General features: G+C 50.2%; 30 protein-coding genes, 1 other RNA gene and 1 pseudogene. 20 read left to right on the forward strand and 12 right to left on the reverse strand.

The window, feature by feature from the left end:
* Positions 1-1,664, forward strand: a 1,664-nt coding sequence (locus tag MRY86_RS07820; protein WP_293571206.1) for a gliding motility-associated C-terminal domain-containing protein, incomplete at its 5' end; no start/stop codon positions are given.
* A gap of 82 nt (positions 1,665-1,746) precedes the next feature.
* On the opposite strand, the gene MRY86_RS07825 is transcribed toward MRY86_RS07820, so the two are convergent.
* Complete coding sequence (locus MRY86_RS07825; RefSeq protein WP_293563172.1) at positions 1,747-2,961, reverse strand: bifunctional alpha/beta hydrolase/OsmC family protein; 1,215 nt, start codon at positions 2,959-2,961, stop codon at positions 1,747-1,749.
* A 302-nt stretch (positions 2,962-3,263) separates the two neighbouring features.
* Between MRY86_RS07825 and MRY86_RS07830 the strand changes: the two genes are divergently transcribed.
* Entirely contained in the window at positions 3,264-4,556 is a 1,293-nt protein-coding gene (locus MRY86_RS07830; RefSeq protein ID WP_293563171.1) for an amino acid permease, read from the forward strand.
* On the opposite strand, the gene MRY86_RS07835 is transcribed toward MRY86_RS07830, so the two are convergent.
* From MRY86_RS07835 to MRY86_RS07845, 3 genes are all read right to left on the reverse strand, one after another.
* Entirely contained in the window at positions 4,541-6,268 is a 1,728-nt protein-coding gene (locus tag MRY86_RS07835; RefSeq protein ID WP_293563170.1) for a hypothetical protein, read from the reverse strand. The genes MRY86_RS07830 and MRY86_RS07835 overlap by 16 nt on opposite strands.
* A 55-nt stretch (positions 6,269-6,323) precedes the next feature.
* Complete coding sequence (locus MRY86_RS07840) at positions 6,324-7,718, reverse strand: DUF6089 family protein (protein WP_293563169.1); 1,395 nt, start codon at positions 7,716-7,718, stop codon at positions 6,324-6,326.
* Positions 7,719-8,109: 391 nt separating this feature from the next.
* Positions 8,110-9,330 carry a T9SS type A sorting domain-containing protein gene (locus MRY86_RS07845; protein WP_293567653.1) on the reverse strand — a complete coding sequence of 407 codons (1,221 nt, stop codon included), beginning with the start codon at positions 9,328-9,330 and terminating at the stop codon, positions 8,110-8,112.
* 187 nt (positions 9,331-9,517) lie between these two features.
* Here MRY86_RS07845 and MRY86_RS07850 point away from each other — a divergent pair, with 187 nt between their 5' ends.
* Positions 9,518-10,942 carry a hypothetical protein gene (locus MRY86_RS07850; protein WP_293567652.1) on the forward strand — a complete coding sequence of 475 codons (1,425 nt, stop codon included), beginning with the start codon at positions 9,518-9,520 and terminating at the stop codon, positions 10,940-10,942.
* Here the strand turns inward: MRY86_RS07850 and MRY86_RS07855 are convergent.
* The 3 genes from MRY86_RS07855 to MRY86_RS07865 form a co-directional block, all read right to left on the reverse strand.
* Complete coding sequence (locus MRY86_RS07855; RefSeq protein WP_293571208.1) at positions 10,932-12,497, reverse strand: AAA family ATPase; 1,566 nt, start codon at positions 12,495-12,497, stop codon at positions 10,932-10,934. The genes MRY86_RS07850 and MRY86_RS07855 overlap by 11 nt on opposite strands.
* Before the next feature lie 23 nt (positions 12,498-12,520).
* Positions 12,521-13,018: an FKBP-type peptidyl-prolyl cis-trans isomerase gene (locus MRY86_RS07860; protein ID WP_293563360.1), complete on the reverse strand. Its 498-nt coding sequence runs from the start codon at positions 13,016-13,018 to the stop codon at positions 12,521-12,523.
* A 113-nt stretch (positions 13,019-13,131) separates the two neighbouring features.
* Entirely contained in the window at positions 13,132-13,782 is a 651-nt protein-coding gene (locus tag MRY86_RS07865; protein WP_293563359.1) for a hypothetical protein, read from the reverse strand.
* Between the two features lie 248 nt (positions 13,783-14,030).
* Between MRY86_RS07865 and MRY86_RS07870 the strand changes: the two genes are divergently transcribed.
* The 3 genes from MRY86_RS07870 (at position 14,031) to rnpB (ending at position 16,778) form a co-directional block, all read left to right on the forward strand.
* Complete coding sequence (locus MRY86_RS07870; RefSeq protein ID WP_293563358.1) at positions 14,031-14,714, forward strand: outer membrane lipoprotein carrier protein LolA; 684 nt, start codon at positions 14,031-14,033, stop codon at positions 14,712-14,714.
* A gap of 90 nt (positions 14,715-14,804) precedes the next feature.
* Complete coding sequence (locus MRY86_RS07875) at positions 14,805-16,304, forward strand: GH3 auxin-responsive promoter family protein (RefSeq protein WP_044216729.1); 1,500 nt, start codon at positions 14,805-14,807, stop codon at positions 16,302-16,304.
* A 30-nt stretch (positions 16,305-16,334) separates the two neighbouring features.
* An RNA gene (gene rnpB, locus MRY86_RS07880) (RNase P RNA component class A) lies at positions 16,335-16,778 on the forward strand.
* A gap of 61 nt (positions 16,779-16,839) precedes the next feature.
* Here rnpB and porV read toward each other — a convergent pair.
* Positions 16,840-18,057: a type IX secretion system outer membrane channel protein PorV gene (gene porV, locus MRY86_RS07885; protein WP_293563357.1), complete on the reverse strand. Its 1,218-nt coding sequence runs from the start codon at positions 18,055-18,057 to the stop codon at positions 16,840-16,842.
* Between the two features lie 174 nt (positions 18,058-18,231).
* A complete protein-coding gene (gene porU, locus MRY86_RS07890) occupies positions 18,232-22,113 on the reverse strand; it encodes a type IX secretion system sortase PorU (protein ID WP_293563356.1) in 3,882 nt (1,293 codons plus the stop codon).
* Between the two features lie 244 nt (positions 22,114-22,357).
* Here porU and MRY86_RS07895 point away from each other — a divergent pair, with 244 nt between their 5' ends.
* From MRY86_RS07895 to murF, 3 genes are all read left to right on the forward strand, one after another.
* Positions 22,358-23,383, forward strand: coding sequence for a type IX secretion system membrane protein PorP/SprF (locus MRY86_RS07895; RefSeq protein ID WP_293563355.1), 1,026 nt, complete (start codon positions 22,358-22,360; stop codon positions 23,381-23,383).
* Between the two features lie 308 nt (positions 23,384-23,691).
* On the forward strand, positions 23,692-25,191 hold the full coding sequence (locus MRY86_RS07900) for an SUMF1/EgtB/PvdO family nonheme iron enzyme (RefSeq protein WP_293563354.1): 1,500 nt from the start codon (positions 23,692-23,694) through the stop codon (positions 25,189-25,191).
* Positions 25,192-25,295: 104 nt separating this feature from the next.
* Positions 25,296-26,600: a UDP-N-acetylmuramoyl-tripeptide--D-alanyl-D-alanine ligase gene (murF, locus tag MRY86_RS07905; RefSeq protein WP_293563353.1), complete on the forward strand. Its 1,305-nt coding sequence runs from the start codon at positions 25,296-25,298 to the stop codon at positions 26,598-26,600.
* Here murF and MRY86_RS07910 read toward each other — a convergent pair.
* Positions 26,593-27,687: a hypothetical protein gene (locus MRY86_RS07910; RefSeq protein ID WP_293563352.1), complete on the reverse strand. Its 1,095-nt coding sequence runs from the start codon at positions 27,685-27,687 to the stop codon at positions 26,593-26,595. The genes murF and MRY86_RS07910 overlap by 8 nt on opposite strands.
* Positions 27,688-27,749: 62 nt before the next feature.
* On the opposite strand from MRY86_RS07910, the gene MRY86_RS07915 reads away from it, so the two are divergent.
* From MRY86_RS07915 to MRY86_RS07930, 4 genes are all read left to right on the forward strand, one after another.
* Positions 27,750-28,919: an MFS transporter gene (locus MRY86_RS07915; RefSeq protein WP_293563351.1), complete on the forward strand. Its 1,170-nt coding sequence runs from the start codon at positions 27,750-27,752 to the stop codon at positions 28,917-28,919.
* A 60-nt stretch (positions 28,920-28,979) separates the two neighbouring features.
* Complete coding sequence (locus MRY86_RS07920) at positions 28,980-30,230, forward strand: Glu/Leu/Phe/Val dehydrogenase dimerization domain-containing protein (RefSeq protein ID WP_293563350.1); 1,251 nt, start codon at positions 28,980-28,982, stop codon at positions 30,228-30,230.
* A gap of 380 nt (positions 30,231-30,610) precedes the next feature.
* Positions 30,611-32,095 carry an OmpA family protein gene (locus MRY86_RS07925; protein ID WP_293563349.1) on the forward strand — a complete coding sequence of 495 codons (1,485 nt, stop codon included), beginning with the start codon at positions 30,611-30,613 and terminating at the stop codon, positions 32,093-32,095.
* Between the two features lie 396 nt (positions 32,096-32,491).
* On the forward strand, positions 32,492-33,052 hold the full coding sequence (locus MRY86_RS07930; protein WP_293563348.1) for a Crp/Fnr family transcriptional regulator: 561 nt from the start codon (positions 32,492-32,494) through the stop codon (positions 33,050-33,052).
* A gap of 10 nt (positions 33,053-33,062) precedes the next feature.
* Here MRY86_RS07930 and MRY86_RS27150 read toward each other — a convergent pair.
* Positions 33,063-33,200, reverse strand: a pseudogene (locus MRY86_RS27150) (QacE family quaternary ammonium compound efflux SMR transporter); the annotation flags it as partial.
* A gap of 144 nt (positions 33,201-33,344) precedes the next feature.
* Here MRY86_RS27150 and MRY86_RS07935 point away from each other — a divergent pair.
* From MRY86_RS07935 to MRY86_RS07965, 7 genes are all read left to right on the forward strand, one after another.
* Entirely contained in the window at positions 33,345-34,709 is a 1,365-nt protein-coding gene (locus MRY86_RS07935) for an NAD(P)/FAD-dependent oxidoreductase (protein WP_293563347.1), read from the forward strand.
* A 131-nt stretch (positions 34,710-34,840) separates the two neighbouring features.
* A complete protein-coding gene (locus MRY86_RS07940) occupies positions 34,841-36,226 on the forward strand; it encodes an FAD-dependent oxidoreductase (protein WP_293563346.1) in 1,386 nt (461 codons plus the stop codon).
* A gap of 67 nt (positions 36,227-36,293) precedes the next feature.
* On the forward strand, positions 36,294-36,785 hold the full coding sequence (locus MRY86_RS07945) for a DUF2147 domain-containing protein (RefSeq protein ID WP_293563362.1): 492 nt from the start codon (positions 36,294-36,296) through the stop codon (positions 36,783-36,785).
* A gap of 6 nt (positions 36,786-36,791) precedes the next feature.
* Positions 36,792-37,397 (forward strand): hypothetical protein, encoded by a 606-nt coding sequence (locus tag MRY86_RS07950; protein ID WP_293563345.1) that lies wholly within the window; start codon positions 36,792-36,794, stop codon positions 37,395-37,397.
* Between the two features lie 178 nt (positions 37,398-37,575).
* Positions 37,576-37,998 (forward strand): hypothetical protein, encoded by a 423-nt coding sequence (locus MRY86_RS07955; RefSeq protein ID WP_293563344.1) that lies wholly within the window; start codon positions 37,576-37,578, stop codon positions 37,996-37,998.
* Entirely contained in the window at positions 37,995-38,432 is a 438-nt protein-coding gene (locus MRY86_RS07960; protein ID WP_293563343.1) for a MarR family transcriptional regulator, read from the forward strand. The genes MRY86_RS07955 and MRY86_RS07960 overlap by 4 nt, the downstream gene beginning before the upstream one ends.
* A 222-nt stretch (positions 38,433-38,654) precedes the next feature.
* Positions 38,655-39,806, forward strand: coding sequence for a hypothetical protein (locus MRY86_RS07965; protein WP_293571210.1), 1,152 nt, complete (start codon positions 38,655-38,657; stop codon positions 39,804-39,806).
* A gap of 63 nt (positions 39,807-39,869) precedes the next feature.
* Here the strand turns inward: MRY86_RS07965 and MRY86_RS07970 are convergent.
* Positions 39,870-41,251: gliding motility-associated C-terminal domain-containing protein (locus MRY86_RS07970; RefSeq protein WP_293563341.1), on the reverse strand; the 1,382-nt coding region annotated here is incomplete at its 5' end.

Here is a 41,251-nt window from a genome sequence, read left to right on the forward strand (position 1 = left end):
AGATCCCGGTAGCCAATGACGAGATTATCATTCTGGGCGATCAGGCCGGCGAGTTCTGCTACGAGTTCGGGGCAGTGAACGCCTGCGGCATGACATCAGCCCAGGTAATTGTATACGTCGTGCCGGAGCAGACGGTCGATGCGCAGCCAGATGTAGATGTCTTGCTATGTGCTCCGGTAGAGATGGATACCTGCCTAACGGCTACGGTGACTGGTTTGCCAGAGGAATGCATAGAGTGGACTGATCTTGAAGGCACGCTGTTGGGTACAGGTGGTGAGCTTTGTGTAACGCCACCGGTAGGTATCAGCCAATACATTGCAAATGTTCCCGGACTGGATTGCATCATCTCAGATACGGTAACTGTAATGGTGGATACGATTCCACCGGTACTGCCACCGAATCTGCCTGATACCGTACTCCTATGTCTGAACGATACACTCAGTGTAGCAGTTGGAGACTACGACTATCCCTTCGTTTGGCAGGATGAAAATGGAGATACGGTAGCTATCAACGAAGACCTGGTGCTCGTTGGGGCAGAAGCAGGCACCGCATCATTCATTTTCGAGGCAACTAATGGTTGTGGCGTAGTTGCTGACACACTGGTTCAGGTGACGATTGATAGTGCTGCTATTGAAATTATTCCTTCCGTGGACACTCTGGTGGTTTGCGATTCCGCTGCCATTCAATTGGATGCCCTGGCACCGCTTGGGCAAGCTGTGGTGTGGACCGATGGGGAGGGGAATGTCATTGATACAGCCATTTCTATAGAAGTTTTGCCTCAGCCCGGCTCCAGCATTTACATCGCCAACCCAATTGAATTGGGCTGTGTAACCAGCGATACCATTGTCGTGGAATATGTGCCTGAAGATTTGATGCTGGAAATCAACACGCCTTCCCTGCTGATTTGTCTGGGCGATGAAGCCAGCCTCGAAGCAGTCCTTGACCCTGAGGATGTGGCCGCTACCATTTCCTGGTATGACGAAGCCTTTGAATTCATAGGAGAAGGAGCCGTGATTGCGGTAACGCCCGATCGTGCAGGGCTGGTATCTTATATCGCTGTAGCGGAAAATGCCTGTGCGATGGATACAGCCAGCATTGAGATTGAAGTGGAAACCCTCGACCTCGCGATTGTTGGTGGCGATACCTCAATTTGTACCGGGGATTTTGCCACGCTGGAGGTTGTCGGTTGTGATAACTGCACTTACGAATGGACACCGGATGACCGGTTGACCAACCCCGATGCAGCGATAACCGATGCAGAACCACTACGCCCATCCACTTATCAGGTGATCGTAACCGGAGAGGTTTGCCGGGATACCTTAACCACCACAGTGGATGTAGGTACCTGTGAGCGCTGTGAGGTGGAAAAAGTGTTTATCGCCGATGCTTTCACACCAAACGGGGATCAGAACAACGATCTGGTATGCGTGCGCAGTGAGGTCATGGATCAGTTCTCTGAGATAGAGCTCATGATTTACAACCGTTGGGGACAAGAAGTATTCCGCAGTAACGATATGCAGAACCTATGCTGGGATGGTTCCTTTGGCGGAGAAGATCTGCCACCTGATGTTTACGGATATTACATGAGAATTATCTGCCCGGGTGAAGAAGGCGAGCCAGACCAGGTTTTCACGCGTCAGGGCAACATCACCCTGCTTCGGTAATTCCAGTCTTTAAAAGCCAGTAATTTAGATGTCAGAGCCCCGGTAGCCATTTGGTGCCGGGGCTCTGCACTTTTGCCGATCGCTATTTTTTTAGCCGTGCGGCTATTTTGACGGGGTCATGTAGCGTACGGTGAACAGGGCATTTTTTAGCAATTTCAAGCATCCGAGCTCTTTGGTCTTCGGAGAGCGGGCCGTTGAGTTCCAGGGAGAGCTCGAAATGGTCAATCTTACTGTCCGGCTGGTCAGGGTTCTGGCAATCTTCTGCATGATTCTTACTGTGCTCCAAGTGGACAATCACCTCTTCCAGGGGCCATTTTTTCCGCTTGGCATACATGCGCAGCGTCATCGCGGTGCAGGCACCCAAACCTGCCGACAAAAGTTCGTACGGTGAGGGCCCAAAATCATTCCCTCCGACCTCCGGGGGCTCATCGGCTGTCAGGCCGTGCTTGCGCACGGTGATCTCTGTGGTGAATGCATCCGCCTGACCCAGCCGGGCTGCAACATCTTTATCTGAACGGAGTGCGCCGCGTTCTTCGAAATCCAGGTACCGTTCTGCCCAGGAAGCGATGACATTCCCAACATACCGGCTATCCTTTTTTTGCGTCAGTAGGTGGTCAGCGCCATCAAGTGAGATATAGCTTTTAGGGTGCATAGCCGCTTCGTATATCTTTCTGGCATTTTCGATGCCCACTATTGTATCCTGAGGAGAATGGAGTACGAGCAGCGCCCGGTCTAACCGCTTGATGTAGGGCTCCAGATTGTGCGTCCGGATGTCCTCCAGAAACTGCTTTTTTACCGTAAACGGGCGATCGGCAATCTTAACTTCAGCCAGGCCCTCGGATTCTATGGCGTCCGTTTGATCGCTGAATAAGTGCTGCACGTGGTCGGGGGCATCCGGCGCACCAATGGTTACTACCGCTTTTACGGAGGGGATTTCATGGGCCGCGCGCAGCACAGCAGCCCCCCCAAGAGAATGCCCGATCAGCAGGGCAGGTGCCTCATATTCATCCGCTAAAAAAGCGGCGGCCTGCACCAAATCCTCGATATTTGAAGAGAAATTGGTGTCTGCAAAGTCTCCCTCGCTTTCTCCCAGCCCTGTGAAGTCAAAGGAAAGCACTCCGACACCTTCAAGGGTTAGTGCCCGGGCGATATTTCGTACGGCGGTAAATTGCTTGCTGCAGGTAAAACAATGGGCAAACAGGGCATAGGTATGCGGATGCTGATGAGCCGGCAGCTCCAGCCGTGCCGAAAGAGAAACACCTTCTGAATTTTTGAAAGTCAGGTTTTGTGGGGACATCGTGAACTGTTTTTAAGATCGTTGGTCAGTAAGTAGTCCGGGATAGGGAAACCGGTCTATCCTTGCATTTACCCAAATGACGTACGGCCAATCCTGGGCAGCCAGCTAAAGATAAGGTGTTCTGCTTTCGGATAGTGTAGCAGGGGCGATGTTTTAGATGGAAAACCATAGTATCGGCTGGTAATATGTTATCGTTTCGTTACAGACGAAATACAAGTAAGCCTGCTGACGCTAATATTGATACCTTTATCTGTTCACAGCAATCGAACTATGATCATTGTTCAGCATCGAACGCAATAAAAATGCACGCCTCTAACGGTCGGAAAATAGGATGGATAAGTGCTGCGGCTATCGTCGTGGCCAATATGATCGGGACTGGGGTGTTCACCAGCCTTGGGCTGCAAATCGAAAAGATCGATAGTGTATGGTCTGTTCTTTTATTGTGGGTGCTGGGAGGGCTGATCGCACTGATGGGCGCTTTTAGCTATGCAGAATTGGGGACCCGCCTGCCTAAGTCAGGTGGGGAGTATAATTTCCTTTATCATATTTATCACCCGTTCTTAGGCTACCTTGCCGGATGGGTATCGCTTACGGTTGGTTTTGCTGCTTCGGTGGCACTGGCAGCCATGGCTATGGGGCAGTATGCTCAGGATTTTCTGCCGGTCAGACCTGAATTCCTGGCGGTAGGCGTGATTGTGCTGATTTCCCTGGCGCACTCCTTCAGCATCCGGCAGAGCAGTAATTTTCAGAATGGAGCTACGGCAGTGAAGCTGCTCTTGATGTTGGTTTTTATTATAGCCTGCTTTGTACTGCCCGCGCCGGAAGGTACGGCCCTTTCCGAGGCTTCTTTTGAGCTGGAAATTGGTACCTCTGCCTTTATGGTCGGGCTGGTTTATGTGACCTATTCGTTCTCTGGATGGAATGCAGCCGCTTATATCGTAGAAGAAATCCGAACGCCTGCTGTCAATCTTCCAAAAGCGCTTATTCTTGGTACACTTGTCGTGAGCTTGCTCTATGTGCTGCTGCAGGCCGGCTTCCTGTACCAAGCCTCGGTTCAGCAGCTTGATGGGCAAATTGAGGTGGGGAAAATCGTTGCCCATATCCTATTTGGCGCTACAGGCGGGCAATTGATATCCTTGTTCATCTCCCTTTTTTTGATTTCGAGCATCAGTGCCAATATCTGGGTGGGCCCCAGAGTCGTCCGCGCCATGGCGGATGATTTTTCCATCTGGCATTTTTTTGCAAAGGATAATGCGAGTGGGGTACCGGTACGCGCGGTTTGGATGCAGGCCGGCATCAGTCTGTTTATGGTATTGACGAGCCCTTTTGACCGGGTTTTTCTGTACAGCGGTTTCGTGTTGCAGCTATTTACAACGCTGGCTGTAGCCGGGTTGCTATGGATGCGCTGGCGTGATGGCAAGGCAGGGTATAGCAGCCCTGGCTACCCTTGGGTGCAAATTATCTTTTTGGCTATCAGCGTATGGGTAATTGGAGTACTGATTTATGACCAACCTGGGGAAAGCCTGATGGGCGCTGCCAACCTTTTGGTCGGGGCTATCTCTTATTGGTGGAGCCGGCGTTACCGAGCAGACTGATTTGTAAGCTCAGGTTTTACAACTGCCGGGCTCAGAATCCGGTTTAAAAATTGAATGGTAATAAGATAGGTGGGTTTGACCCCATCCGCACCGAGACTGCCTGAAGCCAGTGTTTGACCGGAAATCAGAGGGTTATCCGAAGCGTAGTAGGCATACCGCAGAGAGACTTCCTCATTGATGCTTTTTCGGATTTTAGAGGCAGCCTGTATCGCTTTTTGGTAATGGGCGCCCTCCATTTCCAGCCCGGCGGCTTTCCAGGAGGATTTTAGGAAGTACCGCAGTATGTCCCGGTTTTGAAGCGATGTGCCCATCACGGTGATCATAGGCCCGGAGAATACCCGTAGCCCCCTGTCCTGAAAGTCTTCTAAGCTTAGCTCATTTTCGATCGGGTAGTTGTCGGCTGTCCCTTCAAAAACGTGGGCATCCGGGATCATAATATCCCCCTTGCCGCCTTCCAGAATACCGGCCTTTCCCATAATGGCAATGGATTGGACATTAACAGGGATTTCCTCGCCGTTATCCTGCTCGAAGGGTTTCAGGAGCTCGTCCATCGTTTCGTATGCCTGTTCGCCAAACGCATAATCCATCACCAGGATGACCGGCTTCTCGTTGGTGATGTGTGCTTCGTCTTTTTTCAATTCGGCGGGTAGGCTGGATAGGTTGAGCTGGGCTGTATCAATAATTTGTACAGATATGTTGGTGCCGCTGGTGTCATCAATTTGTATCATGCCGTTGCGGACGGCGTATTTATGCACGCGTTGGCGCATCTCTTTGTTAACGGGTTCGCTCAGTTCGCGGGCAAGGTCCTCAATCTCATTCTTTGTTCGGAGTGCCGCCTTGGCATAGAGGGTGTTCATCACGCTATGCAGGTTGGCGCTAATGATGTGTAGGGGGCGGTTCAGAAGGTTATGTTCCAACAAAGCCGACTTGATATTTCGGGCCCAGAGGTCTCCGTAGTAGTGGTGGCCGATCTTTTCGCGAAGTGCGGAGGAGAAGCTGATTTCCCGGTCGCTTTCCGCTTTGGCTTCTTCAGAGGCAAGCTTGCCCAGCCAGTAGGTGATGTGAAAAACGCTATTGACATCGGAAGCTCTGGAGAATCGTTGACAGGCTTGCACCGTTTCCTCGTAGGTACGGCCCAGCAGGGTACTGAGGTAAGTGTAGGCTATTTCTTTGTTGTATTCTTCTCCTTTTTCCTCCTTGGCTACAATTTTCTCCAGCATCTCCCATTCTCGCCGTTTGCGCTGCTTATGGTCTTCGCTGTTGCGCCTGATTTTTTCGGCTTCAATATACATAAAGGTCAGATGCGTGAGGATATCGTAGATATCGCTTCGCCCTCTGGTCATCTCAATGTACATCTGTGCTTCGTCAATCCGGTAGCTGTTGCGGCGGCGCTTGCTGGGGACAATGGGTTCAAAGTTGCTGTCCTCAAAGCCTTCCCGGGAAATGAGTTTGATATACCGGCATTCCTCAATACCCCTGGGCAATCGTTGAAAAACATATAGCAGCCCATCAAGTTCCACCCGCTCAGGGTCATTAATAGAGCCGTATATCTCAGGCCGCAATTGTGTGAGCGCCTCAATAATGGCTTCACCGGAAACGCCCAGGGGCTTGTAATTCCCCCGTATGAAGAGATGGCGCATAGCAATGTAGAGCCGTTGAATAGCTGCCCGTGATTCCTGGGCTCTGGAACGCTGACTAGGTTTTAGTGACATACACGCTGTTTTGATGGAAAGAAACAGTATGAGTTTTTGATTAGTTCAGTGCCCTCTATTCTTTGATGAATTGAAGGCTAACCCTTCTGGCTGCTGTTTCTTTTCCAGGCTGAGGGGTAATAAGGTAAACACCGTAATTGATCCGGCTTTTGCTTACTCCCCAGGATAAGAGGTAGTTATAGGCCTGCTCTGTACGGTTTCGGGCAACTTCCAAACCTTCTGCTCCTGTTGCGACCCCCTGCAATAGCAGGAGTTGGCCGGGTTGGGCCATCAGCCGGCTGGCTATTTCGCGCAGGTATTGCTGCTGAGTGGGGTTGAGCTGGATTGCACCTTCAGAAAAATAAAGGCTCTCGAAGTCATAAAACTCAGGAGGGGAGAGCGTAGGGCATCCAAAATGGGCTCGCGTGCCCGCAATTTTGGGGCATTGGTCGTGCTCATCGGTAATGCCATCGTGGTCGATATCTTCCGGGGGGCACCCTGCTCTTGAAGCGGGCCCGGGGCGTTCTGGGCATTTGTCTTCTTCGTCCGGCACCCCATCGGCATCCGTATCTGTATTCGGGCATCCGGCCTGCTGTGGCGGTCCGGGGCGGTAGGGGCACTGATCAATGAAATCCGGTACCCCATCTGTATCGCTATCGGGGCACCCGTCGAGATAACCGGATTGATTGGGGCAGGCATCATCGGGGTCCGGTATGCCGTCATTATCGGAGTCGGGGCATCCTTGGAACTTGGCACTTCCAAATTGGTCCGGGCAACGGTCTGATTCGTCTGGTACTCCATCCCCATCAAGGTCCGTTACACCCCAGGTGTAGGTCAGTGACAGGGTAGTGGTTAAGTACCAATCGCTGAACTCCGGATTGGCCGCCTGGCTGACACCGTCCAGGTAATCAGAAAAGCTGGCACGCAGATTCGCCTCGGTGCCCAGTTGCCAATGATCATTCATAGCGAAAGTAAATCCCAGGCAACCAGGGATGACCCACTGCGGGCTCCCTTTATCGGCTCTTATGTCAGCCTCTGCACCGGGAGGTATGCTGCCTTCAGGCCGGTTTTTAAAGAAGTCTACTCTGGGTTCAAAAAAGGTTAGCCCCACGCCCAGCCCCAGATAAGGAGACCACCTTGAAGTATGGTATTCGTGCTGCAGAAAGTGCCACTCCAGTAGTGTGCTGCCTTCAGTAAAGAGTGTCCGGAATGCAATCCCTCTGTTGTTTCCGTCATCACCAACCAGGTCGCCTGAGATGCCTTGCAGCCTGAGGGCGAAATGAGGCTGGAACTGGTAACGCAGCTGCCCGCCGGCAACCACCCCCATTTTGTCAAAGTCGCCGAACCTGGAGCTGGATAAATCTCCCTGAAGGACGGTCGTCCCTGCAATTCCTCCTACGGCCCAGCGTTGTTGCCCCAATGCAAGATGAGTTAGCAGGAGGAGTGCTCCAAGAAATAAGGGATACTTCATGCCTTGTGGTAGTTTGGGTATTGGGACGGGAGGGAAGATAAGAGTATTATCAATAAGGGTAAAGTCAAGGCAAAAAAAAAGCTGACCCTCTTGGGGTCAGCTAATCAAATGTCTAAGTTTCCAGGTTTAAACAGTCTATTCTTAAGTATTTGGAACCGAAAAGGGTAAAAACAGTGGGGTAGGTTCCAAAAAAGGTATCAGATTTCCTAGAAAGTACTCTCCGGATCTTGCCGGAGAGTATTTTAAACAAGAAGCGTGTAAAACTAAGTTAGTTCGGATCCGATTCGAAAAAAAGGAGCTGGCTTCCCAGCCCCCCTTATTATGAGAATCGGATAGTCTCTCAAAGCTCTCTTTTGTATATCATCAGGTGCTCGTTTGCACCTGTAGTATTTCATCGTGTTGCTTGTATCTTCATCACTTGTACGCCCTTATCCGTTTTAACCTTTAGCAGGTAAAGCCCTGCAGGGAGTACATTGGCGTTAAGCTGCCCATTGCGTGCATTGGGCGCACAGCTGCTAACAAGCCGCCCGGTTTGATCGAATAATTCCATTTGCTTTATCATTCCCGGCTGATCACTGCGAAGCTGTGCGTGCAGCACACCTGTGTTGACCGGGTTCGGGAAAACCATAACCGCACCCGAAGGAAGCATTTGCTCATCTGTGCTTACAGGCTTGCCGACCAGATTGATCGTGATGCCTTGGCTGCCAACATATCCCGGAAGCTTGAATTTGCTATTTAGAATCAGTGGATTCGTAATGTTGATGTCCTGTAATCCGAAGACCACCTCTTCAACAACAATCGTGAACTCCGCCATTGCTCCGGTACCAGTCACAAAATCATTTGGGGAGTCCATGTATAATGCAATATCCGAGAAGCCCAAATCTTCATGATGATGAACGAAAACCTTTACATTTTCTCCGGTTTCTGTTAGCCACTCGTTTCCATCTATATCAAAACTCATGGTTAATAGTAAATTGCCCTCAGGAGTTTCTGCAATAAGTTCTGTGCCGTAGTTAAGTTGAAAGCCCAAGTAGCTTAGCTCTATTGGCTGAGTACTTTGAGTCGCCAAATTTAAAGGGATTGAAGTCGGCTGACCAGCGGTAATATCTATAGTTGCATCATCCCCTAAAACAAGTTGACTGCCAATAGGATTATCACCGAGAGTAAATTGATCAGAGGTCGTTTCACCACTAACGGCTAAAAAATAGTTTTGATCGATGGTTAGTAGATCCAGGTCATTCACAATTCCATTTCCATCGCAATCTGCAAATGCCAGGCTACGATCCGTATTTGGAAATGTTCCAGACCATGAAAATAAGCTGTCTGCCGGGATTTCCTGACCTACAAATTCGGTACTAGCGTTGGGGCGCATTGCACCTGTTCTATTCCTGGCGTATGCCCAGAAAAGCACATCCTGATGATCCACAATACCGTTACCAGAAACATCCCCCGGCCAAACTTGCTGACCGGTCAGCGGGCTGCTGATGCCTAAAAATAAGCACAGTAATGCCCCGATGACTGTTCTGATATGTGCTTTTGGAAACTTCACGGGATGTTGTTTTTTCTTTACGCTTACAAATATAGAGGAGGGAAAATCGGTTGGCAAGTACATTTTTTGCTATTTTTCAGCCTGGTTTCAGCCCTTCTTGATTGATTATGTTGTGTTTGAATTTGTAAAGAACTGATTGTTAGCCGTTTGTTTAAATCAAATTATATTTTATTTTAATTTGATTGAATCGGTTTTTTAAAGAATTTTAAAAGCAGGGGGGCGAAAACAAAAATAAAAAAAGTTTACCGTAGTGCGAACGAGTAAGTTAGGTCAATTGCTTTTAACATTCAATCCTTCAGATTGGAAAAGGTTTGTCGAGTTCATCGATTCGCCATATTTTAATAAAAATGACGAAGTGATCTCATTGGGGCTTTTTCTCAATGAAAACCCAGATATGGAGCTTAGCAAAGAGGAGGTTTTTGCGCAGTGTTATCCGGGAGTGCCATTTGATGGGCAGCGAATGGGGTATTTGATGAACTACCTATTAAAACTTGCTGAGCAGTTCCTGGCTGTTGAACGTTTTGGAAAGGACGAGTTTCAAAATTCCCGCTTTACACTTCTTGAGCTCTCAGAAAAGAAACTGCAAAAGCACTATGAATTTATAAAGCGTAAAGTGGACAAGTCACTCGACACAAATCTATACTCTTCCAAGTTGGCGATGCAGCGCTATCAGTTTGCTGAAATAGAGATGATTCATTTTTCCAATCAAAAAGTTCGGCGCTTTGACCCTAGCATGCAAAATGTATATGACCAACTCAATAATTACTATTATCTCCAAATTTTAAAGTACGCCTGTGCTTTATTAAGCTGGGAGTTAGTGGTCAAGGGGAATTTTCAAGTGTCTACTATTACAGATCGCTTAGTTAATGCTTTGATCGAAGATCCGCCTGCCTCGCCGATCATCCGGATATTTCTAAGTATTTATAAGACGATCAGGACCCAAGGTGCTGATGGAGAGAATTATTTTGATGATCTTCTGAAGTTTATCGATCGTTATGAGGCCGAAATACATAAAGATGAAATGGATGAGATTTTCACCTATGCGATCAATTTCGGGGTAAGAAAAATCAGGAGCGGCAAAGATGAATACACCTCCAAAGTATTGGATTTATATCGAAGAGCCATTGATAAGCAATACCTTTTCAACGGAGGTTATTTGTCGCACTGGACCTATACCAATGTGGTAAAGCTAGCCTTACTGCAAAATCGGTATGAATGGACGGAAGCGTTTATCCATGACTATAAAAAGTACCTCGCTCCTAAGTTTTATGAGGATGCTTTTCATTTCAACCTGGCAGATCTTTACTTCTCCAGAATGCGCTACAATGAAGTGTTAGACCATCTCCAGCACCTTTCTTTTTCTGACCCATACTACAACCTGGGCTCCCGAATGATCCTGATCAAGACATTTTATGAACTCGATCAAATGGAGTCCGTGCTTTCTTACCTGGCTTCCTTTACAAAGTTTTTGCAACGAAATAAGGGGCTTTCCAGCACCTACCAGCAAACCTGCCTCAACTTCTGTAAACTCCTTCACCAAATCCTAAAGGTCAATTCCGACCAGAAAAAGGAGAAGCTCATCCGGGAGATAGAACAGACCAAGCCACTGGCAGAACGCAATTGGCTGTTAACGACCCTCAGGGCGCAAAAGATCAATCCCGTGTCTAGATATTAGTGTAGGCGTACTGGACTTTTTCCAGGCGCAGCTTTAGCTGTTCCAGGGCTTCACGCACCTCCTCCAGGTTGCGGGTTACTACCTCGCTGTGGTCTTTGTGCACGAAGAGGTTGTCTTCCAGATGGTTGAGCTCATCAGGTGCCTGAGACTGTATTTTCTCTTCCTGTTGGGTGATGTAGGCCATTAGCCGTTGGTGGCGCTCGTCCCAGTGCTGCTGCACAATATGATGCGGCTTTTTGGTAATCACCTCGGTCCGTTCTGCCTTGCGCGTACGTAAAGGGTAAGCATAGCGCTCAGAGTTGTAGAATACTTCAACGGTGAATTGCTGGCTGCTTTTCTGGGCTTTCAGCCGGTTGACGAGGTTGAATTCGCGGTCATAAAAGTTGGTCACTTGCGGGGTGTCCAGTTGCAGTTGGTTGAACTGCTTCACGCTGAGGAGTACGCCATCGAATTTATCGTCTTCCTTAACGAGCTCGTAGTACTCATCTTTGATCGGCTGCAGTTGTGCTTCGGTAACGGTATGGCGCACCCGGATTTCCCGATCGACATCCTCCTCAAAATCTTGGGTTTCCCGTTTGATCATTTGCAGGTTGACGGCCATTGTGTAGCCATGGCGGCGGATAGACTCCGTTACGATCTCCCGGATCTTATCGGTCTGCCCGGGCTGACTCCAAAGGCAGTGCACCATCAGGAAACAGTCCATAAGGTCAACTTTGCTGCGGCCATTGAGGAAGGCGGAAGTGCGCAGCAGGCGGACAATCTTTTTCCAGCGCCGGTCATGCACATCGATCAGGCGGTCAGCGCCTGCAGACCGGGCGTTGTGCTCCTCAATCTTAATCTTGACAACCTGTATGGTATTTAGAACCTCCGCGGGGACTTCTATGGCATCAATTTCCTTGCTCCATGCCTCCAGTTCGTTTACGGTGAGCTTTACGTCTTCCGGCACATCATCTTCGTACACATCTTTCGTGTCCGTGATCATGTTCAGGAAGTTCTTAAACTGCCGGATGTTGCCCATCTCCAGCCTGATGAGAAAGCGGTCCCATATCGGGTCGAGGCTGCTGTTGCCCGGAGGCAGCTCATTGGAGGCAGTGATAATGCCGCGGATGTCTACTTTGTAGTCTTCGCCCCCGTTGCGGTAGATTTTCTCATTGAGAATCGTGAGCAGGGCATTCTGAATTGCAGGCCCGGCTTTCCAGATCTCGTCCAGGAAGACAATATTGGCACTGGGCAGATAATTTTTGGTTTGGCGCTCGTACCGGTCCTCTTCCTTTAATTTTTTAATAGACACCGGGCCGAAAATCTCGTCGGGCGTGCTAAACTTGCTCATGAGGTACTCGAAGCTCGTGCCATCGCGGAAAGCATATTTGAGCCTGCGGGCAATGAGGCTTTTGCCAACTCCCGGAGGGCCGAGCAGGAAGATGCTCTCACCCGCTACGGTACTTAACAGGGCAAGTTTGATGGACTGCTCCCGCTCGTACAGACCGTTGCAAAGTCCCTTGAGCAATTGTGCTGTTTTCTGTCGCACGGATGTATTGGTAAGCGTAGTTGGCATGCGCTGCGTTCGTGTTTTTGAGATTAGTTTCTGACGCCGTCTTCCTCAATATAGTTCTTGCGAATGTGCTCGTCAAGAGTCGCCTCACGGACGTGAAGAACCACACCGGAGAAGTGAAGCGTGCGGCCGGCCATCTCATGATTGAAGTCTACCTTCACTTTTTCTGCTGTCCAGGATAGAATCTTTCCGTTGTGGGTATCGCCAAGGTCGTCCGTCAGGGTGACATAGTTGCCGGCAATAAGGACGTTGTCGCCCAGCCCCTGAAATGCAGACCGCGGCACTTCAATAATATTCCCTTCTTCCACCGGACCGTAGGCTTCTTCCGGAGTGAGCGTGAATTCGAAGCTTTCACCTTCTTCAAGCCCTCTGAGTTGTTCCTCAAAGGCAGGAAGCAACTTTCCGCTCCCGAAGTAAAACTTGAATGGCCAGTTAGGGTCCATGCGCTCCAGCAAAGGCCCTTTAGCATGGCCTTCCCGTAAATCGTAAGCAATGGTGATGATATTCTGATCTTCTACAAGCATAAGGTAGCGTTTGCAAATTGTACCCTTTAAACTGGAAAGTGCCGGAATTGTTTTTGAGCCCGGTGCTGACTCCAGACCGGTAATTTACGTTTAGGGGCAGACGTCCGTATGGCTTAATTCATAGAATAATGCCGGAGGAATGCAGCCAGCCTTTCAAATTTGGCAAGGGTGGGAGCAGGTGCGAAAAAGCGGCCTTCCAACGCTGCAGTATAATTTTGTACGATATCTTCAAAGTCCGGCCGTTGCGTTAACCTTGCCAGCACTATACCACGAAAACAGCGGTTGATTTGATTGTGGACCAGAGGCAACGTTTCCGATGGGGCCTCGTTGAAGAGTTGGTCAAGGGCTGAGGGCGTACTGTAGGCTTCAAAAAATGGCAGACCTGCTTCTTCCAGCTGCGTACCGAACAACAGTGCAGCTGCTTCCTGGTCTTTTTCATCTTTGACGTTGAGCCGCTGGAAGCGCTGATCATATAGCCGTGCCATCGGAGTGACCAGCGTCATGCTATCCGGCTGAAACCCAGGCAGCCCATTGGTGAACGGAAAAGCCAGGTTCTCTACATCATCAATGCGCAGCCCGACATGCGCTTCCATAATACTGCCCGAACTAGCCGGGCTGGAGGACAAAATCAGGCAGCTAAACCCATTCTTTGAGCTCCGCCTGAACTGATGCAGCCTGGGCAGCCAGTCATAACCGTGCTTTTTAAGCTTATGGGCGAGTGCATCAACAACACCCTGCTCCTGTAGAGATGTGGAACGCTCCATTCAGATTGAATATATCCTTAATAAATGATGGTACGATTGGTGGGCTTATTCCTAAACGCGGCACAGGGCAAAAGGTTTCGGAAAAGAACAAGCCGTACGCCGGGCGTGACTATGGCTTGCTATCCAAGCCGGCCGATCACGGCCTTCAGCGCTCACCTTTAAAAAAACTTTAACCCCAATGCTCTTGTTAGGCGGTCAATAAACGGCGTAATTTGCCCGTTTAAGGACAAACCATAAGACAGACATACATGAAGAAATTGCTCTTTTCCGCCGCATTCCTGGCTTATCTCTTGCCGGCTTTCGCCCAGGACAATACAGTAAGCAGTGCCGAAGATTCTGACCCGCGCGCCAAGGCCATTCTGGATGAAATCCGGAAGCGCTTCGAGAGCCTGGAATCCCTTGGAGCCGATTTTACACTTGATATCACGTTCCCGGAGGAGCCTACTGAATCTCAAAAAGGGAAAATTGCCAAGCAGGGTGATAAATTCCGCATGAGCATGGCGAGTCAGACCGTCATTTCCGATGGGGAAACGCTGTGGATGATTTTCGACCACAATAAGGAGGTTCAAATCAACAATATGCCCGATGAGGCAGAGATGGGGGGCATGGTCCTTTCTCCGGAGTCCCTGCTTAATTTCTATGATCATGGCGATTTTGCCTACTTCATTACCGGTGAAGCACGGGAAGCGGGGCAGGTCGTTCAGCAGATTGAGTTTAAGCCCATGGACCGCAATGCGGAGTATACTAAGCTGCGCATGAATGTCAGCAAAGCGAGCAAGGATGTGGTTAGTGTGACAGCTTTTGGGCGCGATGGGTCCCGCTATAAGCTCAGCCTTGACAGCCTTGTTCCTAATAAGCGCTTCCCCGCCGGGCACTTTGCCTTCAATAAATCTGATTATCCTGACTACTACGTTGAGGATTTAAGAGAGTAAGAAAAATTCGCATAGTTATATCTTGAAAGGGTGCGGCACAGGCTGTGCCCTTTCTGATTTGTACTACCTTTGCAGGAAATTCTGATACGTATGGGGTTTAAGTCTTTCCTTCTCAAGCCATTTGCAAAAAAAATTGCCCGCGATATCGACCGCTGGTCCGCGGATGGGGTAGGTGCTCAGCGCAAAGTCTTCCAACAATTGCTGGCCAGGGGGCAGCATACGCGTTTCGGCCGAGACCATCAGTTGAAGGCGGGAATGCCTTACGAGGCTTTCCGTGATCAGGTGCCGGTACGGGACTACGAGGCGCTGAAGCCTTATGTGGAACGCATTAAGCAAGGGGAAAAGGACGTGCTCTGGCCGGGCTTGCCTAAGTATTTTGCCAAAACCTCCGGCACGACTTCCGGCGTCAAGTACATTCCGCTGACCAAAGACAGCATGCCCAACCACTTCGGGTCTGCCCGCAATGCCCTGTTCAACTACTATGCCCGCACCGGCAATGGCCGCTTTTTGGATGGCAAAATGATTTTTCTGTCCGGCAGCCCGGAGCTGGAAGAGGTGGGGGGCATTCCTACCGGCCGGCTTTCTGGCATCGTCAACCATGAAGTGCCCGGTTGGCTGCGCACCAATCAGCTGCCGAGCTACAAGACCAATTGCATAGAGGAGTGGGAAGAAAAACTGGAGCGGATTATAGACGAAACCATGCAGGCAGATATGCGCCTCATCAGCGGTATTCCGCCATGGGTGCAGATGTACTACGAGCGTCTGCTGGAGCGCACGGGCAAGCGCACTGTGAAGGAGGTATTCCCCAATTACTCCATGTTTGTTTACGGCGGCGTCAATTTTGAGCCTTACCGTGCAGCCCTGGAGAACCTGGTGGGTGAGCGCATAGATAGTGTGGAGACCTATCCGGCCTCCGAAGGGTTCATCGCTTTCCAGGATTCGCAAACGGAGCCCGGGCTTTTGCTCAATGCTGACTCCGGTATTTTCTTTGAATTTATCCCGTTGGAGGACATCCATAGCGACCATCCGCGCCGCCTTTGGCTGGATGAGGTGGAAGTAGGCGTGAACTACGTACTCATCATTAATAATAATGCCGGGCTTTGGGGCTATAATATCGGCGACACCGTGCAGTTTGTTTCCAAAGACCCTTACCGTCTTGTGGTTTCCGGCCGGGTGAAGCATTATATCTCGGCTTTTGGCGAGCACGTTATCGGCAAGGAAGTGGAAGAAGCCATGAATGCGGCAGCGGCCCGGCATCAGGTGCGGGTGGTAGAATACACCGTAGCTCCGCAGGTGAGCCCGCCTGAGGGTGGTACCCCTTACCATGAGTGGTTCGTGGAGTTTCAGGAAGCCCCGGATGACCTGGAGCAGTTTGCTGCTGATCTGGACCGGGAAATGGTGCAGCAAAATATCTATTACCAGGACCTGATCGACGGGAATATCCTTCGGCCGCTCAAAATTCAGGTCATGCAAAAGGATGCCTTTCGAAATTATATGAAAACGCAAGGCAAGCTGGGCGGGCAGAACAAAGTCCCCCGTTTGAGCAATGACCGCAAAATCGCAGACCTGCTGTCGCCCTGGAAAGCATAGCATTGAGGAAAAAGTTGTACATTGCCTGCTGCTGCCGGCTGCTCTGTCGCGGTTGCCGGGTACGCCCGGCAGGTGAGGAAAGTCCGGACAACGTAGAGCGCCACGCCACCTAACGGGTGGGCTTCGGCTTACGCCGGGGACAGAAAGTGCCACAGAAAGCTATACCGCCTATACCGTAGCTGTTGGCAGGTGGGCAAGCCCGCCTTCGCCGAGGCTTCGGCGGGCAAGGGTGAAAACGTGCGGTAAGAGCGCACGCTCTGCTTTGGCAACAAAGCGGAGGGGTAAACCTCGTGGGTTGAAATGTCACGTACATCCCGATCGGGCATACGCCCGGCTGAGTTGCTCGCTCAGCTCACTCCGGTGATTCGGGAGGGGTAGGCAGCTCGACCCTGCCCGTGAGGACAGGGCTAGATAAATGACAGAGGTTCCGGTACAACCGGGATACAGAATCCGGCTTACAGGCCGGCAGCAAAAACAAAAAGCCCGGTACTCCATGTGAAGTGCCGGGCTTTCTTTGTCTTGATCGCTACTTTGCTTATTCGAGCTCGCCCATTGCGCCAAAGTCAAACAGCAAAGAGAACCGCAGGGTATTGTCCAACGGGTTCCGCTGATTGGTGGTCGGTACGAGGTAAGAGAAGTTCAGCCCAAAAATATTGTACTTCAGGCCCAACCCTACAGTCAGGTACTTACGTCCACCTTTTTGTAGGTGTTCATTGAAATAACCCGCACGTACAGCAAACTGCTGATCGTACCAGTATTCAACGCCGAAGGAGTACATCAGCTCCGTAAGCTCCTCCCGGAAGCCTTCCGGCGCATCACTAAAGGAAGAGAAAATACCGCTGATTGAAGACTGTTCCCGGTAATCGTCGATCCCGATTTCACCGGTTTCGTCACAACCATCTCCCTGACAAGGGGTAGGGACCATCAGTTTATTGACATCGGTAGTAAACGTTAGTGTATTGTATTCGTCCAGCTCCATAGTGTACGCAGCACCCAGGCCAAAGTTGGCAGGCAGAAAGTCCCGTACAACAGAGTTGGTGTAAGTAATACGCGACCCGATATTGGTCAATGCCACCCCTATCATAAGCTCTGAATCACCGCGGTCGGTGTCTATGTCTGTGCGGTAGGTAAAGGCTACGTCAGCAGCCCCGGCAACCCCCGGCTCAATGGTTTCGCCACCTTCCACCTGCTGACCGGCAGCGAGGTTTGAGTAGATGAACTTACCCGTAAGGGAGGCAGAGAAGTTGTCTGTGAGTTTACGGGCATAAGCGGCAGAAACTTCAAATTCGTTTGGTTGGCCCACAGCGAGCGGCTCACCATTTTGGTCGGTAAACTGAATACTACCCAACGAGAAATAACGCAGGCCAAAGCCGAGCGTCTGCAAGTCATCCAGCTTGTAAAAGCCGGTCAGGTATGCAAGGTAGACATCATTCAGCCCCAGGTTTTGCAGCCAGGGCGTATAGGTTGCTGACATGGCGAAGGTTTCTTCGGCAAAAACCAGCTTGGAGGCATTAAAGTGGATGGCATTGGCATCCGGAGATATGGCAATCCCTGCATCGCCCATCGCACCCGAACGGGCATCCGCGACGATACGCAGGAATGGGACGGCAGAAACAACGGTATTCGTACAAGGCGTACCGTCAAGGTTGTAGAACCGGCCTTCTTCTTCGTAGCACTGTGCGTCCGCTTGCCCAACGAAAATAAACAGGGCCGCTACGGGCAGAAGGAGTTGTTTAAAGAGTAAATTTTTCATGAGACGCTCACGGTTTTTCCAATTGATGTTGCAAATATACAAGTTTGTAGACTAGTAGGGGGTGTTTCCTGACAAGACCTTATCATGGGAGGATCGGGTCTCATTGAAATACATACTACAAACGGCGTACCAAAGGTTGCATTTCAGGAGTTAAAAAAATTAACATATTGCAAATTATTTCAAAATAACGAGCTTCTCGAACTCGCTCTCGCCGGTGCGTGCCTGCAAACCGGTGCCCAGTGCTCTTACCTTCACTTTGTATAAGTAAACGCCCCGGGCCAGCTGATCGCCAAAGTCGTCCCGGCCATCCCACTCAATGCAGTCGTCCTGCCGCAGGGCACCATCAGTGACCATCGTTTGCTGCAGGGTTTTGACCAGGCGGCCGGCAACGGTATAAATTTGGATCAGCACGTCGACTTCCTGATTGGCCAGGTTGTGGTCAAACTGAAAGCAGGTGCGGTCGGTAAACGGGTTGGGATAGTTGAGTACATGCTGCAGGGCGACCTCTCCCGATCCGGCGACGACAAATTCTGTATAGCCTGTCGCGGAATTATTGGCCACATCCCAGGCTTTGACCTCAATGCGGTGACGGCCCTCGGGCAGCTCATTCATCGGGTAGCGCACAGTCCCTTTGGTATAGTCATCGAGCTCCGACTCGTAGAAGTCGTTGAGGAGCAGCGCATTTTGTGTATCCTCATTCAGTACGCCCTCCAAGTCGTGGCCGATACTGTTGCCTACTACGTTGATGCCGTTGTCATCGCTGAGTTTTACGAGAAGGGTCGGTTTGGGGTCTACCACGCTGCCGAACACAAAGTCTTCGGTGTTCATATACACTTCCACCTGCGGGCCCATGTCATCGGCTATGGCATTCGGGTCGGTCCCTCCGATTTGTATGGCTTCGTAAGCCCCGGCGGCATCGAGCATCCGGCTTTCATCAGCCGCGTAGTAGCTGATTTTGCCGCTGCCCAGCTCGTAGTTGATATCCTTAGGAACTACAAAGGTGAATTCGAACTGCCCGTTGCTGACCGAAGCCCGGCCCCGGAAAATGACATTATTCTGTATGCGGTAATTAAATACACTGTTCTCGCCCTGCCCCAGGGTACTTACGATTTGCGCTTTGTCGAACAAGGTGGGGTAGACGATGCCGTTGAAGTCATTATCCACATTACCACTATTATCCAGTACGACTCCAGCAATCGTTACTTTTTGCAAGGCCCGCAGGGTATCGCTGCGCAGAGATTCCTGTGGGTTGATGGGCACTCCATTGATGGAAGTGGTGGCTACGTTGTACCGGGGCAGCGCCAAAGGCATGGCCGGGTCACCGATGAGGGTGAATTTTCGGGTGTTATCCGTATCGTCCGTTTGGTTTTTCCCAAGCAGATACGCTTCTCCCACCGTGTAGGGTAGCCCTTCCTCCGACTTTGATAGAATGTATTCCATAGCATTGGCCGTCAGGCGCTTATTTCCACCTGTGAAAACCGCACGTACGGTAGTCATCAGCGCCGGTGCTCCTCCCTGTGGGTTAAGCACTACTTCCTCTCCCGCAGATACGAAGGAGGGGTCATCAAACCCGGTGAAGGTACAGGTAGCGGTAATAATAATAGGCATATTGTTTTTGTTGTCCCAGCCCAGGATGTCTGAAATGTTGAGCACCCGTTCCTGCGCCCAGCCTTTAGGGCCGCCATGGCCCAGGTAGGTTACGGCAAACGCACCTTGGAAGACAGACCGGTTGAGCTGTTCGGTAGCCAGTGGGGAGCGCTCTCCACCGGGCGTTGACTCTTCAGGGAAAGCGTCCAGGTAAATCTTTTCGAGGTTCATGAACGGGGCCTGAGCCTGAACCGTCTGCGCAACATCATCTGCGTCCCGTTGATGTGTATTGTTGTCTCCATCATCGGCTACAAAAACCAATTGGTTGCGCCAGTCTCCGAGGGTGCTTGCATTTTCATCGTAGTAGACAATTTTGTCAATGATGCCTTCCAGTTCCTGATTGGACTTTACCGGCAGCCGGCCGACCGAAATATTCAGGTCGCCCCGCAACGGGTCATTGGAGCTGCTGCCGTAAAGCACCGCGTACAGGTCATCCGTAGGGTAAGCAAATACCGGGTGGAGGCTGTCATCCTGATAGGAGGGCACAAAATTGCCGCCCAGCTCATAAATATCCCGGTTGTCGAAGGAGGCATCCCCCACCAGTAGCAAGTATTTGAATTGATCGGACCGGTCGTAAAGCATCCGGCAGAAGTCGCGGATCGCTGTAGGTTCCGCCCGGCCTCCGCCAAATTCATTGAAAATCTGCTCTGGGGTGACCAGCTCGATGGAGATGTTATTAAAATTGGCCCGATGTTCAGCCAGGCGCAATGCTCCTGCCTCAAAGTCGGGGTGATAGATCATGATCATATCGGCGTCAGTGATGCCGTGTACATTCTGATTGGGTACCTCCCCAATAGCTTCAGGGACGAACAGGTTGTCAGTGGGGTCAAAAGCCACGAATTCGAGGAGGCTGCCGGTTTCCACGCCAAACCGCAGGATGTTGCCCGAGAGGCTGTACTGTTGCGCCCGGGGCTGCAAAGGTGCTGTTACATCCCACACTTGCAGGTTTTCACTGGCATTCTGCAGCTCAAAGGTGGAGGAAGGGTAATTCAGGGTTTCGATGTCGCGGAATGCCGTTTGACCGCCGGTAAAGCTGTAGATCAAATTGCACCGCACGTTAAACTGCACCCAATCGACCCACCCCTCACTGTCATCCCCACTGCCCTGTGGGAAGGGGTAACGAAGGGTGACGTCGCTGCTGTTGCGGTTCACGAAAATAGAATCGGATATTCTGGCGTAGCGGGCATACTGAGACGTATTGTCAGAAGAGGTATTAATGGCGGGGGTGGAATCTGCCAGGTTGCTCTCCAGGGTCTGCCCTGCCACATCCATCAGGAAGGAAGAGCGAATCCGGGCACGCAATGCAAGCCGGGCATCCACATAGACGGGTTCGGTTTGTACGAGGTTGTCAAACTGAAACAGGTCCGGGTAAGTATATTCCCGGGCAACCTTAAAGTGATCGCCAAACCATGCCTTGCCGGCGCCCTGTGTTTTGGACCACTCATGGAAGATGTTGATTTCTTCCGGCTCAAAGACGCTACGGTTGTTGTAAGTGGAAGTGGTGTAGGCCGTATTGCTCAATGAAGGCTGCTCTGCAATGCGCTGCCCGTTGTTGCTGCCTGCCTTTATAAAGTAGTAATTGGCTTTATCGTAGGGGTTCTGCTGCCAGAAGAACTTCCGTTCGGCCTCATCGTAAGCCCATATGCTGGCCCCTTGCCCGTAGAATACCAGATAATCGCCATTGTCAAAGCTGCCGTCATTGCCTCCTGATATCCAGATGGGCAATTCTGCGAGGTCATCTGTTCTCGGGGCTTCAGAGTAATAGGGCAACTGTCCGCCCGGTATGCCTAGTAGTTGAATCCGGGCCGGGTCGATGTTGTCAATGTCCATGCCCAGCTCATCCTTCAGGAAGGAGTAGGTCAGCTTATGCATGCCTGTTTCGGTAACGGCAATTTTATAAATATCGCCATCGCTCAGCTTGGAGGTCTCGGTATTGTTGGGCCCGCGGAAAGCGATGTTGCTGCCCGGGTCCGGCCGGAAACTGATGCGTAGTCTAAAGCTGCTGAGCCGCTCGTAACGGCTACCGCTTTTTATGATGGGCACGAAGCTCAGGCTGCCGTAATATCCTTCCCGGTGGCGGTTGACCCGGGTTTCAAAGTTCAGCTGTTCGCCCAGGTTTTCCGCAGCCAGCGGTGCTTTTTCCCAATCAAAGGGATTATAGGAGGCATCCAGCACCTCCACCCGGATTTGTCCCTGCCCTTCCACCTTGAAGCGCTGATAAAAAAGTGGCAGGACATCATCGCCCTGAATGGCTCCATCAAAGGACCAGTAATACGCTACCCGGCCATCGGCCAGAACGCGCTGCGGCTCGGATGTCCAGTCCAGTTCTTGAGCCATTTCCATAGGCAGCTGCGCCCGGAGCGGCGCTCCCAGGATCAGAAATAAACACAGGGTGTTAAAAATTTTCATAGTATACTTCTTTGAAAAGTTGGGCAGTTCTTTTGTCAAGCAATTAGCTAAGCCGTAAAATTAACAGTCTCATGCCGAACCAGTTTCGAAAAATTTGGTATGTTGCCTGAACCTTCTGTTAAAATAACAAGATTTGTCAAGAAAACGGCGGAGGTCTGGGCGTATTGCTTGTTAAGAAGGGTTAAAATGTCGCCTCCACATGATTTCTCCCGCTGTGGGAGCCAATTGACCAATAAACAGCCTAATGGGAAGACTACTCACCATACTTTTTTGTTCAATACTGACGGCAACGGCGCTTAATGCGCAGGACCCGGTGTTCAGTCAGTTTTTTGCGGCCCCCATGCAGGTTAATCCGGCTTTTGCGGGTACGACTTTTGCGCCCCGTATTACTTTGAATTACCGCAATCAGTGGGCGGATTACGAGGGCGGTTATGAAACTTACTCGGTAGCTTATGAGCAGTCTCTGGAGGATTTGAACAGCGGTTTTGGGATCGTTGTTCTTGGCGATGATGCAGGCAACGGCATCTACAATACCACTCGTTTTCATGGGGTGTACAGCTACCGCATCAAAATTAACCGGACCTCTGCTGTCCGCATCGGGGTGGAAGCCGGGATGATTCAGTCGAGCCTCGATTGGGATCAGCTCATTTTTCTGGACCAGCTGGACCCCATCACGGGCGCTTCCGGCGGGGGCGGCGTGCCTACCCCTACAGAGGAACAGCGGCCGGTTAACCTCAATAATACCGCAGTTGATATCGGAGCAGGACTGCTGTTCAATAGCGAAAATGCCTATGCCGGCCTGTCCCTGAAACACCTGAACAGCCCGGACGAAAGCCTTCTTGATATTAACGAAAACCTGGGAGCGGGCCTGCCGTTGCGCATTACGCTGCATGGTGGCTGGCAAATCCCTCTGATTACAGGCAATAATAGCCGCAATAGTGCGTTTGTATCTCCGAACTTCCTTGCCGTAAGGCAGGGAGAGTTTGCACAAATCAACGGAGGTGCGTATTTTGGGGTCGGAAGTTTTTTTGGAGGTGCCTGGTACCGGCACACTATTAATAATGCCGATGCAGCGATTGCCCTTTTTGGCGTCCGTTACGGTGTCTTCCGCTTCGGTTATAGCTTTGACCTCACGCTGAACAGCCTGACGTTGGGCAATACCGGAGGTACCCACGAGCTTTCCCTCACAATTAATTTTGAGGACAGCAAGGAAGCTCAGCGGCGGCGCAAAACGTCCCGCTATAACAATTGCTTTAAAATGTTCAACTAGCCCCGGCCAGTTGGGCGCGAAGGAAAACAGTGGCTCGCCACTATTAAAAAATTTTCGACTTACGGCAGCGCCAGATTTGGCGTAGCGGCATGTAAATGGCGTTAATTTGCAGCGTTCATTTCCCTATGCCATCATAAATTGCTAATTTCCCGCCCTCAAAGGAAAATGTGGTGGTCGGATAATAGTAATGTACTACGCTCCAAATTCTGAGTGCCCGCCGCTTCATGCTCAAATGATGGCTTTTGAAAGAGCTGTTTTTGATATTTAATGTATTTGTTGGTCGATTCTCAAAAACAAATTTTCTACTAATGAAAAATCTGCTGAAGTTTAGCGCATTTCTTTTTGGTGCAGCGCTCGTGCTCAGCTCCTGCGGCGGCGGGGAACGCTCTGCCACGACAGGCTGGAAGTACAACGACACTAAATGGGGAGGCTACGAAAAACTCGATTACGAAGGGCAGGTCGCAGGGCCTAACCTCGTGCTGATCGAAGGGGGTACCTTTACGATGGGTCTTACCGAGCAAGACGTAACTTACGATTGGAACAACATCCCACGCCGGGTTACGGTCTCCTCTTTTTATATGGACGAAACGGAGGTATCCAACACCGATTACCGGGAATACCTCTATTGGATTGACCGCGTCTTTGGGGAGTCTTACCCGGAGGTTTATCGTAATGCCCTGCCGGATACACTGGTTTGGCGTGAAGAACTGGCGTTTAACGAGCCTTTCGTGGAAACCTACCTGCGCCACCCTTCTTACGATAATTACCCTGTGGTAGGGGTAAGCTGGGTACAGGCTACCGAGTACTGTAAATGGCGTACGGACCGGGTGAACGAAATGATCCTGGTTGAAAAAGGTATCCTCAACCTCAATACTGAACAAAAAGATGAGGATAACTTCGTTACGGAGTCCTATCTGGTTGGTCAGTATCAGGGAGATGTGCGTAAGAACCTGAAAGACTTGCGTACCGGTGGTGAGCGCCCTGTCCGCTTCGAAGATGGTATCGTGATGCCGGATTACCGCCTGCCTACAGAGGCCGAGTGGGAATACGCAGCGCTGGCCCTGCAGGGCAACCAAACCTCTGAGAAGGACGAGCGTATTTCTGACCGCCGTTTCTATCCATGGGATGGCAATACCGTTCGCTATCAGAAGCGCGATAAGTATCAGGGTGAAATCCTGGCAAACTTCAAGCGTGGCAAAGGTGACTATATGGGTATGGCCGGCAACCTGAATGACGATGCACATATTACGGCTCCGGTTCGTTCCTTTATGCCAAACGACTTCGGTCTTTACAATATGGCTGGCAACGTCAACGAATGGGTATTGGACCTCTATCGTCCACTGACAAGCGCTACGCTGTCTGATACCGAGAACCACGACCTGAATGCCTACCGTGGTGGCGAGTTCCAGCAAATGGAGCTGGATGAAGATGGCCGCCCGGTAGAGAAAGACAGCCTCGGCCGTTTGCGTTACCGCTACGTAACAGACGAGGAAGCTGCTACCCGTGACAACTATAAAACGGGTAAAGTATACAATTACCTGGACGGTGATAAGCAATCACAAGCTTACTACGCTACGGGTGAGCATACACTGGTCAGTGATGAGACACGCGTTTACAAAGGCGGTTCTTGGGCGGACCGTGCATTCTGGTTGTCTCCGGGTGCGCGCCGCTTCCTGGATCAGAACAAATCCTCGCGTACGATCGGTTTCCGGTGTGCAATGACCCGTACCGGCTCACCGAGCGGCAATGATGATGTTGGAGGGCACCAATTCAACACCAAGCGCAAGCGCGGCAGCAGAAGATATTAAACCACTTGCTGATGCTTTTATCGACAAAGTATTAGCGAAGTATACTGAAAGCCTTCATTCCGGTCCAAGCCGGGGTGGAGGCTTTTTAATACGCTCAAACTACCATGAAGTCAATCGAGGAAATTTATCAGATTTTTGTTGAATGCGGGGGCGTGACCACGGACTCCCGGAAAATCAATAACGGTGATCTCTTCATTGCCTTGAAAGGCGATCGCTTTGATGGGAATCAGTATGCCGCCCAGGCTTTGGAAAAAGGGGCGTCCTACGCGGTAGTTGATGATCCTGCTGTAGTGGACGGAGAACGCTACCTGCTCGTGGAAGACACCCTAAAGGCCCTTCAGGGATTGGGCCGGCATCATCGGCGGCAGCTTGATATCCCGGTGCTGGGCATTACCGGAAGCAACGGTAAGACTACTACAAAGGAGCTGGTAGCGGCGGTGCTTAGCCAAAAGTACCAGCTGCATTTCACACAGGGCAATCTCAATAACCACATCGGTGTGCCCCTGACGCTACTCGCGATGCCCCGGGTTACGGAGTTTGCTGTAATCGAAATGGGGGCCAATCATCAGGGTGAAATTGATGAGCTGAGCCGAATCGCTGAGCCTTCTCACGGGCTAATCACCAATATCGGGAAGGCGCACCTGGAGGGCTTCGGTGGCATAGAAGGCGTTAAAAAAGGCAAGTCAGAACTGTACCGCTTTCTGGCCGAGCGGGAGGGGCTGGTTTTCATCAATCAGGACGAGCGATTTTTGCAGGACCTGGCTTCCCCCTGCAAGCGGCAGGTCAATTACGGAAGCGGCGCATGGGATGCTGAGGGGTATCTCCCGGTGGAATTAACAGGAGAACAGCCCTTTTTGTCCTTCGCTTTTCGGGATCCGGTCTCCGGCAGCAGGGTGGAATCCGGTAGTAAGCTCATCGGGCGGTATAATTTCAACAATATAATGACTGCTGTAGCCCTGGGGATGCACTTTGGGGTGCCGGGGCAAAAGATAAAGGCAGCTGTAGAGGCTTACCTCCCTGAAAATATGCGGACGCAAATCTTCGAAAGAGGAGGTAATACTTACTTTATGGATGCCTACAATGCGAATCCGACAAGTATGCGCAATGCCCTGCTGGCCTTCGCTCAGATGGAAGCGTCGCAGCGGATTGCAATAATGGGGGAAATGCTGGAACTGGGTCCTGACAGTGAGCAGGAACATGCCGCTATCGTGGAGCTCGCTTTGGGGCAGCCCCTGGCGTCTGTCCTTTTGGTTGGCAAGGCTTTTGAGGCGCCGGCAAAAACAGCAGGCTTACCGCACTTCCCTGATGTGCAAGCTTTAAGGACGTGGTTCGAGCAGCAGGATTACAAAGGGGTGCACATCATGATCAAAGGCTCGCGGAGCAACAGGTTGGAAGACCTGCTTAGCTAAAGCGTTCCAGCGCCTGCAGCAGCCGTTCAGGCAGTTTGCCCTGACAAGCTTCGAGGTAGTCATTGTAGGAACAAGGTACGAGGCGGTGCCTTTGCAGCTGATGGTGGGTTTTTACAGGCACCTGCATCCACCACCGGTTGCTGCGTTCGCTGCGCCAGAAGGTGATTTGGTAGTCATGGTCTTTGAAGTCCACGATATACTCCGCCAGGCCTTCCATCGTTGCCGGGAAGTCCCCCTTTCGGTGGAGGTACCCATCAATGAAGTACCAGATCATTTGCGCCATGAGCTGAGCGGTCTGCTCCATAAAGTCCATTTGCGGTTCAAAGCCATAAATGCCAAAGGATTTCAGCTTATCGCTCATGCCGGCATAGCGGGCAATCTGGCAGACTTCATCACTGCTGAAGCCGTTGGGGGAGGGGCGCTCCTGCCCCAGGGCCTCCATACCTTTGATGGCAGAAAGATTGAAGCTCAGCAGGTCCCCGTCGCGGATGATCGGCTCCAGCTCAGGCAATTCTGAACGAGCTTTGCCCAGCCGCACATAGTCAAAATACCGCTTTTGTACCGCCTGTAGTGTGGCCGGGGAAAGGTAATGAGCCTGCCCGCCGATAAAACTCAGATGGAAAAGGCTGGAGCGGGGACTGTCGATGATTTCCTGAAGGTAGTAAGTGCCCGTATCACGTACAGCAGTGTGGTACGGCACTTTCTCGTCTACTACTACTAAATTGATAAGGTACTGCAGTTCCTGATAGGCTTTATATTGCGCCAGCGCCTGTGCCGGATGGCTGCCAATGAGAATAGGCATCACTTCGCTTTCCAGCAATTCCTTAATGAGTGGGATAAGAAAAATGCTTTCCTGTTTGCGGGCATTGCCCAGGTCCGCAATGGGGAAATCTTCAAAGGGGCTTTTGAGGGCATACAGGCTCTGTCGGACGACATCGGCCTGTTCTGCGCCCAGCCCAAGTATCGCAATTGAGCCCTTGGCCAGAGCCGGAAAGGTCTGTTCGTACCGCTGAATGGTACTGCCCAGGCAATCATCAGGAAAAGAAGATGCCAGCGGTTTAAGTGGTTGCAGCCAGTTGTGCAGCATAAGAAGGCATAGGTTTTGTCTGTACTGCGGGTAAAGATAGGGTGTGCTTTCTATATTTGCGCATGCATACGGAAAAGGAGCCACTCTATACGACCCAATTCTGGCTGTTATGCCTGAGCCATGCCTTGTTTGCGGGAAGTTTCAACATGATTATCCCGGAGCTGCCCGCGTACCTCGAAAGCATGGGCGGTGAGGATTATAAAGGGTTGATCATCGCGCTTTTTACGCTTATGGCAGGTTTGTCCCGTCCCTTCAGCGGCCGGTTGACGGACACCGTAGGGCGGGTGCCGGTCATGGTTTTTGGCTCACTGGTTTGTGTGGTTTGCAGCTTGCTTTATCCGCTGGTTTCCGGAGTAGCTGGTTTTCTCTGGCTACGTTTTTTTCATGGATTTTCTACCGGGTTTAAACCAACGGCTTCTTCTGCTTTCGTTGCTGATATTGCGCCCCATTACCGCCGGGGCGAAGCGATGGGCATACTGGGGGTAAGCATGAACCTAGGGTCTTCCATCTTCCCACCGGTAGGCAGCTGGCTGGTGCTGGCTTTCTCCATAGACCTGATGTTTTACGTGTCCTCCGGATTAGCGTTGCTTTCCATTCTGATCCTGATGGGCATGAAGGAGACGCTGCCTGAGCGGCAGGCTTTCCGGCCAGGTTTGCTTAGGGTGGGGTGGAAAGATTTCCTGGAGCCCACTGCGGTGCCGCCAGCAATTATCATTGGCTTATCTTATGCCTGTTTTGGCGTGTTGCTCACCGTTGTCCCTGATCAGGCGGATCACCTGGGTATGGCCAATAAAGGGTTGTTTTTTACCAGCTTTACTGCGATGGGGCTGTTGTCCCGCCTGATTGCCGGGCGTTCTTCCGACCGGTTTGGGCGCGAGCCAGTCCTACAGATTTCGCTTATTCTGACCGCCGGGGCATTAGTGCTTTTGGGGTATGCCAATAGTCCGTTTATGCTGATGGTGGGGGCAGGCGCTCTTGGGTTCTGTACCGGGGTATTGGGCCCAACTGCTTTTGCCTGGGTGGTAGACCGAAGCGACAGCCGCTACCGTGGCCGGGCAATGGCCACCGCCTATATCGCTCTGGAGGTGGGCATCGGTGGAGGCGCGCTCTATTCGGCCTGGGTATACGATAATACGCCTGCTAATTTTGCGGAAGTTTTCCTGGCTTCCGCTTTGCTATGCCTCCTGGCGCTGGGCTACCTGGAATGGCGAAAACGTACCCATGCCAGATAGTTAGTGTACGAACTATTTTGTACTTTTGCAGGGCCTTGTTAACCAAGAAAACCAAAGCTCATGCAAAATCTACTCGAACAGTATAAAGCCAAGCAGCCTGAGATTGTCTTCGAATGGAAAGACGCCGAAACAGAAGCTGAAGGCTGGATCGTTATCAACTCGCTACGTAATGGTGCCGCGGGCGGTGGTACACGGATGCGTAAAGGGCTAACCAAAGAAGAAGTCATCTCTCTAGCTAAGGTTATGGAAGTAAAGTTTTCCGTATGCGGCCCGGCGATTGGCGGCGCGAAGTCCGGCATCAATTTCGACCCTTCTGATCCCCGCCGCAATGAGGTACTGCAACGCTGGTATGCGGCAGCCCTTCCCATATTGAAAACGTACTACGGCACCGGTGGCGACCTTAATGTAGATGAGCTGAAGGACGTCATCCCTATCACCGAGCGCCTGGGGCTTTGGCATCCACAAGAAGGTATTGTGAATGGCCATCTCAACTCCACCCGTGGCGACAAAGTGAAAATTATCGGGCAGCTGCGCTACGGCTGCGCAAAAATTGTAGAGGATCCTCGTTTTGTACCCGATGGCCACAAGTATGCCGTGGCGGATTTGATTACCGGTTTTGGGGTCGCAGAGTCGGTCCGCCATTTTTATGATATCTACCATGGTACTTCTCTAGAAGGCAAAACCGCAATAATACAGGGCTGGGGCAACGTTGCTTCTGCGGCAGCGAGCTATCTTTCGCTTTCCGGTGCACGCATCCTGGGCATTATCGACCGGGATGGGGGCGTGATTAGCCGGGAAGGCCTGGGCATGGAGGAAGTCAAGGAGCTCTTTGTTCGTAAGCAGGGGAATAAACTGGTAGCAGACGAGCTATTGCCATTCGAAGAAGTCAATGAAAAAATTTGGTCATTGGGCGCTGACATCTTTATTCCGGGCGCTGCCTCAAAGCTGGTTGCCCGGGAGCAGGTAGAGCAGCTGGTTGAAGGCGGTGCAGAGGTCATCTCTTGCGGTGCCAACGTCCCTTTTGTAGATGATGGCGTATTTTTTGGGCCAACAGCCGTCTGGGCGGATGAGCAATTAAGCCTGATTCCGGACTTTATCGCCAACTGTGGCATGGCCCGGGTGTTTGCCTACTTTATGAAGGCAGAGGCGGAGATGACAGATGAAGCCATCTTTAATGATGTATCGGCTACCATTCGTGGTGCACTGGAGCGCCTGAAGGAGCAGTATCCGGGGAACAATCATATTGCTTCCAATGCATTAAGTGATGCACTGCAGCAACTGATGGCTATGCCGGAGCCCGTCACCGTTTAATTGCTTCGTTCTGGTTTCCTCAAGGTTGGGCGCTGTCAAAATAAGGGTGAACAATTGGCGAATAGTGCAGGAAACCAAAATTATTGCTATTTTTAGACCGAATTTATACCAGGAGATGCAACCCAAAGGTTTGGACTGCGTACAATTATGCAGTAACTTTGCGTCTTGATCTTTCAGTACGGCAGGTATGCACATGCACTTCGGGCATCATACGCTGACGGCAGATAATGATCATTTTGTTACCGATTTAAGTAATTAAACGAAAAGAAAAAGATGTACAATTGCCCCCCAAATGGCGGCAACGTTAAAGGTTTGGCAGGCATAGCCTATCAAGCCTTTTCTGTTATCTCATCTGAAATTTAACATTAATCCCTATGACTATGACAAAGAGAAGTACCCTTCTACTGACTCTTTTATTCTTCATTGGAGTAGCCGTCCTCCATGCTCAGGAAGAAGAGGAATCCGGGACCGATTACGGTACCCCGAAAGACATGATTGAATTTGGTTTGCACGGTGGCTACTTCTTTGTAGGTGGCGATGTGCCTCATCAGCCCAGTTATGGCGTGGGTTTCCACGTTAGAAAATCACTGGACTACGTTTTCTCGGTCCGCTTCGATGGCTTTTACGGCTCAGCCCGTGGAGAAGAAGGTGATCCGGTTGATGATGATTTCTTCGAGCACGAAACCACATATATTGCTGGTACGGGTTTTGGTATTATTTCAGCCAATAACCTCCGTTGGAATAAATCTACTCGGAAAACCAATCTCTATGCCCTGGTTGGCGTAGGTGGTGCTGCCTTCAAGCCCAGAGTGAATGTAGATCAGCGCAGTGGCGACCTGACAGATCCTGCTTTTTCCATTGCTCCTCATGTAGCTACAGGTGCTGGTATTGCCTTCCGTATCAGTGACCGGATGAATATTGGCCTGGAGCATCAGATCTTTTTCCCCATGGGCTCCCTGGGGGACAATATTGATGGGCAAACCATTCAGGGAGGTGGCAACCGCACGCTCTCCCGGGATATGCTCAACTACACTAGTGTCCGGCTTAATTTCAATATTGGCAATGCGACCAAAGCCTCTCCTCCGCTGTATTGGGTAAACCCTATGGAAAACGTGATGAACGAGCTGGATAACATCAAGAAAAACCAGGATGTTGCCTTGCAGGATTCTGATGGTGATGGTGTGATTGACGCCATTGATCAGGAACCTAACACCCCACCTGACGTACCCGTGGATACGAAAGGCCGTACGCTTGATAGCGACCGCGATGGTGTGGCCGACTACAAAGACCGGGAGCCCTACTTCCCTCCACGCCCGGGTGAGCGGGTGAACGAAGAAGGTGTAGTGGTCAATCCTACTTCTGTGCCTGGCGGTGGCGTTAGCGAAGACCGCGTTCGGGAAATTATTTCCGAAGAGCTGCAAAATTACCAGCTGCGGCAGAATGAGTCCGGAGGAGCCGGTGGTGGCCAAATGACCGAATGGTTCCTGCCAATGATTCACTTTGGCACTGACAGTGACCGGATCAAATATGCAGATTACGGAACCCTGGCTTCTATTGCCCGTATGATGAAAGGCAATCCTCAGCTGAGAATTGTGGTGACTGGCTTTGCGGATGCATCCGCACCAGAGTCCTATAATGATGAGCTGTCTTACCTTCGTGCCAAAGCAGTTGTTGATCATATGGTAACCAACCATGGCATCGGCCGCGGCCGCTTTGTTATTCAGTGGAAGGGCGAGTCTGAGCTGCTCGTACCAAGTGGCAACAGCTACATGAACCGCCGAGTGGAATTCCGGGTCGCGCAACCCGATGATGTGGAAATGGATCCACCGGCAGGTATCAAGAAAGAAAAAGATGGAGGATTTTAATTTACCTTTGGCATACTGCCTCGGCTGTAAAGGCTGAAAAGAGAGCCCTTGCACAACCTCCAGGTTATGCAAGGGCTCTTTTCGTTGATAGCAGCCGCCACCCCATTGATTCTGCCTGTGGGGAGGAGCTGGAGTGGGGAAAACTCGTGCTGCGACCTTACCCTAGGGCTTATTAGCTTCCTTATTGATTGTAGTGGGGTGCCAGGGATTGTTGAAAAACCGCGCGGACAGGTCACCGCATATTCCCACCTATTCGAGGGTAAAGTAGGGATATTGTTGATGGATTAATCTCTCCGTATATTGGGATGGATTGCGGGTAAATGGAATTCAGCAGCGTTTGATCCCATCAAATAACAGATGTTAGTTACCGTTTTGTTTTCTGGAACTTAAGAGACTATGGAAAAAAGTATCAAAGACTTCCTACGAAAATATATTGCCCATTCCAACCATGCCTCTGGTGTTTTGGGTACGTGTTTTTCGGTGGTTCAGTATCCCAAAAAGGCCCTTCTTATTGAGGAAGGCCAATACGCTCGGAAGGCTTACTACATGATCAGCGGTGCAGCGCGGAGTTACTATCTTCAGGATGGAATAGAGGTTTGTACCTGGTTTGCTTTTGAGGAGGATTTGCTAGGCAACCTGCAAAGCTACGGCGGGCGGCCTTCCAGCGAGAGCATACAGTTACTGGAGGACAGCACCTTGATCGAAATCAGGCTGGAACAATTGAAAAAACTGGCCGAAAAGGACTTGAATGCCAGCCATCTGGTAACTGGCGTGTTGGAGGAGTACGCCCTTTTTCTGGAGGAGAGGCTGGCTCATGCTCAATTCATGAGTAGCATGGATAAATACCATGCGCTTATGGAAGGAGAGCCAGAAGTTTTTCAAAGGGTTTCCCTGACTCATATTGCCTCTTATCTGGGCATCAGCCGGGAAACCCTTAGCAGGTTGAGGGCTAAGTAATGGCTTAACCCTATTCTGTCACCGATTCGGAAAAAATATTGATGACCGCAACACCTATTATGATCAGGAGAATTCCTACCAGAGCAGGAGTGTCAATAGTTTGATTAAATCTTAAGTATCCGACCAAGGTAATTAGCACAATGCCTATTTGCATTCACCTTTTGGTGATCGCATGGTGTGGCTTTAGCATAAGGCGGAAAGGAGAAGATTAATATTTGATCCAGGTTGTTTTGTGATATTCGTCAAATGAATTCCATCGGTTATCTCCAACCTTTGTAAAAAATCAAAGCAGATGCAAAGGGACGAATTCATAAAAATACTGGGACTTGGAGCCGCTTCTGTGCTGTTCCCATCCATTTCTTCGGGTAAGCAGAACAAAGGAAAAGTCATCATCATAGGTGCAGGCCTAGCAGGCCTGACGGCAGGGAAACATTTGCAATCTTATGGCTGGGAAGTTGAAATTCTCGAAGCCAGAGACCGAATAGGAGGGCGCATACATACCAACCGAGATTGGGGTTTCCCAATAGAGCTTGGCGCCAACTGGATTCATGAGGGCGGGCATCCGGAAAACCCATTGCTTAAAATGGCGGAACAGAACGGAGTGCAACATCAAGCCACCCACTACAGCAGTGCGAACGTATACAAGCACAATGGAGATAAAGTCTCCGCATTAGGATTGGCACTGGGCTATTACAGGTTGGACAAGAGGCTGCAGCACTCCGCTAAAGCAGCAGGGAGCCATGCCAGTCTGGCACACTTTCTTAAAGCTTCTATACCCTATTCTGAACTTAGCCCTGCACAGGCTGCCATTTTCAAGGGACCGATATGGGAAGGCATCCGGACTTCGATAGGAGAGGACCTGGAACAGGCAGATGCTGATTTTTACCTGAATCAGATGCTGGAGAACGGTAAGTATAAGGACTACCTGGTTACGAGTGGCTATGACCATTTTGCAGAGCAGCAAGCTGCAACATTACAGGTTAAAAAGCATCATATTGCTCAGGCTATTGATACCAGGCAGCGACGGGTAGCAGTGCATAGCAATCATGGGGTGCACGAAGCCGATTATGCTATTGTGACTGTTCCCCTTGGGGTATTAAAATCCGGCGCAATTGCTTTCAACCCTGGTTTGTCGGTAGCCAAACGACGCGCAATCGAGCAAATAGGTTATGGGTCGTTCAACAAAGTATTCCTCCAGTTTGAAAAGAAGTTTTGGGGCCAGGATAAACACTTCTACGTATTCGAGCGCGCACTGCAAAAAGAGCATGGCTTGTTTGTCAACCTTCATAAATATACGGGTAAGCCCGTTCTGGTGGGCCTGCCTTCCGGAGAGGCCGCAAGGGTGGTGGAGCAAAAAAGTGAGGCAGAGTTGAAGGCAGAATGGACTTCGTTTTTTCGAACCTATTTCCCTGGAAAGGACATTGAGATTGCTCGCCTGAGGTTGACTCGGTGGGGCGCCGATAACTTCTCCAAAGGAGCCTACTCCTTCGCTGGCAGAGGTGCCAATAAGGCCTCTTTTGAGGCACTGTCTATGCCAGAAGGGCGCATACATTTTGCGGGCGAGGCTACAAATGCCAGGCACCATGGCAATGTCCACAGCGCCGTGATTTCCGGCATCAGAGAGGCTGACCGGATCAATAGTTATACAGCGCGCTAGTGCGACTAGACCGAATTGTTTTATAGTATTTCCACGCTTAAGCCTTTTCTGGTGCGTGGTTTTTAATGGTCAAAAGTTTATGGCTCAATCCACTAGTGCATGTTTTTTCGTCTTCGTAAAACCTGAACAAAATGACCTACCTAATTATCAGTTTTTTGACCTTATTGCTCGTTTACTCAGTGGTCAATTACTTCTATTTTGAAGCTCCGCTTCATCTGGATCAGAATAAATCCTACTGGGCATTGGACCACCCTGTTGCTGTCAATCCCTCTTTGACAGTAGATGCCGAAGCTGATATTGTCATCATTGGCGGGGGGTACACCGGGCTTTCGGCAGCCTGGCACCTTGCAAAGGAAAACCCTGGAAAAAGAATCATCTTACTGGAGGCAAAGACTTTAGGCAACGGAGCTTCCGGGCGTCACGGGGGAATGGTTTTGCCTGCAATTATGCCCAATCCGGTGAGGCGTTCAGCTGAAATGGCTAAACTGAAAGCCGCCTATGATTATTCGGTAGCCAGTATTGAAAAAATAAGAGCGATCGAAGAGGCTTCGGGCATTTCTTGTGATCTGGTTACCAATGGCTTCCTGTACACCATTTTCCGGAAAGGAGAAGTGGCGAAAATGCAGAAATTTGCAGCACAGTTTAAGTCGTATGGCTTTCCTATCGAATACTGGGACAAAAAAATGGTGGAGTCCCGGGTTGGGACTTCCAGGTACGAAGGTGCTTTGTACATCAAGGATGGCGGTTCAGTGCATGCGATGAAACTGGTGCATGCACTCAAAGTTTTATGCGAAAGAGAAGGAGTGGCTATTTATGAAAATAGTAAGGTAAAGGAGATTTGTGAAGGAAAGCAGATCAAGTTGATAGTCGGCGATAATAGCTGTAAAATTATTACCGGGCACCTCGTACTCGCAACCAATGCATTCACATCCAAGCTGGGGTATTTTAAAGGTAAAGTCATGCCGTTGCATCTCGTTAATGCTGCGACCCGGCCTTTGACGGATACAGAAATGCAATCTGTGCAATGGGCATGCAGGCTACCTTTTGCAGACTCAAGACTGGCACTGTACCATCTTGCTCTGACTCCTGATAACCGGATCGTAATTGGGGGAGGATATGCAGATTACTTTTACAACAACCGCTTGGACTTCAAAGGAGATAAAAATCGCATCAGCAATATCCTGAAAGAGGAGTTAGCCATAATGTTCCCCGGGCTTCATAACCTGACCTTTGACAGCGTTTGGAATGGTGTTATGGGGTTGACCATGGATATGGAGGAAATTTTTGGACTCACCGGCAGTCATCAGAATATATCCTATGTGCTTGGATACAACGGGCATGGGGTCAACCTGAGCATTATGTACGGGCAGGTAATCGCGGATTTGTATGCAGGAAAAACTTCCGCATTCCTCAGAGCCAGGGATGGCAAGTCATTGCCCATTCCCCCGGAGCCTTTCCGCTATTTCGGCGTTCAGCCTATCCTCAAGTTTGCGAACTGGTATGATTCTAAAAAGTAAAGTTATAATTATGGATATCTTCTTGTCAATATGCAGCCCAATCGGTAATTCCAACAGCTTGAAAGAGGTGGAAAGAAGGTTGCACCAGCAAAACCTCTTGCTTGGCTGGGACCGTTTACGAGCAGGCATCTTCATTTTGGGGGTGTTCATAACCCTACTCCTGCCAGTTACAGCCCATGGACAGCAAAAGCCCAGCGATATCGTTGGAAAATGGCTTACACAGGATGGGAAAGCCAAAGTGGAATTTTACAAGGCTGATGACAAATACTTTGGGAGGATTGTATGGTTGGTAAAGCCCCTAGATGAACGCGGGCTACCAGTTCTGGATATTCACAACAAGCGTGCGTCTCTTCGCAGCAGGCCATTGATGAAGTTGGCAATCATCAACGGACTGGAGTTCAAGAATGGGAAATGGGTGAACGGGACTCTTTACGATCCGGTGGACGGCAGCACTTATGGCTGCAGCGTATGGCTTGAGCAGGAAAATACGATGAAGCTAAGAGGGTACCTTGGATTGCTGTATGAAACAGAAACCTGGACTAGAGTAACAAAAAACTAAGGCACAATGCGCTATGTATGGATTGTACAGCTTCTCCTGAGCACTTGCATCCCTGCTAATGCTCAGGCGGAAGCGCCAAGAGTTGAAACCCATTCGCAGCTTTTTCTTCCGTTTCACTTTGGAGTCATTGTACCTGGGGCAGGGGATTACGAGCTTGGGTTTTCAGCGAAAACAGGTGTCGAATACCGGTTAGACGAGCGATTTAATGCTTTTGCCCGTCTAAACTATAATTCCAGTAAATTAAAATTTCGAAATCCACTTGCTGTCTTTCCAGCAGTTCAGGAGGGAAAAGTGGGGTTTGATGATTTGGTGGCAGGTTTAGGATGCCGTGCGGGAAAGAAGAAGGTGAAGCTTGGGCTTTTGATCCAGTCGGGGCTCAGTTTTTGTGCAGTGCCAGTAGGTGAGGTGACCGATAGTCAACTGAGCATTCGCGAATTCAATACAACAGTCTTTACTTTGATCCCTACAGTTATTTTTGAGTATTATCTGGATTCTAAAACCCTTATCGCCATTGAGATCAGTACTGCTTACAGGAATATTCAGGTCATTTCTTTTGCCAAGAGCAAATGGCTGCTGGATTTTTGTATTGGGGTAAATGCTCCAATGTTCTGAAAATCATCTAATTCTTCCAGAAATGGGCAGCGCTTGGTTTTCTCTTTAGGTTACTTTTGCCCGCTTAGCATATACGTTGATGTGGATATCTGTCTCAAATAAAATCAGCGAAAATTAAAGTAAACTTGATTACTATAAATAGATTTACTAAATTGCGCCATCATAAAAACAATTACAGATGTGGTCTAAAGAAATTTCAATTAAAACCGGCGCAACCAAAACTCAAATTTGGAAATTGTGGACAGATGTGCCAAACTGGAACATTTGGGACAAACAGGTGGTCTCTTCCTCTTTAGATGGTGAATTTGTAAATGGCCAGACAGGGCAGTTAATTCCAAAAGGAGGGCCGAAGAGCATTTTTGAACTGGTGGACGTGAAGCATGAAGAACGTTTCACCAGCCGGTCTAAACTTCCCTTAGGGAAAATGGACTTTCTTCACTATATGGAGGAGGCTGATGGGGAGTTGATCATCACGCATAAGGTGGAAATCAGTGGAGCGCTTTCTTTTCTTTTCGGAAGGCTGATCGGGAAAAAGCTGTTTGCTGAACTACCGGAAACGATGAATAACCTGTCTAACCTGGCACAAGCCCCACACGTATGAGCAGTATTTTTCGATTCAAGACTCCAAATCAAAGCACTGGTTTTTTGCTATGGAAAGTGAGTAATTACTGGCAGCGGGAAATCAGAAAGTCGCTCTCCGGCTTTGATTTGACCCATACTCAGTTTGTTGTCCTGGCCAATATTTATTTTTTGGGGTCCGCACAAAAAGACGTGACCCAGACAGACATTGCGAATCATATTGGAATTGACAAGATGTTAACCTCCAATGTGCTTAAAGGGCTGTTAAAGAAAAACCTCGTGGGCAGAACAGAACACGAAACGGATACGCGGGCCAAGGTCATTTCCCTTACCTCAACCGGAGAGGAGGTCCTGAAACAAGCCGTACAGGCGGTAGAGGATTTTGATCAGTCGTTTTTCGACAAACTGGCTGATCAGGAGACGTTCAATGCGGAACTACTCCGGTTGTTGGGTTGAACAGCTGCGATGATTGGTGGCATTTCTGGTGAGGTTGAGGTATGCCTATTGGTTTTGCAATAGTGACTTCTATTTTCCCAGGGGCTATCCTGTGTTTGGCAGGTTTATCTTGCTTTAAAGTTCGTTGGGTTTTCCTTAACAGGTCATTGGTAAATCTCATCTCTCGTTCTCGATATCTTTGTAGGGTCATCCCATTCAAATAAAATATTAAAACTATTGAAGATGCGGTTTACGATTTTATGGTTGCTCCTGATGGGCAGCCACGCCCTATCCGGACAGGAATTGCTGGAAATTAAGCAGGCGGACGAGCGCCTTTGGTATATCTATTTTGAAGGATCAAAAGGCAAATCAGTCCTTGCAGAATTTGAAGATTTCCTGGTTTTATTGGAGGTTCCCGCCTCAGACATAGGAGGAAACGATATTGAATTTGTGGATCAAACAGAGGCAGGCGAGCGCTTGCTGTCGACTATCCGGCATTATTTTCCTAAAAAAGAATTGCGCTACATTGCCCATAGCCACTGGCACCCGCACTCGTTGGCTTCGGTGATGCCTTTTTTAAAAGAAAAAACTCAGTTCATCACCACTCCTGCCAATTTTGAAGTGATAAAACCCATGATCGACACCGTAGCCTTGCCAGGATACCGGGAATCCCTGCTGTTGTTGGAAGAGGAGTCATTTGAAATCTCTGACGGCAAACAGACGCTGATGGTGTACCGGGCAAGACAGGAAAACTACGCTGCCCTGCCTACTGTGGATTACCTTTACTTTTACCTGGAACCTCAGGGGTATTTTATTTCAGGATGCATGTTTAGTCATCTGGAGCATTGGGATCAGACTTCGTTTGTATCGGGGCGTGACCTTGCCGTGTATCAATTTCTTGAAGATCATAACTTGAAACCTGCATATTTAGTACCTACAAACTTAAGCAAGTACTCTACGCATGAAGATGCTACACTCTACGAGGTTCTGAAGACAAAGCAAGAGCAGGGACGACGGCTTTGGGATATATTTATGGAGTACTTTAATCTGACAGAAGCGCAACTAAGGCTGAACCGGGATAGCATCGTTACCAGCGCTACGTTTAAGGGGATACCTGCCGGGATTTTCAACTTTGCCGTTTTCAGGTGCCTGTCCGAAAAAGAGTTCGATAAGGCATTGCAATTTGCCTGGATTCAGGTGCAAATGAACCCAAGCGACGCCAATGCCTGGGATACTTTAGGAGAGGTGTACTACTTTATGGGGCAGAAAGAACTGGCCATGCATTATTTCAGGCAGTATAAAATGATGTTTCCGTACTTTTCTCATTCCGGTCCCCCGTTGTGGGAAAAGGATTATCAGGAGATGTATAAGGAGAAAGATGGGCAGGGGGATTAAGGGTTAAAAAATATGGGGTTGGCGAGTGCTCACAAAGCGGGTAGGAGCGCTCGCCAAGCCCGTTTATCTAAGCAAGGTCACATCCCCCTTGATCACCTCTTGGCCTCCATTTTCCAGTTCCACTACCAGGTAGTAGACAAAAACAGCGCTATTTAGGAGTTGCCCGTTAAAAGTGCCATCCCATCCAAAAGCGGGGTCGTTAGGTTGGAAATCCTCCTGCCGGAATACCTGTTCTCCCCAGCGGTCGAAGATCCGGAAGGTTTCAACCCGCTCTACTGGCCCGTAGATATTGGGATAGAAAATGTCATTACTGCCATCTCCATTGGGGGAGAATACATTGGGGATATAGACTCTGAGGTTCTGGTCGACCGCCACGAACACCGTAGCCTGATAGGAGCAGCCGTTGCTGTCCTCTACAAACAATTGGTAACGGGTAGACTGTGCAGGGCTGGCAAGCGGACTGAGGCAGTCCGTGCAGCTTAGCCCTTCCTGCGGGCTCCACGCTATGACGGTCAGAGAGCCGGAGTTGGTTATCGTGGGGTTTAGCCGTATGGAGCTGCCAAATTCAACGGATTGGATTTCAGGGAGGCTCAGGCTGCCTTCCTGTACTGCCAAGTCCAGAATAAAGGTGGAGTCACAGCCATTAGCCCCCCCGCCCGGGAAGAATTCGGTCAGCGTTTCCGAAGTGGTGAAGGAAATGCCGTTGTACACATAAACCTCCCCTGCACAGATATTGACTTGCTGAAGCTCAACTAATGGCTCCTCCACAACAAGCTCCAGGTCAATCAAACTATCACACCCGTTCACCGCACTGACGGGCAAGACGACGGTGTAGTTCCCAGACTCCGTGTAAAGGGCCCCATTCAGTTCAAATGCCTCCCCGCTGCACACCTGCGCTTGTACATTTTGCACACCGGGCGGATTGACCATCAGCTCCAGGATGATCGTAGAGTCGCATCCCTGAGCCGTAGCGTTCGGCACCACTTCGGTGAACGTTCCAGTAGTGGAATACGGCACGCCATTGATTTCAAATGCCTCTCCGCTACAGATTTGGGCAGAGATATTCTCGGTGGCCGGCTCATTGACGGCCAGCTCCAGCACGATTGTGGAATCGCATCCTTGGGCAGAACCGCCGGGTATGGTTTCCGTGAAAGTGCCGGTGGTGGAGTACGGTACGCCGTTGATCTCAAAGGACTCCCCGCTACAAATTTGCGCCTGTATACTTTCTGTAACCGCTGTGTTGACCACAAGGTCCAGGACAATAACCGAGTCGCACCCCTGTACGGAGCCATTGGGTATGGTCTCAGTGAAGGTGCCAGTGGTGGAGTAAGGCACGCCATTGATCACAAATGCCTCGCCTTGGCAGATACTCGCCTGAATGTTTTCGGTTACGAAGTTGCTCACCGTCAGATCGAGGATGATGATAGAGTCGCACCCTTGCGCGG

Source organism: Phaeodactylibacter sp., assembly GCF_022763345.1.
Lineage (GTDB): Bacteria > Bacteroidota > Bacteroidia > Chitinophagales > Saprospiraceae > Phaeodactylibacter.

What these genes read in the sequence shown, in the direction of transcription:
- MRY86_RS07955 (WP_293563344.1), top strand. Translation starts at nt 37,576, where the DNA reads ATGTGGTCTAAAGAAATTTCAATTAAAACCGGCGCAACCAAAACTCAA.
- MRY86_RS07920 (WP_293563350.1), top strand. Translation starts at nt 28,980, where the DNA reads ATGCAAAATCTACTCGAACAGTATAAAGCCAAGCAGCCTGAGATTGTC.
- MRY86_RS07840 (WP_293563169.1), bottom strand. Translation starts at nt 7,718, where the DNA reads ATGAAGTATCCCTTATTTCTTGGAGCACTCCTCCTGCTAACTCATCTT.
- porV (WP_293563357.1), bottom strand. Translation starts at nt 18,057, where the DNA reads ATGAAAAATTTACTCTTTAAACAACTCCTTCTGCCCGTAGCGGCCCTG.
- MRY86_RS07915 (WP_293563351.1), top strand. Translation starts at nt 27,750, where the DNA reads ATGCATACGGAAAAGGAGCCACTCTATACGACCCAATTCTGGCTGTTA.
- murF (WP_293563353.1), top strand. Translation starts at nt 25,296, where the DNA reads ATGAAGTCAATCGAGGAAATTTATCAGATTTTTGTTGAATGCGGGGGC.
- MRY86_RS07825 (WP_293563172.1), bottom strand. Translation starts at nt 2,961, where the DNA reads ATGTCCCCACAAAACCTGACTTTCAAAAATTCAGAAGGTGTTTCTCTT.
- MRY86_RS07950 (WP_293563345.1), top strand. Translation starts at nt 36,792, where the DNA reads ATGCGCTATGTATGGATTGTACAGCTTCTCCTGAGCACTTGCATCCCT.
- MRY86_RS07960 (WP_293563343.1), top strand. Translation starts at nt 37,995, where the DNA reads ATGAGCAGTATTTTTCGATTCAAGACTCCAAATCAAAGCACTGGTTTT.
- MRY86_RS07860 (WP_293563360.1), bottom strand. Translation starts at nt 13,018, where the DNA reads ATGCTTGTAGAAGATCAGAATATCATCACCATTGCTTACGATTTACGG.
- MRY86_RS07935 (WP_293563347.1), top strand. Translation starts at nt 33,345, where the DNA reads ATGCAAAGGGACGAATTCATAAAAATACTGGGACTTGGAGCCGCTTCT.
- MRY86_RS07855 (WP_293571208.1), bottom strand. Translation starts at nt 12,497, where the DNA reads ATGCCAACTACGCTTACCAATACATCCGTGCGACAGAAAACAGCACAA.
- MRY86_RS07900 (WP_293563354.1), top strand. Translation starts at nt 23,692, where the DNA reads ATGAAAAATCTGCTGAAGTTTAGCGCATTTCTTTTTGGTGCAGCGCTC.
- porU (WP_293563356.1), bottom strand. Translation starts at nt 22,113, where the DNA reads ATGAAAATTTTTAACACCCTGTGTTTATTTCTGATCCTGGGAGCGCCG.
- MRY86_RS07910 (WP_293563352.1), bottom strand. Translation starts at nt 27,687, where the DNA reads ATGCTGCACAACTGGCTGCAACCACTTAAACCGCTGGCATCTTCTTTT.
- MRY86_RS07845 (WP_293567653.1), bottom strand. Translation starts at nt 9,330, where the DNA reads ATGTACTTGCCAACCGATTTTCCCTCCTCTATATTTGTAAGCGTAAAG.
- MRY86_RS07940 (WP_293563346.1), top strand. Translation starts at nt 34,841, where the DNA reads ATGACCTACCTAATTATCAGTTTTTTGACCTTATTGCTCGTTTACTCA.
- MRY86_RS07930 (WP_293563348.1), top strand. Translation starts at nt 32,492, where the DNA reads ATGGAAAAAAGTATCAAAGACTTCCTACGAAAATATATTGCCCATTCC.
- MRY86_RS07865 (WP_293563359.1), bottom strand. Translation starts at nt 13,782, where the DNA reads ATGGAGCGTTCCACATCTCTACAGGAGCAGGGTGTTGTTGATGCACTC.
- MRY86_RS07830 (WP_293563171.1), top strand. Translation starts at nt 3,264, where the DNA reads ATGCACGCCTCTAACGGTCGGAAAATAGGATGGATAAGTGCTGCGGCT.
- MRY86_RS07870 (WP_293563358.1), top strand. Translation starts at nt 14,031, where the DNA reads ATGAAGAAATTGCTCTTTTCCGCCGCATTCCTGGCTTATCTCTTGCCG.
- MRY86_RS07965 (WP_293571210.1), top strand. Translation starts at nt 38,655, where the DNA reads ATGCGGTTTACGATTTTATGGTTGCTCCTGATGGGCAGCCACGCCCTA.
- MRY86_RS07835 (WP_293563170.1), bottom strand. Translation starts at nt 6,268, where the DNA reads ATGTCACTAAAACCTAGTCAGCGTTCCAGAGCCCAGGAATCACGGGCA.
- MRY86_RS07895 (WP_293563355.1), top strand. Translation starts at nt 22,358, where the DNA reads ATGGGAAGACTACTCACCATACTTTTTTGTTCAATACTGACGGCAACG.
- MRY86_RS07925 (WP_293563349.1), top strand. Translation starts at nt 30,611, where the DNA reads ATGACAAAGAGAAGTACCCTTCTACTGACTCTTTTATTCTTCATTGGA.
- MRY86_RS07875 (WP_044216729.1), top strand. Translation starts at nt 14,805, where the DNA reads ATGGGGTTTAAGTCTTTCCTTCTCAAGCCATTTGCAAAAAAAATTGCC.